The organism is Yeosuana sp. (assembly GCF_057126245.1).
Genome location: NZ_DBNGMQ010000101.1, coordinates 57,672 through 103,273 on the forward strand (window position 1 = coordinate 57,672; position 45,602 = coordinate 103,273).

Consider the following 45,602-nt stretch of genomic DNA (forward strand, 5'->3'; position numbering starts at 1 on the left):
CTGTAAAAACCTCTTATATCTGCTTGCTTTGTGTTCCACTCAAATTCGGCGTTGTAAACACGTACTCGATTATTGTCGGTAATAACTACCTCTTCACCATTTGCATTTTTAATAGTAATGGGGCGCCCAACATTCTCATAAAAAATCTCATTAATAGGATTTTGCGCTACGTTACCAAGAACATTAAAGTTAACTTCTGCTCTCATATTCGAGGTTGGGTTTCCTTGTACACCAATATAATAAGACTGCATATGATCGAATCCCAACTTATTTGGAAAAGATTCTGTATCGGTATCGTCGTTTTTTGGTGTTGTTAATAAGCTCCCTCCTGTATTGAATGTTGTAAATTCTGCTCTAAAATTACTTAGCTTTATTTTATCTGAGCCATCGGCTTTTAAAGCTGCTTTATCTCCTCGCGCTTTTAAAACAGCATCCATAAGTTGAATGTTGTTGAAGTGGTTCTCAAGAAACTCTGTGTCAACGCCTTCTGCATAAGGGTTTAATTGATGCGCTTCTTTTAACGCATAATAGGCGGCACGTGGATATAAATCGTAAAGTCCTCTAGTACTGGTTGGTCCTTTAGCACATATCCCAAACCACTCTTCATTCATGTTGTTCTCACCTGGCGCCAAATCGATGGAATATCCTCCATTAGCCCAAGACGCATTAGTGTCATGAATATCGGCATTCTCTCTGTCGTCAAAACCAAATTTCCACCAACCATCGCTAAATTGAAATGTAAAACCTCCAATAGAATTATCTGTTCCTCCTAAACCAGCAGCATTTTGATAAATCTCTTTCCAATTCTCGACCATATAATAGGCTTGAGATTTTTGATCTTCCTTGTTTTCTATAGCATTAAAAGCATCAGCACCAAACTCAGTAAACATAATTGGTTTGTTAAGCTTTTGTTTTACAACATCGAACATATCGGTAAATGAAGGACCACGATAAGAATTCACACCATATATATCGACATCTTTACATTCCTCTGCAACAATATCAATAAATAAAACGTCACCATTACATATTGCAACGGGGTGCGATGTATCCATTTTCTTTATCATTTTAGACACCTCATTCATCAATTTATACATGGGTCTTCCACGACTCTCTCCTATAAATTGTATTCTCCCTTCATCATCTGGAAAATCTTCAGTCTCTGCACCGGCCCAAAAAAGGCCATAGTTGTTTTCATTACCTAATAAGTAGAGTAGTAATCCAGGTGTATTTTTATACTCATTTACTAAGTTTTTCATGTCCGATATTAATAATTCCCTAGTTGCAGGGTCGTCATAAATGGTCACTGGTGTCCAAACACCATCTATCGTTAAACCATAACGACCAAAAGAATGATTAAGCATCGTATAAATACCATAGTTTTCGTAGATATACTTAATCCATCTCGCTGGAACCCCGGTATACTGGCGTATCACGTTAACGTTCATGTTTTTTAAAAGTGACATTTCAGTGTCAAGACCTGCTTTAATTACGTCATCGGATTTGTTCCAAAAATCGGCATTAACAGTATTGGTTCCAATAGGAATATAATCCCAGTTCATACCATTAATCATGAAGTCTTCTCCATTGACAACTAATTTCATGCCCTCTTCATTACTAACAACCTGAACATTGTTTGACTGAGCTACAATACCAATTGTAAATAGAAAAAATACTATTATTAGAAAATTGTTTTTCATAGTTTATATTAATTTAATTTAGTCTTTTATTATGCTCCCTATAAATTATAGTTTTCGGAGGAAGGTAAAAATAGTGAGTATGATTATGAATTTAACAAAAAATGACTGAACAAAAAACATACACCTCAAAAAAAATACTGAATTTTTACCTAAACATGAACAAATATAAGTTTAAATTGAGGATTTTAATATTTATACATGCACTTAAATATAATCTAAAAAGATATAATGTTGTGGTTTTGTATGGGTAAATATTAAACTTGTATCGTTGTTATATTTCTAAAATATAGTCTGTTAAGCTTGATTTATGGGACAAACCAAGTTTTTTTCGCAACCGATACCTTTTAACTTCAACACTCCTTGAAGATATATTTAATAGAGGTGCAATCTCTTTTGATGATAAATTTAATCTAAGGTATGCGCACAATCTTAAGTCATTTGAAGTTAAGGAAGGATGTAGGTTTTTTATCTTTTTTAAGAAGTCTTTATCTGCATTATTAAATGCTTCTTCAAACAGATTCCAGTCGTCTGTATTATTAATGTTTTTATCAATAAATTTCACAACTTTTTTTACACCTTTTACATCCTCGGCACTTACTAATTCTTTTTTTATCGTGCTTAAAAATTCATTCTTTTTAATTAAGCTCATTGTAGAGATCCCTAACTCTCTATTTTTATTTTCTATATCCTGGCGCAACTTATCATTATTAAATTTCATCAATTGTTTTTGATTTTCTAACTCTTTTAACTCAAGTTCACGTTGTGTTTTATGTAGTAACTTTTCGCGTTGTTTCTTGTAATAGCGTTTGTAAAAATTGTGAACGATTAATGATATTAACCATAAAAAAATCACATAAATTACTATCATTTTGTTGGATAGTAACCATGGCCTTTTTATTTCAAATGCATAAGATGCTTCATTGTTTGAAATCGTATTACCTGCTCTAGCTCTTACCTTAAAAAGGTAATCTCCAAAAGGTAAATATTTATATATGGCAAAAGGGTCTTTAGACCAATGACTCCAATGCGTATCTATACCCTCAAGCATATACTGGTATTCGGTATCAACATACTTATTAAATTCTGTAATATTAAAAGTGAAGTCAATGTTATGATTATTGTTTTCAAGAAGACCCTTTTCAGATAAATTTATTTTTTCTGAACTGGAATCATTACTTGATGTTATAGTGTTTATTTTAACTTCATAAGATAGCTCTCGAATCTTATCTAAATCTAAAACGATATATCCGGAAGCTGTCCCTATTAAATACGATTGGTCTTCAAGATATTCAATATTTTCGTATCCCGTTAAACCTCTTGGTAACGATTCAGATAAAGCAATATTATTAATTCTTGGCGTGTTACTTAATTTTCCTGGAGCTAAATAACTTAATCGCTTAGAAGAAAAGCTCCATAATTTATTTGTTTTTGGTTCATAAATAAGTTTTCCAGACGTATACATTTCTGATGAAATAAGATGACTTAATAAGGTGTCTTTTGTAAATGATTGTGATGTTGAATCATATTTAAACACTCCTTTCTTGTATGTATAATAAAGGTTGTTATTATAATCTATTAAACTAGATGTTATCCCTTTTTCTACCGATGTATCCTTCTCTACTTTTTTAACCTTAGTTAATTCTTTGTTGACCGTAATTCTAAAAACACCGTTGTATTCATGGCTAACAAGAATCTCATCTTCATCAATAAATTCAAAAAACTTACTTGAAATATCAAAGCCTTCAATTTTGTTTCTTAATTGCCATTCGTTATTATTCTTTTCTAAGACATAAAGACCTTCGTAATTTCCTTGTAACAAAATATTATTATTGTTTTTTACAGTAATTATATTCCAAGCTCCTTCAATATCTGAAACAAGCTGCACATTTTTATCATTGACTATAAATGTCCCCGAATTATGACCACAAAATAGTGTGCCATCATGTTCAGATAATGACCAAACTTGTCCTTGTGTCCCTTCAATAAATTGGAAGTTTTCATCAGATTTCCATGGCTTATAAAACAATCCTTGATTTGTGCCTAAATATAGGTTGTTATTAAAAATCTTAGCGCTATAAACGGTCCCTATTTTATCTTTTACTTCATTGTAGATACTAAACGGTGAGTTAACATTCATACAATTAATCCCATTATTGAGCCCTAACCATATGTTATTATCGTCGTCTTCAAAAACAGATAAAATGGTATTATTGCTTAATCCGTTATTACTGTTTATTTGATAATCTAATTCTCCCTTAGAAGTTAAATGAACAATGCCATCTGAAATAGTCCCTAATAAAAAACTTTTATCTTTTAATTGTATGCTTCGGTAAACACTAATATTAGATAATATATTATTGGCTGGAACTTCCCATTTAGTGATGGATTGATTCTCATAAGTATAAAAACCATTATCTTCAGTCTCGATTAATAATTGACCATTATTATAGAACATATTCACCAACAGGTTTTCTTTTACAACAATATCATCTGTTATTAAAACGGATTTACCGTTAGCTATTTGATATATTCCGTCTTTTATGTTTTGATAATAAATACTCTCATTTACCTCAAATATTTTGTAAACCGTAGTAGATGAATTTATCGTTGAAAACGTCCTTTTATTCTTATTGTAAATATAAATTCGTTTTAATGATTGAAACAGAATCCATTCATCAACGTCAATAATATTCCAAATTTCCTCATCGTCTAGAAAAGAAATGTTTAAAGCTTTTGATAAGGATGTATATACTAAGGTTCCAAATTCATTTCTTTTCCAATAACCAAACTCCCTATAACATCCTGTATAAATTAAATCGTTTATGACATTTACAGACCTCATGATGCTTTCATTTGGTGAAGGATAAAGCGTCCAACTGGCGCCATTAAATTCTAATAAGCCACTATTGTTGGCTATGTAAATGTTTTTTTCATTAGATTGTGAAATACTCCAGTTTTGATATTCTGCCCCATACTCTTCTGGATAAAAGGCTTTAATTGGTGGTCTTTCTTGGGCTTTTAAGTGAAAATGTATTAGTGTTAAGCAGACTATAAAACAAAATAATTTATTCATAATATATAGAATTAAATACATCTATTGTTCAGCTACTAATATACTTTAAATATCTAAAATATAGGAACTTTATTAAAAAACGTAAGGTAGGTGTATGGTTAATTATAATTCATAAAGAAACACTACATTATGAAACATCGTGTCATAAATTAAATTAGAATTAATAAAAGATGCTATGGGTAAATAAAATTTGCTAATAGGCTAAGACTTGTTAAATAATTTAAGGTGTCTAAAACAAGTGCCTTCTACAGGTTTAAAAAATTTATAAGCTTGTTATAAATTAAACCAATTACCAATAATTTGTTGTTCTGTATTGGTATTCCCTTTATGGACAAATTCATTTTTTAAGGCATTATAATCGTAATCTTTCTCCCATTCTTTAAAATGTTTTGCAACAGATGTAATGGCCTCACAAATAAATTCAATCTCTGCATTGGTCATGGTTGGATGAATAGACATTCTAATCCATCCTGGGCGCTCCATTAAACAGCCCTCTAATATTTTTTGCTCAATTGCCATTGAGGTGAGCTGATCTACATGCAGCAAATAATGACCGTAGGTTCCAGCACATGAACAGCCGCCTCTGGTTTGAACTCCAAAACGATCGTTTAACAACTTCACTACCAAGTTGTAATGCGCATCTTCTATAAAAAAAGAAAATACGCCTAATCGATCTGTGTGCTCTGGGGCTAAAATAGTTAGGTTCTCTATTTTTGAAAGTCTTTCAAAAATAATTTCATTAAGTTCATGCTCACGTCTCAAAATATTATCAACGCCCATTTGCTCTTTTAGCTTTATAGATAAAGCAATTTTTATAGCTTGTAAAAAGCCAGGTGTACCACCATCTTCTCTAGTTTCAATGTCATCTATATAATCATGATTTCCCCACGGATTGGTATAAGATACTGTACCACCTCCTGGATTGTCTGGCACTAAGTTTTTATATAATTTTTTATTAAAAATTAAAACACCTGAAGAGCCTGGACCGCCCAAAAACTTATGTGGTGAAAATGTGATGGCATCTAAATATTGCTGGTCATCTTCGGGATGCATATCGATAGTAACATAGGGTGCAGAGCAGGCAAAATCGACAAAACATAAGCCGTTGTTTTGATGCATAATTTTGGCTACCTCATGGTAGTTGGTTCGTATGCCCGTCACGTTAGAACAGCCTGTGATAGCTGCCATTTTTAGAGGTACATCTTCGTATTTCTGCAAAAGCGCTTCAAGGTTTTCTAGACTCGGTAAGCCTTCATCGTTAGACTGAATAACCTCAACTTTTGCAATTGTTTCTAACCATGAGGTTTGGTTAGAATGGTGTTCCATATGCGATACAAATATAATGGGTCGCTTTTCATCTGGAACGTGTGTGTGGTCTTTTAAATTTTCATTGAGCTTAATCCCTAGAATACGTTGAAATTTATTAATGGCTCCTGTCATGCCTGTTCCAACAGTAATTAAGACATCGTCTTTAGAGGCGTTAACGTGTTCTTTAATAATGGTTCTGGCATCGTGATAAGCCATAGTCATAGCCGAGCCTGTTATAGAGGTTTCTGTATGCGTGTTGGCCACAAAAGGTCCTATCTCTTTTAATAATTTTTCTTCAATAGGTCTATACAATCTTCCGCTAGCGGTCCAATCGACATAAATGATTTTTTTCTTACCATATGGTGATTCAAATTCTTGATTAAGTCCAACGATATGCTTTCTGAATGATGAAAAATAGGCTTCAAGATTTTCGATGTGTTCCATTTTACTCGTTATTGCTTAACTATTAATCGTTCTAATTATTAAACTTAGAAAGGCCTTTTTTTAACCAATTATAATAATCCTCAACATCGGGAGTATAGGCAATAGGCTCTAAAAGGTTGTCTTCATTATGGTCCATTAATACATAAAACGGCTGTGAGTTAGCTTTGTATTTAATGGTCTGCATTTCACTCCATTTTTGACCAATATATTTTAATTGTTTTCCTGGTTTTAACTGGGATTCCATAATTTCATGGTCTTCCAGTTTCCTTTTGTCATCTACATATAATGAAATAAGGACCACTTTGTTTTTTAGAATGTCTAATATTCTTGGTTTTGGCCATACATTCTGCTCCATTTTTCTACAATTCACACAAGCCCAACCTGTAAAATCAATCATTACCGGTTTACCTACTTCTTTTGCATATGCTAATCCCTTATCGTAATCGTTAAAGGCTAAAATATCGTGAGGTGCTAGCAGGTGAGCGCCGTCTGGTAATTCGCTATGAGTATTACCCATAGCGGCACTTCCAAGTTTTGTAAAACCAACACCATAGGGTGACTCACTATAATCTTGTGGTGGTGGAAACGCGCTTATTAAATTTAATGGGGCTCCCCATAAACCTGGAATCATATAAATAGTAAACGAGAGAACAACTAAACCTAAACTTAATCGTCCTATAGAAATGTGCGTTAAGGGTGAATCATGTGGTAATTGAATTTTTCCAAAAAGATAGAAAGCCAAGGTTCCGAAAATAGCAATCCAAATGGCTAAAAACACTTCGCGTTCTAATAAATGCGCTTGTAGTACTAAATCGGCTTGTGATAAGAATTTAAAAGCTAGTGCCAATTCTAAAAACCCTAGGACTACTTTAACGGTATTTAACCAGCCACCTGATTTTGGTAATGAGTTTAACCACCCAGGGAAGGCTGCAAATAAAGCAAAAGGTAACGCAATGGCTAATGAAAATCCTAGCATACCGATTATGGGTGCTAAACCACCTTTGGATGCTGCTTCGACTAATAATGTTCCTACAATGGGTCCTGTGCATGAAAACGACACAATCGCTAGTGCCAATGCCATAAAGAAGATGCCTATCAATCCGCCTCTATCGGCTTGAGAATCGACTTTGTTAGCCCAACTATTTGGTAACATAATTTCAAAAGCTCCTAAAAAGGATATTGCAAAAATCACTAATAATAAAAAGAAAATAATATTAAACCATACATTGGTGGCTAGCGCATTTAAAGCATCGGCTCCAAAAATACCGGTGACTGCCGTTCCTAATAGTACATAAATAACAATAATACAAATACCATATATAATTGCATTTTTAATACCTGCTGCCTTATTCTTGCTTTGCTTTGTAAAAAAGCTCACCGTCATAGGAATCATAGGAAATACACATGGTGTTAATAGGGCCGCAAAACCTGATAAAAAGGCAATAAAGAATATGCCCCAAAGTCCCTTTTTAGGCTCTTTTGAAGGTCTATTAATTTGGGTATTACTACTCGTGTTTTGTTCATTAATATTGTCAACTGCATGGTTGACTTCAGGCTTATCTGAAATATTAAATACTAAATCGACTTCGGTTGGTGGTGTACAATTGGTGTCATTGCATGCCATAAATTCTACAAACCCATGAAGTGTTGCGGTGTCTTTTAAAATTTCGATGGTTTGTTCAAAAATAGCTTCCTTCTCAAAATAAGTGATTTCCATTTCAAAAACAGCATCTTGAACGGTATGGCCTTCACTCTCTTTGGTATTTCCAATAATTTTAAAATTCTCATTACTATCATCGTAAGTAAATGTTGTTGGAATAGGGCCATCCTCTGGTACACCCTGCGAATATAAGTGCCAGCCTTCTTCAATAGAGGCTTTTGAAATTAGTTTATATTCTGCATCTGATATTTTTTCTACAGAGGTCGACCATTTAACGGGATTAAAAATCTGGGCTTGTCCTATTGAAAAGGATAATATAGTTACTAAAATTAGAAATTTTCTAATCATCATACTTTAAGGTTTTATTGTACGTTAAATATCAAATTTACTTCTGTAGGTGGTAAGCATCTGCTATCATCACAAACCATAAATTCTACTGTGGCATTTATTTTAAAAGCCTTTTGTGTTTTTAGCCTTATACGTTGTTTAAATGATGCTTTTTTATCAAAATACTTAATTTTCATTTCAAAAACAGGATCATTAACCACATGTCCCACCTCCTCTGTTGTATTTCCTTTTTTAAGATAGTTTGCATTGCCTTCAAATGTAAAACTTGTTGGTATTGGCCCTCCATCAGGCACCTCTTGTGAATACAAATGCCAATTGGTTTCAATCGTTGCCGTGGCAATTAGTTCAAATTCTGTATCGCTGATTTTTTGAATCGATGTAGACCACTTTACAGGTTCTAAGATTTGAGATTGTCCAAACCAAATAGTAAAAAAGGCAATTATTAAGGTTACTTTTTTCATGATTTATTCATTATGCATCAAAAATAATACTTTAGTGCATCATTAAAGACAATTTTTATAATAGCTTAGGTATATATTAGAACAACTTCTATTAAAAATATTATTCAAAAAAGTTATACCTCTATCTGGATTAATATTTTACTTAATACCACCTATTGCTTGATTGGTTCTTTAGTTAAAATTTTATTGTTATTATTTGGTTTAAACACAATTTCATAGGATTCGCCTCCATACATCACTTCTTTTGCTAAGGTTTGAAGCTCTTTATTTGTCATATTATTTACAATATCCTCAAAATTTTTAGAATCGTTCATATTATAACCATATCTAAAAAAAGCAGTGAGCAATTGCATATCGTACCCATTTTTATCTTTTGATTGTTGACGTTCTTTAATAAAATTGGTCTTCGTTTTATTTAAATCGTCTTCGTTAATATCGCCGTTAGCCACTTTTTGTAGTTCGTTTTGAACTATATCAACTAATTTCTCTGCTAAATCTGGATTACAATCAAAACTTACTGAAACATACGCTTGAGATTTTGGTTCTCTAGAAAACGTTGCATAAGCTCTTGGGCTGTAAGCACCGCCCTCAGACTCTCTAACGGTTTCTGTAATCCGTAATTGTAGAACATCTCCTAAAGCATCTGTGTAAATCGCATTTTTAATAGAATATGGCATTTCCTTTTTGTATGCAATATTAATTCTCGCCTTAGGATCTTCCATAGTTAAATAAATATCTTCATCGATATTATCTGAAACCCATTCAGCACCATTATCTATAAATGATTCTTTCGTCATTTTTGTCGGTATACTTGCCACATAAGTTTCTAATAATGGTTTTAATTGGTCTTCACTGACATCCCCAACAATAAAAAATTCAAAATCGGATGCATCGCCAAAACGTTCTTTATAAATGGTTTTTATTTTGTCAAAAGAAACTTTAGACGCAAAATCTTCATTAAAGATAGGTTCCTTAGGATTGTTTTTTCCATATAAAGCGACCGTAAGACTATCTCTCATTTTTTCTCCAATATCTTTACTTCTTCTTATAATGTAATTGTCTATGTTGCTGCCTAAAACTTTATAAGCTTCCTCATCAAAACGTGGTTTTACAAAATACACATGTAGCATTTGTAACATCGTTTCAACATCCTTGGTGTTTGAAGACCCATATATATTCTCGTTAATTTCACCTAAACCAATTCTAACATTAGCGGTTTTACCTGCTAAAATCTTTTTTAAATCGGTAGATGAAAAATCTCCTAATCCAGACATTTGTATTAAATTACCCAATAGGCTGGCAGACGGCAAATAATCATCACTTAGAAGCGATGTCCCTCCATAACTAAACCCATTTAAAGACACTTTATCCTTTTCTTTATCAACATATTTATAATGAACTTTTATACCGTTACTTAAAACAAAGGTTGTAGATCCTAAATCTGAATTTGTTTCAGCTTTTGAAATTGTTCCATCAATTATCGTAATATCTGACACTAATGTTTTTCCTTTTAAGTCTTCAGAATATGGCTCCAGTGCAGGATTATTTTCAACAGCCATAATAATTTGCTTGGCTTGTTCTTCAGTTAAATTATCTTGTTCTTCTACGCCTGTAACGTTTAAAAATCTGTTCTCTTGTGTATATAATCTTTTTATGGTTTGATTAAGCTCCTCGTTTGTAATATCATCAAAAAGTTGCTTAGCGATGTCGTACTCCTTTTCTATATCCGAAATAGTTGAATTCTCCAAATAATTAGTTTGAATTGAACGAACAATTCTTCCATGGCTGACATCGTTCCTTTTGGCTATTTGGTTTTCATAAGAGCTTTTTAATTGTGCAACCGTTCTGTCAATTTCAGACTGAATATAACCAAACTTTACAGCTCTTGCTAATTCTGTCAAGACTTGAGAGAACGCCTCTTTTTGCATGTTTGGCTTAGGGGCAATTCTCATACTTAATGAATTTGATGTTCTGGACATACCTCCATAACCAACATATGCTCCTAAAAAAGCAGCCTCTGGTTTTTGGGCTTGTTCTGAAATTCTGGCAGACAGCATTGAAATAACCATAGATTCTAATAATAATCGTTTTAAATCGGCTACCGTTTCAGTGTCTAAAGATTTTTTATGACGAATACCAAAACTAATATTTGCTGTAGAAACTTCAGGATCCATACCTAAGCTATATAGCATTTCTTTATTGTCTGGAATATCAACAATAAAACGTTCTCTAGGGTTGTCAACCGCAGGGATTTTTGAAAATTTCTCTATAATTTTTTGTTCTACCTCATCAACATCTACATCCCCTATAACGGCGATAGCTTGTAAATCTGTTCTGTACCAATCATGATAAAAATCTCTTAAGGCTTTATACTCAAACCCTTCAACCACAGACATTAATCCTATAGGCAATCTATCAGCATATTTAGAATGATTGAATGTGATTGGTAATGACGTTTGAAATAAACGCATTTGCCCATTTTGGCGTGTGCGCCATTCTTCCTTGATAACGCCACGTTCGGCGTCAATTTCTTCATCTGTCAATAACAAATAATTGGACCAATCATTTAAAACCGTTAAACACGTATCAACTAGACCATCCTTCGTAGGGATATTATTTAAGTTATACACAGTCTCATCAAAAGATGTATACGCATTAATATCTTTACCAAAAACGGCTCCATGTTTTTGTAGCGTATTTAAAATTCCTTTACCCGGAAAACTTTCGGTTCCATTAAAAGCCATATGTTCTAAAAAATGAGCTAAACCTCTCTGATCTTCATTTTCTAATACAGAACCAACATTTTGAATAATATAATAGCTTGCTGCATCCTTTACGACATCGGTACTTTTAATATAATACGTCATTCCATTCGGCAAAACCCCTTTTTTTATGGACTGGTCGACAGGTAACGGATTGTTAAAATCCAACGGTTGGGCAATTCCATTAAAATTGATTGCAAGGCAAAAAGTAAATGCAAGCAGTAAAAGACGTTTCATGTAATTATGTTTTATAGTTATATAAACAAAAATAGGGTTTTATCATTTTTTTTAAGCTGCCTTTATGAAAGTTTTAATATGGCTTAAAAAAGAAATAGAGTGAAATAAGAAGAGTAAATACTGAAAATTTAAGAGTTTTATAAACTTTTCAAAACAAAAAAAAGGTTTACAACGATTAAATGTTGTAAACCTTTGATTTAAAAGTGGTCCCACCTGGGCTCGAACCAGGGACTTTCTGATTATGAGTCAGATACTCTAACCAACTGAGTTATAGGACCCAAATTGGAGTGCAATATTACTACTATTTTTATTATACTGCAAGCCTTTTTATTCTAAAATTATCGTTTATTCTCCTTCTATTGCTTGACACAACTCAATTAAAACGCCATTCGTAGTTTTAGGATGCAAAAAAACAACCCATTTATTATCTGCTCCTTTTTTAGGCGTTTCGTTTAAAATAATAAATCCTTCTTTTTTAAGGCGTTTTACTTCTGCTTCAATATCATCTACATCAAACGCTATGTGGTGAATACCTTCACCCTTTTTATCAATAAATTTAGCAATAGGGCTTTCAGGATTTGTAGCCTCTAATAATTCAATTTTATTAGTTCCTACCTTAAAAAAAGAGGTTTTTACGCCTTCCCTTTCTACAGCTTCTATTTTATAATGTTTTTCTCCAAAGAGTTTAGAAAACAACATATTAGAAGATTCTATACTTTTTACAGCGATTCCTATGTGTTCGATTTTTTTCATTAATCTGTTGTTTAATTAAGATACAAATTTTGTAAATCAAAAGTAAGATAATCTTTAAATATCACGTATTTTTGCTCAACAAACCAATGATGTTAATAAAATGAGTAACATAGAGGAAAGTCAAAGACAAAAAAAAATAGCATCAGTATTAAAACGTGATTTAGTAGATGTGTTACAAAGTGCTGCCACACAAGGTGGTATGCAAGGAATCCTTATATCGGTTTCAAAAGTAAAAGTAACCGTTGACTTATCGGTTGCAAAAGTGTATTTAAGTATTTTTCCTAATAATAAAGGTGCTGAACTATTGGAAGGCATAAAATCAAATGCACCATTAATAAAGCATGAAATTGCGCAACGTACCAAGCATCAATTACGCCGTATGCCGCGGTTAGAGTTTTTTATTGACGACTCTTTAGAATATATTGATCAAATTGAAAAATCTTTAAAAGGAAATGAAAACCCTATAAAAGACCCAAGTATTTTAGATAAACGCAAAAAGTCATAATCACTTTTTTTAAGAACCTTTTTCTGTTCTCATATTAAACATATGAATTTTTCATTTTATATAGCACAACGTTATTTACGCTCAAAAAGCAGTAACAATGCTATAAATATTATAACCATTGTTGCCGCAATAGGTGTTGTTTTAGGGGCTGCTTCTTTATTTATTGTGCTCTCTGGTTTTTCTGGTTTAAAAGATTTTACCCTTCAATTTTCTAGTGTTGTGGATCCTGATTTAAAAGCAGAAGCAAGTATTGGTAAATCTTTTGTCTTATCAGAAGACCAAACCCAACAGTTAAAAAATTTAAAAGAAATAGCACTTTATTCTAAAATAATTGAAGAGCGGGTTGTGATTGCTTTTGATGATAAAAATGATATTGTAACGCTTAAAGGTGTTGATGAATCTTTCCAAAGAGTAACCAGTATAGACTCTGTGATTGTTCAAGGTGGTTGGGTAAATCAAGGAGCGCGTCAAGTAGTGGTTGGCTGGGGTATTTCTAATAATCTATCGCTAGGTGTTTTAGATTTTAGTAAGACGCTTAATATTTATGTTCCAAAACCAGGTAAAGGACAAATTACATCAACAAATAATGCCTTTAACTCTATTAAAGCTATTAATGTTGGCGTTTTTGACGTTAACGAAAAAATGAATGATACCTATATTTTTGCCCCTATAGATTTGGCTAAACAATTATTAAACTATAAAAATAATCAGATTACCGGTATTGAATTTAAGTTAGTAGATGGTGCAGATGAATCAGCTGTTAAAGAAAAAATTCAATCTGTTTTAGGTAATAAAGTGGTTATTAAAAACAGAACGCAACTTAACGATGCCTTATATAAAATGTTAAACACTGAAAATTTAGCTGTTTATTTAATATTTACCTTGGTACTGATTATCGCTTTATTTAATGTGATTGGCTCCATTATTATGATGATTCTTGACAAGAAAAAGACATTAAACACGTTATTTAACCTTGGCGCCACTATAAAAGATATAAGACGTATCTTCTTTTTACAAGGCACTTTAATGACTCTTTTTGGTGGTATTATTGGAATAGCAATAGGCTTCATTGTGATTGTGTTACAAAAAACATTTGCTTTAGTTATGATTACTTCAACCCTGCCTTATCCCGTAACTATAAAACCAGAAAATTTTATTATTGTGTTTTTAACGATTTCTATTTTAGGTTTTTTAGCCTCAAAAGTAGCGTCTGTAAGAATTACAAAATCATTAGTTAGATTACATTAATTATAGCAAGTTGCCCATGTATGGCAAATAGGCATTTATTAACAATTTCAAAGGTATCAAAATGGGATGCATGAGAAATCCTTCTTGCGAAATAACAATCAGATAAATATAAACCTCTAATTAAAATGTAATACCCAAAGGATGGACCAGCAAGAGCTATAATAGTGTATAGCTTTTGTAAAGCTTCCATTTATGGCTTTACAAAACTAGTAGCAGATAGCGCAATAGGCCTAAGCCTACTTGCTATAAAAAAATTACTCGGTAAACTGATAACCTGAAAACTTATCAAGCACCTCATCGAAAGCTGCGAAAACATCCTGAGGTTTATCACTCGTTACCATTTTAGTTCGGTATTCTTTAAAATGCGGAATCCCTTTAAAGTAATTAGTGTAATGTCTTCTGGTTTCAAAGACACCAAGAATTTCACCTTTCCAGTCAATCGACATTTGCAAATGTCTGCGTGCCGCTTCCACACGCTCTTCTAAAGAAATTGGCGCTAAATGCTCTCCAGTTTTAAAAAAGTGTTTTACTTGTTTAAAAAACCAAGGATTTCCAATACTGGCCCGACCTATCATAGCCCCATCAAGTCCATAACTATCACGCATTTCCATAGCTTTTTCGGGCGTATCTACATCACCATTTCCAAACACAGGAATGTGCATTCTCGGGTTGTTTTTAACCTCAGCAATAGGTTTCCAGTCGGCACAACCTTTATACATTTGTGCTCTGGTTCTGCCATGAATGGCAATCGCTTTACAACCAACGTCTTGAAGCCTTTCGGCAACTTCGACAATTCTTATAGAATCATGATCCCAACCTAAACGGGTTTTTACTGTAATAGGAATATTGGTACGCTTAACCATTTCGGAAGTGAGTTGCTCCATCAAACAAACATCTTTTAAAATGCCAGCACCAGCGCCTTTGCTTACTACTTTTTTTACCGGACAACCAAAATTAATATCAATAATGTCTGGTTTCGATCTTTCAACAATATCAATGGTTTGAAGCATGCTCTCTAAATTGGCTCCAAATATTTGAATACCAACAGGACGTTCTTTTTCATAAATATCTAATTTCATAACGCTTTTGGCGGCATTACGAATTAAACCTTCACTCGATACAAATTCGGTATAAACAACATCTGCGCCTTGCTCTTTACATAACGCACGAAAAGGTGGATCGCTCACATCTTCCATAGGCGCTAAAAGCAGGGGGAAGTCTAGTAATTCTATGTTATCTATTTTAACCAAAGATTTTCATTTTGGCGCAAAATTACTGTTTTTTACTTAGAAGAACTACTTCTTAATTTTTAGAAACATCTTGTAACTCCACAAGAACTTCATTTTTTCTGTTTAAAATTTCAAATGGTGGATTATATCCAAAAAAGTAAAATTTATTAGAATAAGGAATACCTTCTTCTTCTAAAGCAGCCTTTAATTTATTTTTATAGACCTCAATTTTTTTAGAATTTGCCCACCCTCCAAAAGTAATGGCCGCCATCGTTTTAGAGGGCTCTTCTCTGAACTCAATATCCGATTGATTAGGTTTAGGAAGATTCTCTTTCTTGAATTTTTTTGGTACCATAAACATCATGGTCATGGTCATGGAGTCTTCTAAAGACATGGAAACAGGTGAGGTCATTGCTATTTTCTCATTAGTCTCGTTTCCTCCAAAAATATAACCTGCCAATATTGAAAAGCCTTTGCCGGAGGCTTCTTTATAGCTATTCGTTGTTAACTTAACCGATGTAAATAAGGTCGCTTCATAGTTTCTAATTTCAAATTTAGAAAAGCTTTTTACTATTTTGTACGGATAATACTCAATACCACTTTGACTTTTCATGGCATAAACTTGAACAATTATAAAGACTATAACTAAAATGCTGAGTATAATTAACGTGATTTTCATTTTCATAATTTTAAAATATATTAATATTATTTGTGTCTTTTTAAAACCCAAAGTCCGTAGAACCCGATAAAAAGCTCACCAAAAGTTCCAAAAATCAATGGAAATGTAGGTATACCGTCTAACACGAAACTAATAAGCCTTCCGAAGCCTAAACCCAGCATAAAAATGACATTTGAAACTAAGGCAGCAAATAAATAGTTCCTTTTTAAAAGTCCTAAAACCCACAAGAAAGAAAACCCTAAATACAAACCCATCATAGCCTTAAATACATTAAGCTCATCGATGGTGTTTAAATAAACATCAAATTGAAAAGAGGGTTTAAAACCATAAATCAAAGACGCAGGAATTGCGATTATTAATGAAATAATTAAATGTACTTTTTTAATAAAGTTATCACTATTCATTAATGGCTTCGTTTTATTCAATTTTATCAAAAGTAGTGAAGATTTCTCAGCTCATAAAAAGCTTCTTAAATTCAATAAAAATTCATCTATATTTGCAAATTAAAGCTAGGTATAGATTGTTTTATGAAGAATATTAGAAATTTTTGCATTATTGCGCATATAGATCATGGTAAAAGTACGCTTGCAGACCGTTTGTTAGATTCTACAGGTTCTGTAACCGACAGAGAAAAACAAGATCAGCTTTTAGATAGTATGGATTTAGAGCGTGAACGCGGTATTACTATCAAGTCGCACGCGATTCAAATGGATTACAATTATAAAGGTGAACAGTATGTTTTAAATTTAATAGACACACCTGGTCACGTAGATTTCTCGTATGAAGTATCACGTTCTATTGCCGCTTGTGAAGGTGCGCTTCTTATTGTAGACGCAGCTCAAAGTATTCAAGCCCAAACCATTTCTAATTTATATCTGGCTTTAGAAAATGATTTAGAAATTATACCAATCCTCAATAAAGTTGATTTACCAAGTGCTAATCCTGAAGAAGTAACCGATGATATTGTTGAATTGTTAGGCTGTGATCCTTCTGAAGTGATTCATGCCAGTGGCAAAACTGGTTTTGGTGTTGACGAAATTTTAGCGGCTGTTATAGAGCGTATTCCTGCTCCCAAAGGTAATCCTGATGAACCACTTCAGGCCTTAATTTTTGATTCTGTATACAATCCGTTTAGAGGCGTTGAAACTTACTTTAGAGTGATTAACGGCTCTATAAAAAAAAATCAGCTAATCAAGTTTATTGCCACTGGGAAAACCTATAACGCCGATGAAGTTGGAACCTTAAGGTTAAAGCAATTTCCAAGAACTGAAATAAAAGCAGGTGATGTTGGGTATTTAATTACGGGTATTAAAGAAGCAAAAGAAGTAAAAGTTGGTGATACCATTACCGATGCGAAAACACCAACAACGAATGCTATTGCTGGATTTGAAGATGTAAAGCCTATGGTATTTGCTGGTATTTATCCTGTTGATACTGAAGATTATGAAGAACTTCGTAATTCTATGGAAAAATTACAACTTAATGATGCATCTTTGGTATTTACCCCTGAAAGTTCTGCAGCTTTAGGCTTTGGTTTCCGTTGTGGATTCTTAGGAATGTTACATATGGAAATTATTCAGGAACGTTTAGAGCGGGAATTTGATATGACAGTAATAACGACTGTTCCAAACGTATCTTATTTTGCCTATACAAGAAAGTATCCAGACGATCCAATTATTGTTAATAATCCTAGTGATTTGCCAGACCCCTCTGGTTTAGAGCGCGTGGAAGAACCTTATATAAAAGCCACCATTATTACAAAAGCAGATTTTGTAGGGAATGTGATGTCGCTTTGTATTGAAAAACGGGGCATGATTACCAATCAAACTTATTTAACACCAGAGCGTGTAGAGCTTAATTTTGATATGCCTTTAGCTGAAATTGTATTTGATTTTTACGACCGATTAAAAACAGTCTCTAAAGGATACGCATCGTTTGACTATCACCCTATTGGTATGAAAACATCAAAACTGGTTCGCGTTGATATCTTATTAAATGCACAACCTGTTGATGCGCTTTCTGCTTTAATACATGCTGACAATGCCCAAAACATTGGTAAAAAGATGTGCGAAAAGTTAAGAGAACTTATCCCGCGCCAACAGTTTGATATTCCAATTCAGGCAGCTATTGGTGCTAAAATTATATCTCGTGAAACTATAAAAGCACTTCGTAAAGATGTAACTGCAAAATGTTATGGTGGTGATATCTCGCGTAAGCGTAAACTACTTGAAAAGCAGAAAAAAGGAAAAAAACGTATGCGTCAAGTTGGTAATGTAGAAATCCCACAGGAAGCCTTTATGGCCGTTTTAAAATTAAATGATTAAAGCAAAACCCATCAAAAATTTAGATGGGTTTTTATTCTCTTTACGTAGTTAATCACAAGTAGCGCCAAATTGCTCATAAGTAGCAATAAATTCAGCAAATGTAATACCATCAAGATCCTCTATTTCTTCTTCACCAAAGGTGGTAATTGTTATTGTTCCATCTCCATTATCGCAAATTTCAGAAGGAATATTGAGGCCATCAAATTCAAAATTACATGTTCGACAATCATCTATTGCTATTTTATCATCATTGTTATCACTACAAGACACAAAAAATAAGACTCCCATAACTAGAGCCATACATACACTTTTTTTCATAAATAGTTGGTTTTTAAAAAATTTAGTTCGCAATATGATGATTAAAAATAGATAAATTATCTCTTTGTGCTTTTTTTATCAACTATTTATTATATAATGAGCAGAAACGTAATTAATTAAAAAATCTTTTTAAAACTCAAAAACAGAATACTTAAAATTTCATTTTAATTGAAATATTCATAACAAATTTTAAATTTTAAAAAATTATCAATAATAGTGCACTGCCCATACCCCTGCTTTGAAATAATATTTTTAAGTTTATAGGTTTACAAAGGGTATGTTATTAATTAATAACATACCTCTTAGATAAAAAATTGTTAGTTTCTGAAAATAAATTAACTAATTGGCACTTAAAATTATTAACCAAAAAAATGAAAGTACTTTTTTATACTAGAGAATTTCCCCCATATGTTTATGGAGGCGCAGGTGTTCATGTTGAATATTTAGCAGGAGAATTAGCAAAACTTATGGAAGTTGATGTGAGATCTTTTGGTGACCAAGACCAAAAAAACGGAAACTTAACCGTCAAAGGGTTTCCTTATGAAAATCCTGTATTTAATAACAGTAACTCACAACTTAAGGCTGTATTTCAAACATTAAGTACTTGTATTCAAATGAATGCTGAAGATTCGGGTGCAGATATTGTTCATTGCCATACCTGGTATGCGCAATTTGCGGGTATTATAGCAAAACTATGTTACGGTATTCCTTTGGTGATTACAACGCATTCTTTAGAACCTCTAAGACCTTGGAAACGTGAACAATTAGGTAGGGGTTATGATGCCTCTTCATGGGTAGAAAAAACAGCTATTGAAATGGCCGATGCTGTTATTGCTGTTTCAAAAGAAACTAAAGATGATGTTTTAAAATATTTTAATGTCGATGAAAGCAAAATAAAAGTTATTTATAATGGGATTAACCTGCAAGAATATATCGTTACAAACGAAACATCGACATTAAAAGCTTATGGTATAAACAAATCGAAACCGTATGTGCTTTTTGTAGGTAGAATTACAAGGCAAAAAGGAATTATTCATCTAGTGAATGCTATTAAATATATAGACCCAGAAACTCAAATTGTATTATGTGCGGGTGCTCCAGACACTGCTGATATTGCCAAAGAGATGGAAGATAGTGTGGCCGAAGTAAAAAAAACCAGAAAGAACGTTATTTGGATTGATAAAATGCTGGATAAAAAAGAGGTTATTCAATTATACTCTCATGCAGACGTTTTTTGTTGTCCATCAATCTATGAACCTTTTGGAATTATAAACATTGAAGCTATGGCCTGCGGTACAGCCGTCGTTGCAAGTGCTGTTGGCGGTATCAAAGAAGTGGTGATTGATGGGGAAACAGGAATTTTAGTTACATTACAACAACAAACTTCGGCGCCGTTTGAGCCTGTAAATCCAGATAAGTTTGCCCAAGACCTTGCCAATGGTGTCAACAAATTAATTAGTAATAAAGCGCTTAGAGAAAAAATGGCTGAAAATGGTAGAAAACGCGTGGAAGATCATTTTGATTGGGTAGCCATAGCAAAACAAGTTAAAGATTTGTATCAGTCATTAATCTAAGCAAAAACGGTATGCTTATATAAAAATTTAATTGTAAATTAACAATGTATTTTTTCTTTTTAAAAATGTAATAATTAAAATACCGAAATTCATAAATTCTTAAACTAACAAACATGATTAATAAAAAGGTTTTAGCTATCATTTTAGGTGGTGGCCAAGGTTCGAGACTCCATCCATTAACTGAACAACGATCTAAACCAGCGGTTCCAATTGCGGGTAAATACAGACTTGTTGATATTCCTATATCAAATTGTATTAATTCAGATATTAAACGCATGTTTGTTCTAACTCAATTTAATTCTGCTTCTTTAAACAGGCATATTAAAAACACCTATCACTTTAGTTTTTTCAGTGAAGCCTTTGTCGACGTATTAGCGGCAGAACAAACACCAAATAATAAAACCTGGTTTCAAGGTACCGCAGATGCTGTAAGACAAAGTATGCATCATTTTTTAAGACATGATTTTGATTATTTTCTTATTCTCTCAGGAGATCAATTATATCAAATGGACTATGGAAAAATGCTGCACGCCCATGAAGAAAACAATGCAAAAATATCTATAGCGACTATTCCTGTTAACGGAAAGGATGCCACCTCTTTTGGAATTCTAAAATCGGACAACCAGAATGCAATAACATCTTTTATTGAAAAACCAGACGCAAGCTTGTTGCCAGAATGGACTTCAGAAGTTAGTGATGAAATGAATTCACAAGGACGACATTATTTAGCCTCTATGGGTATTTATCTTTTTAATAGGGATTTGCTTGTAGATTTAATGAAAAATCCCGAAACGAATGACTTCGGTAAAGAAATTATTCCTCAGGCCATTGACGAACATAAAACCTTAAGCTATCAATATGAAGGGTATTGGACCGATATCGGAAATATTGATTCTTTCTTTGAGGCAAACTTGGGCTTAACAGAAAACATTCCAAAATTTGATTTATACGACAAAGCAAAACGTATCTATACAAGAGCCAGAATGTTACCAACAACCAAAATTGCAGGCACTATCTTAGATAAAACAGTTATTGCTGAAGGATGCATTATAGCTGCGGCAAAAATTGAGCAGTCTGTTATTGGTATACGATCAAGAATAGGTAAAGAATCTACTATTATAAACACCTATATGATGGGAAGTGATTATTATCAAACGCTTGAAGATATTGAAAATAAAAAAATAAAAGCCCTCATGGGAATTGGCGAGCGCTGCTTTATTAAAAATGCCATAATAGATAAAAACTGTTGCATTGGTGACGACGTGCGGATCAACGGAGGCAAACACCTTGAAGATACCGAAAACGACTTATTCGTGGTTCGAGATGGCATTGTTGTTGTTAAAAAAGGAGCCGTAATTCCGGTTGGATACGTTATCTAATTAAAGGTTTAAAAAATTTATTGATCTCTCTAAACTAGCTAAAAATGCAAGACCAAAAACGTGTTGTAATTGATTATGTTTACCCTAAAATAAACGATGGTGATTTTTATATTAAACGTGTTGTAAACGAAATAGTTACTATCGATGCCTATGTACTTGTAGACGGACACGATGTTATTGCGGCCTCTGTATTATACAAACATGCTGCTGAAAAAAAATGGAAAGAAGTAAGGATGAACCTTCTCGTTAATGACGAATGGAGCGCATCTTTTACTGTTGAAAAGCAAGGGTTTTACAGCTATAGAGTAGAAGCATGGGTTGATTATGCACTTAATTGGCAATACGGTATTAAACGAAAAATTCAAGATAATCAGCAGGTGAAATCAGAACTTCTTGAAGGGGTTGTATTTCTTAAAGAAATTCAAAATAATGCAACTCATAATGATTCATTATATCTAGATCATTTAGTAAATATTTTTCAAAATGAAGGGGATTATGAAGAGGCCATTCAAGAGGCTACCAGTGATCGATTACATGATATTTTTGCCTTACATCCACAAAAAATTCTATGTAACACATCAAAGGAATATCAAGTTTATGTAGATAGAAAAAAGGCACGATTTAGTACTTGGTATGAATTTTTTCCGCGTTCGGCTTCAGAACATCAAGGTCAACATGGAACTTTCAAAGACTGTGAACGCTTGTTGCCAAGAGTCGCTAACATGGGCTTTGACACCCTATACTTTCCGCCAATACATCCTATTGGGGAAGTAAACAGAAAAGGAAAAAATAATACGACTACCACTGTTAATGGTGATGTAGGATCTACTTGGGGTGTTGGTTCACATCTTGGCGGTCATAAAGCGATTCATCCGCAACTTGGGTCTTTAGAAGATTTTAAAGCATTAATTCAAAAAGCTAAAGAACACAACATTGAAATCGCGATGGATTATGCCTTGCAGGCAGCACCCGATCATCCTTGGGTTAAAGAACATCCACAATGGTTTAAGTGGCGTCCAGACGGAACCGTTCAGTACGCTGAGAATCCCCCAAAAAAATATCAGGATATTTTGCCTATTTATTGGGAAAGTGAAGATTATAAAAACCTTTGGAAAGAGTGTTTAGACATATTAATGTATTGGATAGATTGCGGTATTAACGTCTTTAGAGTTGATAATCCGCACACCAAACCATTCTATTTTTGGAATTGGATAATCACAAAAGTGAAAGCAAAACATCCCGATGTTATATTTTTAGCGGAAGCTTTTACAAAGCCAAAAGTGATGGCACAATTAGCAAAACAAGGCTACACACAATCTTATACTTATTTTACCTGGAGAAATAATAAACACGAACTAATTGAATATGTTGAAGAATTAACCAAAAGCGAACTACGCGAATACATGCAACCTAATTTTTGGCCAAATACGCCAGATATTAACCCTATGCATTTGCAAGGCGCTAACGAATCTAAACACATTCAGCGTTATGTCTTGGCGGCCACTTTAAGCTCTTCAATTGGGATTTACGGTCCTGTTTTCGAATATATGTTAAGTGATGCACTCTTAGGTAGAGAAGAATATTTAAATTCTGAAAAATTTCAAATAACCCACTACGACTGGTCTATTCAAAATAAACTTATTACTGTTATTTCAAAAATAAACCATATTCGTCATCAAAATGAGGCGCTACAGCAAACCAATAATATTAAGTTTTGCCATATTGAAAATAATAACCTCATGGCTTTCTATAAGTGGAATGACGCTAAAACAAACGAGTTGTTAATTATTATTAGCTTAGATGCTTACAACTCCCAACAAGGCTCCGTACAACTCCCATTAAAAGAATTAGGTGTCTCTGAAGGAACCCAAATAGTAGTAAAAGATTTAATTACAAATAATAGCTATAACTGGTATAGTGAGTGGAATTATATTGAATTACATCCTACATTACCCTTTCATGTTTTCAAAATAAACAAATAATTATGACTGAAAAAAAGGGAGAAAAAACGACTATCACACAAACATTTAATTTTGATACGCCCTGGGAAGAGCTATTACAAAACAAGGCGTTTGTTAAAGTTTTTCTTTCTGATGTTTTAGGAGATTATATTACAAAACAACGCTGGTATGGGGGAAAATCAAGCGTCTTAAAGTATATAGAACTATCGGAATATTTTAGAATTCAGCAAGATGGTGAAGTTTACTATGGGTTAATCTTAGAAATTAACTTTGTAGAAGCTTTTTATCAGCATTATTTTTTACCCATTGCTTTTGTTACTGATGAAAATTTTGTTAAACAAGATAGAATTCTTCCCATTAGTATACATGGAAAAAAAGGCTATATTATTGATGCTGTAAATCTTGAGGCTTTTAGAAAATTAGTTTTTGAAAGAATTATTACTGCACAACCCAAGGACACTACTAAGGTACAATACCATAAAAGTCCGTTTTTTAACAATATTGCCTATGAGTCTTCTCGTTTTATGGGGTTGGAACAAAGTAACACTTCTTTGGTTTATAACGAAAAATATGTTTTAAAATTTTTTAGACGCATTTATGCCGATAAGAACCCGGACTATGAAATGAGTCGGTTTTTATCAGAAAAAAAAGAGTTTAAAAATACACCTTCATACCTTGGAAGTATTAATGTAGTAGATTCAGATGATGTTTATATCACCATAGGCCTCATGCAAGAAATGGTTCCCAATGAAGGAGACGCTTGGCAATATATGCTGAAAGAATTACATAAAGTATTTTCAAATTTAGAATATAAAAACATCAACATCCATTCGCTTCCAAACACAGAGCTATACCAACGACTCAGCATTAAAGATATTCCACCACAAATTATAGATTGGGCTGGATTGAATCTTTTTGTTAAAACTCAAACTTTAGCGAAACGTACCGCAGAAATGCATATTGCTTTGGGTTCAGAATTTGAAGAAACAGCCTTTACGCCTACTCATTTTAATGACGACTATACCGTTTGGCTTAAAAATAGAATGTTATATCAATTTCAAAACAGATTAAATCTTATTGAAAACAACCTTCATCAATTAGACGGATTAGCTTTTGAATTAGCTAATGAGTTTTTAGATAAAAAAAATCTTATTAGAAAACAATTTATAACCTTTGATTGGACCAAACTTAAAGGCGAACGCATAAGGGTTCATGGAGATTACCACTTGGGTCAAGTTTTAGTGAAAGATGATGATTTTTATATTTTAGATTTTGAAGGCGAACCAGAAAGCACCATTAGAGATAGAAAAGTAAAACAACCATCTCTAAAAGATGTTGCCGGTATGTTCAGGTCTTTTCACTATGCTATTTATGCTACCATTTTTAATAATATTGAAGACCATTATAAAGCGTCTCAAGAAGACTTATTTAAAGCAGGAGAAATACTCTATAGATATATAACTGGTTTATTTTTAGGAACTTATGTTACTAAAACGCAAAATGCAAATTTAAATTTAGGTTATAACCAAGAACGTATTTTTATTTTAAAATACTGCTTACTTGAAAAAGCCGTTTATGAGTTAGGCTATGAACTCAATTCACGTCCAAGATGGGCTGTTATTCCTTTAAAAGGAATTTCTAATATTCTAAACCACTAATCTATGTCACAAGTACACGTTTATAGTCTTTTTACAGACTTTGATATCAATCTTTTTAAAGCAGGAAAACATTATAGACTCTATGAAAAATTTGGGTCTCATATTGTTACTGTAGATGGTGTTAAAGGCACTTATTTTTCGGTTTGGGCACCATCAGCTAAACAGGTATCTGTTATTGGTGATTTCAATTTTTGGATTGAAGGAGAACATCAATTAAACGTTCGTTGGGACTCTAGTGGCATTTGGGAAGGATTCATTCCTCATGTTGGAAAAGGTAATATTTATAAATATAAAATTCAGAGTAATAATAACGATATAAAAACTGAAAAAGCAGATCCCTATGCAAGACGCTGTGAACATCCACCTAAAACGGCTTCGGTAGTTTGGGATGACAACTATAAGTGGAAAGATACTAGTTGGATGAAAAAACGTAAAAAACATAATGCTTTAGATGCGCCTTATTCTGTTTACGAAGTTCATTTAGGCTCTTGGAAAAGACATTTAGAAGAAGATCGTTTTTTATCATATACCGAGTTAGCAGATGATTTGGTGAAATATGTTAAAGACATGAATTTCACCCATGTTGAATTGATGCCAATTATGGAATACCCTTATGATCCGTCCTGGGGGTATCAATTAACTGGCTATTTCGCACCTACTTCAAGATTTGGTTATCCAGAAGAATTTAAATTTTTAGTAGATAAATTACACCAAAATGATATCGGAATTATTCTGGATTGGGTGCCCTCTCATTTCCCTGAAGACGCTCATGGATTGGGCTTTTTTGATGGCTCCAGTTTATATGAACATCCCGATAAACGCAGAGGTTATCATCAAGACTGGAAAAGTTTAATTTTTAACTATGGAAGAAACGAAGTCAAAGCATTTTTAATAAGCAATGCGTTATTTTGGATGGATCAATACCATGCCGATGGGTTGCGGGTTGATGCTGTTGCTTCCATGTTGTTCTTAGATTATTCGAGAGAAGATGGTGAGTGGGAACCAAATATTTATGGAGGTAGGGAAAACCTTGAAGCTATTGCCTTTTTAAAAGAATTAAACGAAGAAATGTATGCATCATTCCCAGACGTGCAAACCATTGCTGAAGAATCAACTGCATTTCCAGGTGTTTCAAAACCAGTTTTTTTAGGAGGTTTAGGTTTTGGAATGAAGTGGATGATGGGATGGATGCATGATACGCTTGAATATTTTAAAAAAGACCCTATACACCGAAAATATCATCAAAATGATATTACGTTTAGCTTAGCTTATGCCTTTTCTGAAAATTTTATGTTACCATTATCTCATGATGAAGTTGTTTATGGTAAAAATTCAATTATGGGAAGAATGCCTGGTGATGAATGGCAACGATTTGCAAATCTTCGTTTATTATACGGCTATATGTTTACGCACCCCGGAACGAAATTATTATTTATGGGAAGTGAATTTGGCCAATACAATGAATGGAATTTTCAAGAAAGCTTAGATTGGAATTTATTAGAATTTGAGCCTCATAAAAACTTTCAAAACTATTTTAAAGCATTAAATACATTATATAAAACAACACCTTCACTTTATGAAAAAGCATTTTCAAATGAAGGATTTGAGTGGATTAGTTATGATGACCACGAAAACTCAGTGATTTCATATCTAAGAAAAGGAAACCATGTTGAAAACAATGTTGTTGTTGTATGCAACTTAACACCAGCGTTAAGAAAAAATTATAAAATTGGCGTTCCTATTAAAGGAAAATTGGTTGAAATTTTTAATAGTGATGCCAAAGAATTTGGAGGAAGCGGTGTTTCAAATAAAAAAGAGATTACAATTAAAAAACAACCTTGGAATAGTAAAGACTTTTCTGCAGAAATAACTCTGTCTCCTTTGGCAATTTCTATATTTCAAATAAAATAATATGAGTTCTTTAAGGTTTGTTTAATTTAAACGCCATTAGATTGCAAATTATATAATTTTGTCCCTTTCTTTTTACATAAAATGTGAGGTCTAGATTTATTTAATTTAGTATTTTGGCCTTCTGTAAATTTGCTTGATAATGATACTGAATACTGAATTAGAATACAAAGGAAATTTATTTCCAACCAATATAATAAGCTACTCAAAAGATGTAGATATACTACATTTTACTACCGATAACAATGTTATTCTTCAACTAACTGTTTTAAGAGATAGTGTCTTAAGGTTTAGATATACGACGGTAGGTAAATTTGATAAAGATTTTTCTTATGCGATAGATAAAGATGCCAGTAGAGGTTATAACCATTTAGAAATTTCTGAAGAAAAAGATAATTACTTAATAACTACAGCTAAATTAATTTGTGAAATTCATAAAGCCGATTTAAGAATATCTATTTACGATGCCAACGATAAAACAGTCATCTGTGAAGACGAGTTAGGTTTTCATTGGGAAGAAAGTTACCTGTTAGGCGGTGATATTGTTAAAATGAGTAAAGCTGCTCAAAATGGTGAAAGTTACTACGGTTTGGGAGATAAGCCTCAACACATTAATTTAAAAGGAAGACGATTTGAAAATTGGGCTACAGATAGTTATGCCTTTGGAAAAGATACAGATCCTATTTACAAAGCCATTCCATTTTACACGGCGCTTCACAACAACAAGTCGTATGGAATATTCTTTGACAACTCTTTTAGAACTTATTTTGATTTCTGTCATGAACGTAGAAATGTCAGTAGTTTTTGGGCTCAAGGAGGAGAGATGAATTATTACTTTATCTATGGCCCTAAAATGCAAGACGTAGTAACTAGTTATACTGACTTAACTGGAACACCTGAATTGCCACCATTATGGGCTTTAGGATATCATCAATGTAAATGGAGCTACTATCCAGAATCTAAAGTAAAGGAGGTAACTTCAAAATTTAGAGAATTAAAAATACCATGTGATGCTATCTATTTAGATATTGATTACATGGAAGGTTTTAGATGTTTTACTTGGAGTAAAGAGTATTTTCCAGATCCAAAACGAATGGTGAAAGAATTGGCAGGTGACGGTTTTAAGACCGTTGTAATTATTGATCCAGGCATTAAAATAGACAAAGAATATAGTGTTTTTAAAGAGGGCTTAGAAAAAGATTATTTCTGCAAACGTGCCGATGGTCCCTATATGAAAGGTAAAGTATGGCCAGGTGAATGTTATTTCCCTGATTTTACACGACCTGAAGTAAGAGAATGGTGGGCTGGATTATTTAAAGAATTAATTGAAGATATCGGTGTAAAAGGGGTTTGGAATGATATGAATGAACCAGCCGTTATGGATGTACCTGGTAAATCGTTCCCTCCAGATGTGCGTCATGATTATGATGGAAACCCCTGTAGTCATCAAAAAGCACATAACATTTATGGTATGCAAATGGCTAGAGCTACTTATCACGGCGTTAAACGCTTTAACTATCCTAAACGTCCATTTGTAATTACAAGATCCGCCTATTCGGGTACCCAACGATACACTTCAACTTGGATGGGTGATAATGTGGCTTCTTGGGAGCATTTACAAATAGCCAATATTCAAGCGCAACGCTTAGCATTATCAGGATTCTCTTTTGCAGGTTCGGATATTGGAGGTTTTGCCGAACAACCTAACGGCGAATTATATGCAAGATGGATTCAGCTAGGTGCTTTTCATCCATTCTGCAGAACGCATTCATCGGGTGATCATGGCGATCAAGAACCTTGGGCATTTGATGAAGATATTACTGACGTCGTCAGAAAATTTATTGAAATTCGATATCAGTTACTTCCGTATTTATATACAGCATTTTATCAATATTCTCATGAAAATGTTCCAATTTTAAAATCATTGGTGCTCTTTGATCAGGAAGATCCGCAAACACATTACAGGACAGATGAGTTTATTTATGGAGATCAAATCTTAGTTTGCCCTATAAATGAACCAAATTCTAAAGGAAGAAGAATGTATATTCCTAGAGGAGAATGGTATAATTACTGGACAAACAGTTTAGTTGTTGGAGGAAAAGAAGCTTGGGTAGACTCAGACTTAGATAGTATGCCAGTTTTTGTGAAAGCTGGAGCCATTATTCCTAAATATCCAATTCAACAATATGTTGGAGAAAAAGCCTTTGATGACGTTACATTAGACGTGTACTATAAAGACGGCAAGGAAGATTCTGAATTATATGAAGATGCTAACGATGGTTATGATTACACCAAAGGACGTTACAGCTTGATGAAATTCAACTTAGCGGGAACTAAGGGGAAATTAGTTATTCGAATTCATAAAAGAGGGCAATTTATTACGCCATATACATATTTTAAAATCAACTTAATTGGCTTGCCTTTTGAGGTAAAATCTATAAAAGTTGACAATGAAGAGGTTAAATTTAAAGATTTAAAATTTAAAAACAATAGTCTGCTTGTAACAAAAGAATTTACAAACCTTCAAATAATTGCATAATAATTGAAAGCCTCGGATAACCTTTATTTGGGGCTTTCTTTATAAACCATAGGTTTTCCTAAATAAACCAATTTATAACCTTTTTCAACTTTATTAATAGCTTTATTGTGGGATGAAATAATCTCTAGAATCCCTTTTTTGTCCTTTACCAATAGAGGTATCATATCTTCATCCGCATTGGTAACCTCAATAAGCTTTTCATAATGCTCTCTATCAAGAATTTCGATTTCATGTATTTTTGGATATTTTCTAGCCACTTCGGTAAGCTGAATAAAATCATCAGTTTGAGAAAATAATCCTTCTTTCGGATTTTTCTCAGGGTGATTCATTTCATCAACAGAAATTAGTCTGAATGAGCCATTTTCACCAAATTGCTCTCCAAATTTATTAATAGCGTATTTATTAATATCTCTATTTCCTGTTAAGGCCATTAAAAACCCAATATCATTTAATTCAATATTATCTTCTAAACTTTCAGAATATATATCTGTATTGAAGGCTTCAAGACCCAATTCTTGGGCTAATTGTATATTGGTTTGATTACTATCAATCAAAACGACATGTCTGTCATTATCTTCTAAATAACGTCCTATAAGTCTAGATACTTTAGAAGCTCCAACAATCAAAATACCTTCAGAACGTTTTAAAAAGACCCCTACTAACTTGGCAAAAACTCTAGCAGTGGTCGCGTTAAGTAAAACGGTACCTAAAACAATCATAAACACTAAAGGCGTGATGTATTCTGCACCAGAAACCCCTTGCTTTATTAGCTTACTACCAAACAGAGAAGCAATTCCCGCTGCTACAATTCCTCTTGGCCCTACCCAACTTATAAATAACCTTTCATTAAATTTTAGCTTTGAGCCAGCTGTAGATATAAATACACCTATGGGTCTTAAAACAAAAACAACTAATGCAAAAAGAGCAGCCGTTTCCCATCTATAAAGCAGCATTAAATCTTCTATGTTAATATTTGCTGCTAACAAAATAAAAAGTATGGAAATTAATAAAACGCTTAAAGACTCTTTAAAATAAAGGAGTTCTTTAATGTTTTCTAATTTTCCGTTACCTAAAACCATGCCCATAACAACAACAGCCAATAACCCAGATTCATGTGCAAAAACCTCTGATTCTACAAAAACTAATAATACTGTAGAAAGAGACACCACGTTTAATAAGTAATGTGGAATAAATTTCTTGTTAATTGCAAAAGCTAAAGCATGAGCAAACGTAAACCCAAATGTAGTTCCAAACAGAATAATTTTACCAAACTCAATTAAAGCTGTTTTTGTAAATCCGCTATCACCTTCTACACTAATAAATTCAAAAACCAATACAGCAACTAAAGCTCCAATAGGGTCAATTAAAATACCTTCCCATTTTAAAACTGCAGATACATCTTTTTTTAATGGAATATTTCTGAGAATAGGTGTAATTACTGTTGGTCCTGTTACAATGATTAACGCTGAAAATAAAAATGAAATTTCCCAACTTAGATTAAAAATAAATCTTGCTAAAAAACTTGCTCCAAAAAAAGTAATCGTTGACCCTATGGTTATTAGCTTTGTTATAACAGGTCCAACATGTTTTATTTCGGCACGTTTTAGTGTTAACCCACCTTCAAACAGAATAATACTAATCGCTAATGAGACAAAATAAAACAAACCTTCTCCAGGAAACAATCCTTTAGTACCATTCCAAAGAGGTTCTATCCATTTACTGCCATCTTCACTTAAAAAAGCAGCAGCTATTGGACCCACTAATAAGCCTATTAAAATTAATGGTAAAATAGCAGGGATTTTAAATTTCCATGCTACCCATTGGGCTAGAATTCCTAAAATAATAATTCCTGAAAGTTCTATCATTAAGTATTTTTTTTGTTTGAGTAAAGTTAATAAGAAAAAGGTAAAAAAATATATAGATTAATTGTCTCTCATAGTAAGTCGTAAAACAGAACAAGCCGACTTCTCTGTAAACTTATCTTTTCCTGTTCCAATTAGAACGTCTATCCAATTATCTTTTTGAGGAGTTCCTAAAATTAATAAATCGTAACTAGCAGAGATTATAGATATAGCATCAATAGGATTATCTGACTTTAAAATAATGACCTCACTATCACAAGCAGCTTTATTTATTATTAATGATGAACTCACTTCCAATTCGGCTATAGTTTCCTTTGAAAAACGTGTTGGAACAACATGAAGGAGTGTTAAAGATGCATTGTAAAATTGACAAATACGATCGGCAATCGCAACAAAATTTTTGTCTTTTCTTCCTGGGCGAAGTGCTAACAACACCTTTCCAATATGCCTAACGCCATTATCTTTAAATAATGCAAAATCCGAATTTATATTAGTGACTAACCACCCTATTGGGTTTCTAACCAATATGCCGTTATGCGCTTTACCATTCCAACCCATTACCAACCAATCACAATTTGTTTGATTACTTAATTCGTCAATTGTTTCAGAAACATCATGTGTTACAACGGCTTCAAAATCTATATCCAACTTTTTAGTTTTAGCTAAACCTGAAATTCTTCTGGCTAAAGAATGTATTATGGGACTGTCTTCAATAAAGGCATCCAAATATGTCTGGTTAGGAACCTCAGTAATATTTATAGCTTGTATCTGTTGTCTTCTGTTGATTGCAGCAGCCATTTCTATAAGCATTTCAGGTGAATTTTCATTACCTAATAAAGGCACAACAACACCTGCATTTGAAACGAATTGTCCATCTAAAACATTATCGTTTATAGCTACTTTTGGCGTAAAACCTTTCCGCTCTTTATTCTTCTTTTTGTACAATAAATACAAGGCAGGACGGTGGCCATATTTTCTTAAAACACCTGTTCTACGTGTTTTGTTTCCGAAGTTAAAATATATGGTAATACCTAAAATAAAAATAGTTACAATAGATAAAAAAGGAAGTAAACCCAATAAAATTAATAAAATGATTCCACTAATAATTCCGAAAAGTTGAACAAATGGATAAAGAGGTGACTTAAAAGGCGGATTGTACCATTGTGCAGAAGTCTCCCTTAAAACAATAACCGCAGCATTTACTATAATAAACATCATAACCATAAAGGCGCTAGCAAGTTTAGCAATTTTTTCAACATCTAAAAACAAGATAACCAATGCCATGACTACGCAAGTAATTATAATAGTTACTATGGGTGTTAGATACCTGGAATGTATCTTACTCATAAATTCAGGTAAAAGTTTGTGCCTAGCCATTGCAAATGGAAATCTTGACGCAGCTAATACTCCAGAATTTGCCATAGAAATAAGTGTAATAACACCAATAATTGCGGCTGCATAACCCACATATTCACCACCCAACATATTTGATATGGTATAGATAGGCTTTATATCTTTTTCTAAAGATTCTAAAGGTATGTTTCCAACCAAAACAAAGGTTATAGAAACGTAAATAGTTGTCATTATCAATAAAGACAAAATCATTGCTAAAGGCAGGTTTTTATCTGGATTTCTAATTTCGCCCGCAATGGCGGCTACCTTAGTTACGCCTGCATAAGAAATGTAAACAAAAGCTACTGTAGACATAAGGCCCATACTCCCATTTGTTAAAAATGGTTTTAAAAAGACTTTATTTACTTCTGGAAGTCCGAAAATAAGGATTAAGGTAAGACAGATGACGCTTAATGCAACAATGACAATTTGAACCTTACCAACCTTTTTTACACCTAAAACATTTAAAAGTAAAATAATACCAAGAAAAAAAACAGCAACAACTCTTGTTAGGTTTGGGTCTATACTTATTAAAATGGATAAGTAGGCGCCAAAACCAACTAAAGCAAAAGAACTCTTAAATAACAATGAAAGCCATAAACCAATACCGGCTACAGTTCCTAAAATAGGTCCAAAAGCACGTTCAATATAAACATAAGTTCCACCAGAAGAAGGCATTGCTGTTGCTAGTTCAGATTTAGAAAGAGCAGCAGGTAAAATACAAAGTGCCGCAATTAAATAGGCTAACCAAACCGATGAACCAGTTTTTGCAGCTGCTAAACCTGGTAATACAAAAATTCCGCTACCTAGCATACCACCTATACTGATGGCGATAACTGAGATTAAAGATAAGCTACGTTCTAGTTTCTTCAAATCTTATTATTTAACACCTAAAATAGGCTTTTTTTAACAAGACTAAATATCTTAATAATTTCTTAACATTTGGCTATAATTATGATGGTTTTTGTAATTTTGTTACCATATGAATTTATTCCCCATTAATTCAGGAAACTTTAAGCTTGACGGTGGTGCTATGTTTGGTGTTGTACCTAAATCAATATGGCATAAAACGAATCCTGCTGATGCCAATAACATGATCGATTTAACAGCACGTTGTTTGTTAATTGAAGATGGTGATCGTTTGATACTTATAGACACAGGTATGGGTAATAAACAATCCTCTAAATTTTTTGGCTATTATTATTTATGGGGTAATGATACTTTAGAAAAATCATTAAAAAATTATGGCTTTCATCCAGATGATGTTACTGATGTTTTTTTAACACATTTACACTTTGATCATTGTGGTGGTAGTATTCAATGGAATAAAGACAAAACAGGTTATGAACCTGCTTTTAAAAATGCTCATTTCTGGAGTAATCAAGACCATTGGCTATGGGCAACGCAACCAAATAGACGTGAGAAACCTTCTTTTCTAAAAGAGAACATTCTACCTATGCAAGACAGTGGTCAACTTAAATTTACGTCCTTACCAAAAGGCGATACACTTAAAAATTCTGAACTTGGTTTTGATATCTTTTTTGCCAATGGGCATACCGATAAACAAATGATTCCAATGATTCAATATAAAAATAAAACCATCTGCTTTATGGCAGACTTACTTCCAACCGTAGGTCATTTACCTTTACCATTCGTAATGGGTTATGACACAAGACCATTGTTATCTCTTGATGAAAAAGAGCACTTTTTAAAACTTGCTGCTGATAATCATTTTTACCTTTTTTTAGAGCATGATGCTCACAATGAAATTATTACGGTACAGCAAACTGAAAAAGGTGTTAGACTCAAAGAGATTTTTACAGTTTCTGAAATTTTTAATTAATATTTAACTCAAAATGAAATCTTTAAAACCTTTATTGTTATCGGCGATACTTTCGTCTATACTATTTAGCTGTGGAAGTACAGCTATTTTATCAACGCCTATAGAAAATATAGACAATACACCCTTAAAAACTGCTAGCCTCACTGAGGCTGAAAAACATAATTGGGGTCACTTAGACCTGGTGAAAGACACCATTCCGGGAATGAGTGTCGATAAAGCTTACGCTGAAATTATAAAAAACAAAACTGGTAAAAAAGTTATTGTAGCTGTTGTAGATTCTGGTATTGATATTGACCATGAAGACTTAAATGATGTCATTTGGACTAATAAAGGTGAAATTCCTAACAATGGAATAGATGATGATAAAAACGGTTATGTTGATGATGTACATGGATGGAATTTTTTAGGTGACGGTTATGATGAACAGTTAGAATATACACGTATTTTAGCTATTGGAGATACTAGTAATCCGGAATATAGTAAAGCGAAGGCAGAATATGATTCTGAATATCAAAAATGGACTGGAAGAAAAACACAATACGACCAAATTTATCAGCGCGTTAAAGGAGCCGATAAAGCTCTTTCAGGTTTTTTAAATAAAAAGGATTATACGAAAGAAGATGTTGAAGCTATTAAAACAGAAAATCAAGAAGTAGCGCAAGCTGCTCAAATGATGAATTATATGTATAGCAATGGATTAGCGTCGGTAAGTGATGTTTACAAAGAAATTGAAGGTGCATTAGAAAGTATTAATGATCGTTTAAACTACAATTTAAATATAGATTTTAAAGGGCGTATTAATGGTGACGATCCAGATGATATGAGTGCCAAATACTACGGAAATGGCAATGTTAAACCTGTAAAGAAAAGCGAAAGCCACGGAACCCATGTCGCTGGTATTATAGCTGCCGAGAGAAATAACGGTTTAGGAGCAAATGGTGTTGCCAACAATGTTGAAATCATGTCTGTTCGTGCAGTTCCTAATGGGGATGAGTATGATAAAGATATCGCTTTGGCAATTCGTTATGCAGTTGATAACGGAGCTAAAGTTATAAACGGAAGTTTTGGTAAATATTACGCTACACATAGTGACTGGGTTAGAGAAGCCATTGCTTACGCAGGAAAGAACGATGTGTTGTTTGTAAACGCCGCTGGAAATGAAGGTAAAGACTTAGATACGGTAGCTATTTATCCTAACGACCAAGTTGATAATGGACCAGAAGTTGCAGATTCATTTATTACAGTTGGAGCTTTAGAGCCTAAATACGGTGCTAATGTGGTAGCCGGATTTTCAAACTATGGAAAACTAAATGTTGATGTGTTTGCTCCTGGGGCAAAAGTATATTCTACCACGCCAGAAAATGAATATGATACTAAAGGTGGTACGTCTATGGCAGCACCTGCTGTAGCTGGTGTAGCTGCTTTAATTCGTTCTTACTACCCTCGTTTAACAGCATCCGAAGTAAAACATATTTTAATGGATTCTGGATTAGCACTAAAAACTCAGGTTGTAACAGGAGGCGATACTAACAACGTAAAACCCTTTGTAGATTTAACTAAATCTGGCAAAATGGTTAATGCTTATAATGCTTTAATTTTAGCATCTCAAAAGGCCAAACGAGTTAAATAACATAATTAGAAAAAAACAAAAGGGGGTATTTTACCCCTTTTTCTTTTTTTATATTTAGTAAAAACTTGTATGAAAAATTTCTATATTCTTTTCTTTTCTATAACCTTATTGTTTTTAAGTCATGCTTTTAGTCAGGATGCAAAACCAACAAGTAAAAATCAAGGTTATTGGCAACAACATGTAGATTACACAATGAATATTGATATGGATGTAAAAACCTATCAATATTCAGGAACGCAACATTTGGTTTATTCTAATAATTCGCCCGATACTTTAAATAAGATCTATTACCATTTGTTTTATAACGCCTTTCAGCCTGGTAGTGAAATGGATGTGCGTTCTCGTACCATAGCTGATCCAGATTCTAGAGTGAAAGACCGTATTAGTAAATTATCAAGCGAAGATATTGGCTATTTAAAAGTGTTGTCTTTAACTCAAAATGGCGACGGACTGAATTATAAAACCGTAGGAACTATTTTAGAAGTAGATTTAGCAACACCTATACAACCTGGAGCACAAGTCATATTTGATATGGAATTTAAAGGTCAAGTGCCACTTCAAATTCGTCGTGCTGGTAAAAACAACAAAGAAGATGTAGCCTTGTCTATGGCACAATGGTATCCGAAATTAGCTGAATATGATTTTGAAGGATGGCATGCAGATCCTTATATAGGTCGAGAGTTTTTTGGTGTTTGGGGTAATTTTGATGTGACGATAACTATCGATAAAACATATACTATTGGAGGCACAGGTTATCTGCAAAACCCAGAAGAAATTGGGCATGGTTATACTTCAGAAAAAGTAAAAAAGAGTAAAAGTGATAAACTCTCTTGGCACTTTTTTGCACCCAACGTCCACGATTTTACATGGGCCGCAGACCCAGACTACATTCATGATACCATGCAGGTTCCTGATGGACCTATGCTCCATTTTTTCTATAAAAATACCATGGCAAAAAATAAGTTAGAAAACTGGAAGAATTTACAACCTAAAACGGTTGAGCTCATGCAATATTATAGTGAACATATCGGTAAATATCCGTATAAACAATATTCTGTAATTCAAGGTGGTGATGGAGGTATGGAGTATGGCATGTGTACGCTTTTGTTAGGAGAAGGAACTCTTGACGGTATTGTTAATGGTGTCATAGCGCATGAATTGGCGCATACATGGTTTCAGTTTTTATTAGCAAGCAACGAGTCTAAACATGAGTGGATGGATGAAGGTTTTGCTACCTATATTGAATATCAAGCACTGGACGCTCTATTAAATAAGCAAATGAAAAATCCTAATGTAAGTTCTTATAAACAATATCTTGCGCTAGCAAAATCTGGATATGAACAACCCCTTACTACACATGCTGACAGATACCGGTATAACCAAGTTTACAGTATCTCTGCCTATTCTAAGGGAGCGGTTTTTTTAGCCCAATTAGGCTATGTTATCGGACAAGAAAACTTAAAAAAGACGATAAAAAAATACTTCAACGATTTTAAATTTAAGCATCCAAAACCCTTAGATATTGTTCGTACTGCTGAAAAAGTGTCTGGTTTAGAATTAGACTGGTATTTAATAGATTTTGGTCAGACTACCAATACTATTGACTATGGTATAAAGTCTATTGAAGGTAACACCGTTGCTTTAGAACGTATTGGTTTAATGCCTATGCCTGTAGATATTTCAGTTACATATATTGATGGCACTTCAGAAGATTTTTATATTCCATTGCAAATGATGCGTGGTGAAAAACCAACCTCAGCAACTATTATTAAAGATTGGGCCTGGGCATATCCTACCTATACTTTTGAAACGTCTAAACCCATAAAATCTTTAGAAATAGACCCAAGTGGATTCATGGCAGATATTGATCGAACTAATAATACAAAGTAGAACTATTTCAAATAAATTATAAGCCTTTTTGTGAAAGCAAAGAGGCTTTTTTGTTTTATTGAACTACTCACAATCATTGGTTTTGAAAGAAATAATTAAGTAACTTCGTTTTCGAATGTTAAACTTATATTATTAACATTTAGATAATATCCTATTAATTCTTTACTCCTATTCAAAAGATCAACATGTACAAACTTATAAACTTTAAACTACCATTATTCCTTATCATCACAATGCTTATGCTTAGCTTATTAAGTTGCAATGATAGTCCTTCGGTTTTAGAAGTTGAATTACATAAAAATTGGTCTTTTAAAGCATCAAACGATACCGAATGGCTCCACGCGAGCGTACCCGGAACCGTTCATACCGATTTAATTTCAAACAAAATAATAGACGATCCTTATTATCGGTTAAATGAACACGAATTACAATGGATTGATAAGTTAGATTGGGAATATAAAACAACGTTTAAAGTTTCAAAAAAAGAGCTGTCTAAAGAAAACCTAGAGCTAAATTTTGTCGGTCTTGATACTTATAGCAACGTATACGTAAACGACTCCTTAATACTTGAAACAGATAATATGTTTAGAAATTATATTGCGGAAGTAAAAGAATTACTAAAAGAAGGTGATAATAAACTTCATATCATATTCCAATCACCTATTAAAAAAGGAATTAAAAAATATGATGCACAAGGCTATAAAATACCAGTATCAAATAATGATCTTTCAGAAATAGGAAATGTAGAAGACAATAAACAAGTAAGTATTTATACCAGAAAAGCAGGCTACCATTTTGGTTGGGATTGGGGACCTAGACTTGTTACATCAGGTATTTGGAAACCTATAACACTAAGAAGTTGGAATCATCATAAAATTGATAATGTATTTATTCAACAAGATAGCCTAGGATTAAAAGCCAATATGTCTGCGCTTCTTGAAGTGACATTAAAGGATGAAAGCATAGAGGCAACCGCAGAAATACTTGTAAATAACAAACCAGTAAAAACAGCTGACGTACAACTCACCAATGGTAAAAACAGTCTTAAAATTCCTTTTGAGATTGAAAATCCTGAATTATGGTGGCCAAACGGTTTGGGAAATCAGGTTTTATATACTGTTGAAGTCAAATTGGCTTCGGGTTCTTATGTCGATCAAAAAACACATAACATAGGCTTAAGAACTATAGAGCTCGTTCAAGAGCCAGATAGCATCGGGGCGTCTTTTTATTTTAAAGTAAATGGCCATCCTGTGTTTATGAAAGGCGCTAACTATATCCCACAAGATGTCTTTCTTCCGAGGGCAAAAAAAGAACATTACGAACATATTATAAATTCTGCAAAAGACGCTAATATGAATATGCTGCGTGTTTGGGGTGGTGGTATTTATGAAAACGATGAGTTTTACCAGTTATGTGACGAAAAGGGAATATTGGTTTGGCAAGATTTTATGTTTGCTTGTGCTATGTTTCCTGGAGACACCACTTTTCTTAAAAATGTAAAACAAGAAGCTATTGAAAATGTTAAACGGTTACGAAATCATACTTCAATAGCGCTTTGGTGTGGCAATAATGAAGTGCTTTCGGCCTGGGAAAATTGGGGTTGGCGGGATAATGTAAGCCAAGAGCAATCAAAAGAAATAACCGATACCATTTGGAAAGCTTACGACGATATTTTCCATAAAATACTACCCGACGTTGTGAATAATTACGATAGTTCTCGCGCTTATTGGCCGTCTTCACCCGGTAGCGAATTTGGTAAAACCGAATCTAAAGAAAAAGGTGATATGCATTACTGGATGGTTTGGTGGGGTAAAGAACCTTTTGATAAGTATAACACCGAAATACCGCGTTTTATGTCGGAATACGGTTTTCAGTCATTTCCAGAATTGTCATCTGTAGAAAAATACACGACTACAGAAGATCATGATGTTTATTCTGAAGTCATGAAATCGCACCAAAGGTCAAGTATTGGTAACGAAACCATTGAAGAATACATGTTGAGGCATTATAAAAAACCAAAAGATTTTGAAGGTTTTCTCTATGTAAGTCAGTTATTACAAGCCCATGGCCTAAAAGTAGGTATTGAAGCCCACAGAAGACATAGAGACCGATGTATGGGAAGTCTTTACTGGCAAATTAACGACTGTTGGCCTGTGGCGTCTTGGTCTAGTATAGACTATTATGGCAAATGGAAAGCATTGCATTATACCGCTAAAAAAGGATTCGAAAATCTGTTAATAAGCACAGAAAACACAAAAGACAGTATTCATTTATTTATTGTTTCAGACTTATTGGAATCTAAAAAGGTAAAACTTAAAATGCGTTTAATTAATTTTGACGGAACACTATTAAAACAATGGGAAAAACAGATTGTTATTGATGCTAATACTTCTAAAGAATATTTCAGTATAACAAAAAATGATATCATAAGTGATTATGATAATGTGTTATTACACGCCGAATTGTTAAGCGAAACCGAAGAAAACAGGCTCTCAGAAAATAGTTTCTATTTAGCGCCTTATAAAACACTAAACTTTCCAAAGCCTGAACTAACATATTCCCTTAAAGAAACAGAAGATCATTTTGAAGTGCAGTTAAATACTGAAAAATTAGCAAAAGATGTTTTTATATCATCGGGTTCTACCTTTAATTTCTCTGATAATTATTTCGATATGCTGCCAAATACTCAAAAAACGATAACTATTAAAAAAACAGCATCTTATTCTCTTGAAGCTTTTAAACGGTCCCTTAAAGTAATTACGTTGGTAGACACGTTCATAGACTAAATATTTCTTTTTTAAAGCTCAATAAAACCATGAAACAACAAGACAAAACGCTATCTAAAAGAGGTCAGGATTTGGCAGAAAATCCAGCAAGAATAGACATGACTTTATTTATGGATGCTGTACAAAATTTATATTGCCCAAATAACAATCCAACAGGCGCATTTCCTTTAAATGTGGCAGAAAACAGCCTAACGGCTCCCATAATTAAAGCGAAGTTAAGGTCCATCCTACAAGAAAAGGAACTACCGGATTGGATTTTAAAATATACAGATTCGTTAGGTCACCCTGAGGTAAGAGTCAATTTAGCTAACTTTATGGAAAAACACCTCTGTAAGTGCCCCATTGACCCTGATACGTTAGCATTGTCGGCAGGAGCCTCTGCGGTTATAGAAGTAACATCTTTTGTCCTAGCAAACAGCGGAGATGTGGCTGTAATTCCAGCACCTTCATATCCTATGTATACAAAAGATTTGGGTACAAAAAGTGGTGTAGAACGCTACGATTTACAAACACACTATAATATAGAAGAAACGGGTTCAAAAGCACCTGTAGATATTTCCATCTTAGATAAGGTGTTTTCCGAATTAAAATCCCAAAACAAATGTTTTAAGATCTTACTCATTACGTCTCCGGATAACCCGACAGGTTGTATGTATTCAAAAATTCAGCTTCAACAACTTGCCGAGTGGTGTATTCTAAATAAGGTGCATATGATTGTTAATGAAATTTACGGACTTTCGTTAATAGACACCAAAGACTCTTTAATTAAAGAGGCATACAAAAACGATGAGATATATGCCTCTTTTGCTAAAATAATGGCTGAATTACAGAGCGATTACCTTCACCTTTGGTATGCATTTTCTAAAGATTTTTCAATGTCGGGATTACGTTTTGGTGTTTTACATTCGTTAAATACAAAACTTATTAACGGTTATGAAAATGCAAATATTCCGCATATGGTTTCTAATATCACACAATGGATGATAGGCGAAATGCTAAAAGATGCAGTGTTTATAGACGACTATATTAAAACCAACACATTACTATTAAACACAAGCTATAAGTTAGTGGTAGAAGCGCTCAATAAAATAAATATCCCTTTTGTTCCAAGCCGAGGAAGTTTATTTGTATGGGCAGATTTATCTAAGTTTCTTAAAGAAAATTCAGATGAAGGTCAAGAACAACTATGGATAGATATTTACAATAATACAGGCGTTTTATTAACACCTGGTGCTGGTTTTAATCATCAAAAAAACGGACTTTTCAGAATTGTATTTACAGCCATAGAAGCGAATCATTTAAAAGTTGCGATGGACCGATTAATTACCTTTCTTATTAAACAAGAAAACTAAACGTGATTTTTATATTTCACTACCTTTGAGTTTTTAAAAACAAGTCTATTGAAACTTACGTTTAATCAAAAACAAAAGCTTAAAAGCAAAATACTTATCGATAAAGTGTTCACAGAGGGCAAATCGGTAAGTGCCTATCCATTACGTTTAGTATATTTACCAAGTTCTTTTAATGAAGATATTATGTTTAAAACGGGGGTTTCTGTTAGCAAACGTAACTTTAAAAGAGCCGTTGACAGAAATAGAATAAAACGTCTTATACGTGAGGCCTTTAGGCTACATAACGTCGAATTTTTTAACAATATGCCAACGCCACATGCGTTTATGATTTTGTACATTGGCAAAGAAAAACCCACGTTTACCCAAATTGAAACAAGAATGAAACTTTTGTTTGAGAAATTTTCAAATACAGCCTCAAACCTTAAATAATTTTATAATGAAGCAGATTTTAAAGAAAAGGATTCTTATTCCTATAATAGCGCTGGTCGTTTTTATTTCAGGAACAGCTTTTCAAAATGATTTTTTTGAAATAGCAAAGCAAATAGAAATCTTTACAACACTTTTTAAAGAAATCAACATGAATTATGTTGATGAAACCAACCCAGGTGATTTAATGGATACCGCCATAAAAAGCATGCTAAAAGATTTAGATCCGTATACCAATTTTATGAATGAGCAGGACGTTGAAGCAGCTCGAATTAATAATACAGGTGATTATATTGGTATTGGCGCAAGGGTACGAACCTTAAAAGACAAATTGGTAATTATAGAACCTTATAAAAATTATCCGGCAGATAAAGCCGGTTTAAAAGCAGGGGATGAAATTATAAAAGTAGGCAATACGGTTGTTAAAAACTATAAAGATGATGCAGGAAATTTACTAAAAGGAACCCCAGGAACTACCGTAGAAGTTACTTATAAACGACAAGGAAAAAGCCAAACTACCAGCATTGAAAGGGCAGAAGTTGAAATTAACGCGGTTCCTTATTTTTCTATGATAAATGATAAAACAGGATATATTGTATTAAGTCAATTTAGTGATAAAGCAGCATCTCAAACCAGTTATGCTGTAAGGGATTTAAAAGCACAAGGTGCTAAACGCCTTATTTTAGACTTACGCGGAAACCCTGGTGGTTTAGTTAATGAAGCCATCGATATTGTGAATATGTTCGTACCGAAAGGTCAACTGGTAGTAACTACAAAATCAAAAGTTAAAAAATATAATCGTACCTATTACACTCAAAAAGAACCTATTGATACAGAGATTCCGTTAGTGATTTTAATTAATAGAAATAGTGCCTCTGCTAGCGAAATAGTTTCTGGTTCTTTACAAGATTTAGATCGAGCGGTTATTGTTGGTTCGAGAAGTTTTGGAAAAGGGCTGGTACAGCGTCCAAAAAATTTAACCTATGGTACACAGATAAAAATTACTATTTCAAGATATTACACACCTTCTGGAAGGTGTATTCAAGCATTGGATTACTCGCATAGAAACGAAAAAGGTAAAGCGGTACGTGTTAAACAAGAAAACTACAATGAATACAAAACAAAAAATGGTCGTAAAGTGTTTGATGGTGGTGGCATTTTCCCAGATGAAGTTATGAGTGGTTCAAAAAACACGGCATTAACAAACGCTATTCTTAATGATTATTTAATTTTTGACTATGCCACCGATTATTACTATAAACATAAAGTTGAAGATCTTAATAGTTTAAAATTAAATGACACTGATTTTCAAAATTTTAAAAACTTTCTAAAAACTAATGATTTTACGTTTGAAACAGATACCGAAAAAACACTTAAAAAAGTTTTAGAAGATGCGAGAAAAGAAGACTTAGAAAACGATATTAAAAATGATTATAATACATTGATTACAACTTTAAATCGTTCAAAAATAGCAGCTTTAGACGATAATGAAGAGTATATATTAGAGCTCTTAACAGAAGAAATTGTAAAACGCTATGCTTATAGAGAAGGTTTATATGAATATCTTAAAATTCATGACTCAGAAATAAAAAAAGCAGATGAAATTCTTAGAAGCCCATCATCATATATTGAGTATTTAAGGTAGTTTATCATATAACAATAATTAAAAATATTATATTTATATATTATTTATATTATTATGCGCCTCGGTAATGAATAAATTAGCTCTATTAATCCTATTATTTGGTCAATTTATAGTTGCTCAAAATAAACTAACTCATGAAGTTTATTTTGAAACTGATAAATATGATATTCCTATAACTGAAGAAAATAGATTGTTATTATTTATATCCACGCTTGCTGATATGGATATAGAATCTATTTCAATTTTTGGTTTTTGTGATGACAGAGGGGCTTCAGACTATAATTTGATACTCTCTCAACAACGCGCTGAGGCTATAAAAGCCATTTTTTCAAATAATGAAATTAGTGAATCGTTAATCTCTAATGTTGATGGAAAAGGAGAAATTTTATTAAAGATAGTTGATGAAAAAGATATTTTAAAAATTAGAGGACTTAACAGGAAAGTGGAAATTATTATAAATCCAAAACCTCCTATAACTGAGTTTATTGAAGAAAAAACAGATGTAAATCAACCTGAGAAAAAGAAAGATGTTCCGGAAATTATTAAAGGTGATCTTAAAATTGGTGATAAAATAGTATTTGAAAATATTTTATTTAAAACCGGCTATAGCACTGTGATGCCACAATCAAAAAAAATCTTGGAAAACATTGCTAAATCTTTGGTGGAACGAAAAGATATTTATTTTACCATTCAAGGGCATGTGTGCTG

30 protein-coding genes and 1 tRNA gene (1 of these 31 only partly in view) are annotated in these 45,602 nt (G+C 33.1%); 17 read left to right on the forward strand and 14 right to left on the reverse strand.

Annotated elements, in window-relative coordinates; all coding sequences use genetic code 11:
* From AC15TD_RS13650 to mce, 8 genes are all read right to left on the reverse strand, one after another.
* On the reverse strand, positions 1-1,700 hold the 5' portion of the coding sequence (locus tag AC15TD_RS13650) for a glycoside hydrolase family 2 TIM barrel-domain containing protein (protein ID WP_484452705.1). Its footprint begins 1,489 nt before the window's first position; 1,700 of the gene's 3,189 nt are visible here — the first part of the coding sequence; its start codon is at positions 1,698-1,700; its stop codon lies off the left edge, out of view.
* Positions 1,701-1,971: 271 nt separating this feature from the next.
* Positions 1,972-4,773: a triple tyrosine motif-containing protein gene (locus tag AC15TD_RS13655; protein ID WP_484452706.1), complete on the reverse strand. Its 2,802-nt coding sequence runs from the start codon at positions 4,771-4,773 to the stop codon at positions 1,972-1,974.
* A gap of 273 nt (positions 4,774-5,046) precedes the next feature.
* Entirely contained in the window at positions 5,047-6,525 is a 1,479-nt protein-coding gene (locus AC15TD_RS13660) for an aminotransferase class V-fold PLP-dependent enzyme (protein WP_484452707.1), read from the reverse strand.
* Positions 6,526-6,556: 31 nt separating this feature from the next.
* The gene (locus AC15TD_RS13665) at positions 6,557-8,530 is read right to left on the reverse strand and encodes a protein-disulfide reductase DsbD family protein (RefSeq protein WP_484452738.1); all 1,974 of its coding nucleotides are present in this window, start codon (positions 8,528-8,530) and stop codon (positions 6,557-6,559) included.
* Positions 8,531-8,547: 17 nt separating this feature from the next.
* Positions 8,548-8,994, reverse strand: a complete 447-nt coding sequence (locus AC15TD_RS13670) for a protein-disulfide reductase DsbD domain-containing protein (protein WP_484452708.1) — start codon at positions 8,992-8,994, stop codon at positions 8,548-8,550.
* Between the two features lie 152 nt (positions 8,995-9,146).
* A complete protein-coding gene (locus AC15TD_RS13675) occupies positions 9,147-11,993 on the reverse strand; it encodes a M16 family metallopeptidase (RefSeq protein ID WP_484452709.1) in 2,847 nt (948 codons plus the stop codon).
* A gap of 204 nt (positions 11,994-12,197) precedes the next feature.
* Positions 12,198-12,271 (reverse strand) — tRNA-Ile (locus AC15TD_RS13680).
* Between the two features lie 67 nt (positions 12,272-12,338).
* Positions 12,339-12,746, reverse strand: a complete 408-nt coding sequence (gene mce, locus AC15TD_RS13685) for a methylmalonyl-CoA epimerase (protein ID WP_484452710.1) — start codon at positions 12,744-12,746, stop codon at positions 12,339-12,341.
* A 100-nt stretch (positions 12,747-12,846) separates the two neighbouring features.
* Between mce and rbfA the strand changes: the two genes are divergently transcribed.
* Positions 12,847-13,251 carry a 30S ribosome-binding factor RbfA gene (gene rbfA, locus AC15TD_RS13690; protein WP_484452711.1) on the forward strand — a complete coding sequence of 135 codons (405 nt, stop codon included), beginning with the start codon at positions 12,847-12,849 and terminating at the stop codon, positions 13,249-13,251.
* A 42-nt stretch (positions 13,252-13,293) separates the two neighbouring features.
* Positions 13,294-14,499: an ABC transporter permease gene (locus AC15TD_RS13695; protein WP_484452712.1), complete on the forward strand. Its 1,206-nt coding sequence runs from the start codon at positions 13,294-13,296 to the stop codon at positions 14,497-14,499.
* 254 nt (positions 14,500-14,753) lie between these two features.
* Here AC15TD_RS13695 and dusB read toward each other — a convergent pair whose 3' ends face one another.
* The 3 genes from dusB to AC15TD_RS13710 are packed head-to-tail and all read right to left on the reverse strand — an operon-like array spanning position 14,754 to position 16,811.
* Positions 14,754-15,749: a tRNA dihydrouridine synthase DusB gene (gene dusB / locus AC15TD_RS13700; protein ID WP_484452713.1), complete on the reverse strand. Its 996-nt coding sequence runs from the start codon at positions 15,747-15,749 to the stop codon at positions 14,754-14,756.
* A 52-nt stretch (positions 15,750-15,801) separates the two neighbouring features.
* Complete coding sequence (locus tag AC15TD_RS13705) at positions 15,802-16,407, reverse strand: SOUL family heme-binding protein (RefSeq protein ID WP_484452714.1); 606 nt, start codon at positions 16,405-16,407, stop codon at positions 15,802-15,804.
* Between the two features lie 26 nt (positions 16,408-16,433).
* Positions 16,434-16,811 (reverse strand): DUF4345 domain-containing protein, encoded by a 378-nt coding sequence (locus tag AC15TD_RS13710; protein WP_484452715.1) that lies wholly within the window; start codon positions 16,809-16,811, stop codon positions 16,434-16,436.
* Between the two features lie 123 nt (positions 16,812-16,934).
* Between AC15TD_RS13710 and lepA the strand changes: the two genes are divergently transcribed.
* A complete protein-coding gene (gene lepA, locus AC15TD_RS13715) occupies positions 16,935-18,731 on the forward strand; it encodes a translation elongation factor 4 (RefSeq protein WP_484452716.1) in 1,797 nt (598 codons plus the stop codon).
* 48 nt (positions 18,732-18,779) lie between these two features.
* Here the strand turns inward: lepA and AC15TD_RS13720 are convergent, their stop codons facing one another.
* A complete protein-coding gene (locus AC15TD_RS13720; RefSeq protein ID WP_484452717.1) occupies positions 18,780-19,031 on the reverse strand; it encodes a hypothetical protein in 252 nt (83 codons plus the stop codon).
* A 389-nt stretch (positions 19,032-19,420) separates the two neighbouring features.
* Here AC15TD_RS13720 and glgA point away from each other — a divergent pair, with 389 nt between their 5' ends.
* The 6 genes from glgA to AC15TD_RS13750 all read left to right on the forward strand — a co-directional run bounded on the left by glgA (position 19,421) and on the right by AC15TD_RS13750 (position 30,068).
* Positions 19,421-20,623: a glycogen synthase gene (gene glgA, locus AC15TD_RS13725; protein WP_484452718.1), complete on the forward strand. Its 1,203-nt coding sequence runs from the start codon at positions 19,421-19,423 to the stop codon at positions 20,621-20,623.
* 113 nt (positions 20,624-20,736) lie between these two features.
* Complete coding sequence (locus AC15TD_RS13730; protein WP_484452719.1) at positions 20,737-22,002, forward strand: glucose-1-phosphate adenylyltransferase; 1,266 nt, start codon at positions 20,737-20,739, stop codon at positions 22,000-22,002.
* Between the two features lie 44 nt (positions 22,003-22,046).
* Positions 22,047-23,984 (forward strand): alpha-1,4-glucan--maltose-1-phosphate maltosyltransferase, encoded by a 1,938-nt coding sequence (locus AC15TD_RS13735; protein ID WP_484452720.1) that lies wholly within the window; start codon positions 22,047-22,049, stop codon positions 23,982-23,984.
* A gap of 2 nt (positions 23,985-23,986) precedes the next feature.
* A complete protein-coding gene (locus AC15TD_RS13740; RefSeq protein ID WP_484452721.1) occupies positions 23,987-25,621 on the forward strand; it encodes a trehalose synthase in 1,635 nt (544 codons plus the stop codon).
* 3 nt (positions 25,622-25,624) lie between these two features.
* Positions 25,625-27,532: a 1,4-alpha-glucan branching protein GlgB gene (gene glgB / locus AC15TD_RS13745; protein WP_484452722.1), complete on the forward strand. Its 1,908-nt coding sequence runs from the start codon at positions 25,625-25,627 to the stop codon at positions 27,530-27,532.
* Between the two features lie 139 nt (positions 27,533-27,671).
* Positions 27,672-30,068, forward strand: coding sequence for a glycoside hydrolase family 31 protein (locus tag AC15TD_RS13750; protein ID WP_484452723.1), 2,397 nt, complete (start codon positions 27,672-27,674; stop codon positions 30,066-30,068).
* 23 nt (positions 30,069-30,091) lie between these two features.
* Here the strand turns inward: AC15TD_RS13750 and AC15TD_RS13755 are convergent, their stop codons facing one another.
* The gene (locus tag AC15TD_RS13755; RefSeq protein ID WP_484452724.1) at positions 30,092-31,933 is read right to left on the reverse strand and encodes a cation:proton antiporter; all 1,842 of its coding nucleotides are present in this window, start codon (positions 31,931-31,933) and stop codon (positions 30,092-30,094) included.
* A gap of 57 nt (positions 31,934-31,990) precedes the next feature.
* Positions 31,991-34,195 (reverse strand): amino acid permease, encoded by a 2,205-nt coding sequence (locus AC15TD_RS13760; protein ID WP_484452725.1) that lies wholly within the window; start codon positions 34,193-34,195, stop codon positions 31,991-31,993.
* Positions 34,196-34,304: 109 nt separating this feature from the next.
* Between AC15TD_RS13760 and AC15TD_RS13765 the strand changes: the two genes are divergently transcribed.
* The 8 genes from AC15TD_RS13765 to AC15TD_RS13800 all read left to right on the forward strand — a co-directional run.
* The gene (locus AC15TD_RS13765) at positions 34,305-35,165 is read left to right on the forward strand and encodes an MBL fold metallo-hydrolase (RefSeq protein WP_484452726.1); all 861 of its coding nucleotides are present in this window, start codon (positions 34,305-34,307) and stop codon (positions 35,163-35,165) included.
* A 13-nt stretch (positions 35,166-35,178) separates the two neighbouring features.
* Positions 35,179-36,795, forward strand: coding sequence for a S8 family peptidase (locus AC15TD_RS13770; protein WP_484452727.1), 1,617 nt, complete (start codon positions 35,179-35,181; stop codon positions 36,793-36,795).
* 69 nt (positions 36,796-36,864) lie between these two features.
* Positions 36,865-38,685 (forward strand): M1 family metallopeptidase, encoded by a 1,821-nt coding sequence (locus tag AC15TD_RS13775; protein WP_484452728.1) that lies wholly within the window; start codon positions 36,865-36,867, stop codon positions 38,683-38,685.
* 185 nt (positions 38,686-38,870) lie between these two features.
* Positions 38,871-41,471, forward strand: coding sequence for a beta-mannosidase (locus AC15TD_RS13780; RefSeq protein ID WP_484452729.1), 2,601 nt, complete (start codon positions 38,871-38,873; stop codon positions 41,469-41,471).
* Positions 41,472-41,500: 29 nt separating this feature from the next.
* The gene (locus AC15TD_RS13785) at positions 41,501-42,823 is read left to right on the forward strand and encodes an aminotransferase class I/II-fold pyridoxal phosphate-dependent enzyme (protein WP_484452730.1); all 1,323 of its coding nucleotides are present in this window, start codon (positions 41,501-41,503) and stop codon (positions 42,821-42,823) included.
* Positions 42,824-42,871: 48 nt separating this feature from the next.
* On the forward strand, positions 42,872-43,252 hold the full coding sequence (gene rnpA / locus AC15TD_RS13790) for a ribonuclease P protein component (protein ID WP_484452731.1): 381 nt from the start codon (positions 42,872-42,874) through the stop codon (positions 43,250-43,252).
* Positions 43,253-43,259: 7 nt separating this feature from the next.
* Positions 43,260-44,894, forward strand: a complete 1,635-nt coding sequence (locus AC15TD_RS13795; RefSeq protein ID WP_484452732.1) for a S41 family peptidase — start codon at positions 43,260-43,262, stop codon at positions 44,892-44,894.
* Positions 44,895-44,961: 67 nt separating this feature from the next.
* Positions 44,962-45,602: OmpA family protein (locus AC15TD_RS13800; protein WP_484452733.1), on the forward strand; the 641-nt coding region annotated here is incomplete at its 3' end.

Bases quoted from the DNA above. Each gene is read 5' to 3' on its own strand.
- AC15TD_RS13785 (WP_484452730.1), top strand. From the start codon at position 41,501: ATGAAACAACAAGACAAAACGCTATCTAAAAGAGGTCAGGATTTGGCA.
- glgA (WP_484452718.1), top strand. From the start codon at position 19,421: ATGAAAGTACTTTTTTATACTAGAGAATTTCCCCCATATGTTTATGGA.
- AC15TD_RS13780 (WP_484452729.1), top strand. From the start codon at position 38,871: ATGTACAAACTTATAAACTTTAAACTACCATTATTCCTTATCATCACA.
- mce (WP_484452710.1), bottom strand. From the start codon at position 12,746: ATGAAAAAAATCGAACACATAGGAATCGCTGTAAAAAGTATAGAATCT.
- AC15TD_RS13710 (WP_484452715.1), bottom strand. From the start codon at position 16,811: ATGAATAGTGATAACTTTATTAAAAAAGTACATTTAATTATTTCATTA.
- AC15TD_RS13720 (WP_484452717.1), bottom strand. From the start codon at position 19,031: ATGGCTCTAGTTATGGGAGTCTTATTTTTTGTGTCTTGTAGTGATAAC.
- lepA (WP_484452716.1), top strand. From the start codon at position 16,935: ATGAAGAATATTAGAAATTTTTGCATTATTGCGCATATAGATCATGGT.
- AC15TD_RS13750 (WP_484452723.1), top strand. From the start codon at position 27,672: ATGATACTGAATACTGAATTAGAATACAAAGGAAATTTATTTCCAACC.
- AC15TD_RS13705 (WP_484452714.1), bottom strand. From the start codon at position 16,407: ATGAAAATCACGTTAATTATACTCAGCATTTTAGTTATAGTCTTTATA.
- AC15TD_RS13660 (WP_484452707.1), bottom strand. From the start codon at position 6,525: ATGGAACACATCGAAAATCTTGAAGCCTATTTTTCATCATTCAGAAAG.
- AC15TD_RS13730 (WP_484452719.1), top strand. From the start codon at position 20,737: ATGATTAATAAAAAGGTTTTAGCTATCATTTTAGGTGGTGGCCAAGGT.
- AC15TD_RS13695 (WP_484452712.1), top strand. From the start codon at position 13,294: ATGAATTTTTCATTTTATATAGCACAACGTTATTTACGCTCAAAAAGC.
- AC15TD_RS13655 (WP_484452706.1), bottom strand. From the start codon at position 4,773: ATGAATAAATTATTTTGTTTTATAGTCTGCTTAACACTAATACATTTT.
- glgB (WP_484452722.1), top strand. From the start codon at position 25,625: ATGTCACAAGTACACGTTTATAGTCTTTTTACAGACTTTGATATCAAT.
- rbfA (WP_484452711.1), top strand. From the start codon at position 12,847: ATGAGTAACATAGAGGAAAGTCAAAGACAAAAAAAAATAGCATCAGTA.
- AC15TD_RS13775 (WP_484452728.1), top strand. From the start codon at position 36,865: ATGAAAAATTTCTATATTCTTTTCTTTTCTATAACCTTATTGTTTTTA.
- AC15TD_RS13670 (WP_484452708.1), bottom strand. From the start codon at position 8,994: ATGAAAAAAGTAACCTTAATAATTGCCTTTTTTACTATTTGGTTTGGA.
- AC15TD_RS13795 (WP_484452732.1), top strand. From the start codon at position 43,260: ATGAAGCAGATTTTAAAGAAAAGGATTCTTATTCCTATAATAGCGCTG.
- AC15TD_RS13755 (WP_484452724.1), bottom strand. From the start codon at position 31,933: ATGATAGAACTTTCAGGAATTATTATTTTAGGAATTCTAGCCCAATGG.
- AC15TD_RS13675 (WP_484452709.1), bottom strand. From the start codon at position 11,993: ATGAAACGTCTTTTACTGCTTGCATTTACTTTTTGCCTTGCAATCAAT.
- AC15TD_RS13770 (WP_484452727.1), top strand. From the start codon at position 35,179: ATGAAATCTTTAAAACCTTTATTGTTATCGGCGATACTTTCGTCTATA.
- AC15TD_RS13735 (WP_484452720.1), top strand. From the start codon at position 22,047: ATGCAAGACCAAAAACGTGTTGTAATTGATTATGTTTACCCTAAAATA.
- AC15TD_RS13740 (WP_484452721.1), top strand. From the start codon at position 23,987: ATGACTGAAAAAAAGGGAGAAAAAACGACTATCACACAAACATTTAAT.
- AC15TD_RS13765 (WP_484452726.1), top strand. From the start codon at position 34,305: ATGAATTTATTCCCCATTAATTCAGGAAACTTTAAGCTTGACGGTGGT.